Here is a 49,529-nt window from a genome sequence, read left to right on the forward strand (position 1 = left end):
TTCATTGTTGCTTTGTATCCTCCGAATCCGGAAATGGTACAGGAAGAAAATCGAAAACCTCTCGGCATGCATTCCATTCCTCCGAGTTATCTGGCATACGATAGCCAAGTCCTGTACATTCTGTAGTAGCATTTGTATTCATGTAATTATTATAAAAAACATTGTAAGGATTCTGTAGTGGCGACTGTTTTTGGCAGGATGATTTGTTTGTGGATTTTATATTCATAGAAACACTCCTTTTTGTCAAATATTTTTCCTATATAAGGGAAGATATTCTTAGAATATGCGAAAAAGAGGAGAGTATGCACAAACATTTGTCAGTGAACAGTAACGATTAATTTATTTATGTGAATATTATAACAAATACATATTGAAATTTCTATATTTTGTGCTATAATCATTTTAAATAAATAATAGCGAAGTAGGAATTTATGCGTCAAGTGTTCATTGGCTGGGGAGTCGCCGTGAAACGAAAAGCAGCAGGACTGTTTACGATATATTTTCCGCACCCGTTGCTACATGTGAGAACATCTCATAATGTGGAGGGATTATTATTTATGGTAACTACTCTGTTATTTTAATCATTATGGAGGTGTTTTTTTTATGCATAAAAACAAACAGACATGGAGTGTTAAGACTCTTGTATTCCTTGCACTGCTGGTAGCAATCCAGCTTGTGCTGTCACGCGTTCTGGTAATTGATCTTGGTGTATATCGAATTACATTGGGAACGGTTGCCACTGTATTGGCAGGTCTTTGGATGGGGCCTGTAGCTGGTGGCGTAGAAGGTGCTGTTGCCGATATCATTGGATGTTTTATGAAAGGCTATGGAGTTAATCCACTGATCACTTTATCTGCAGTTGCCTGGGGTGTGATCCCCGGACTGGCTGGAAAACTAATGGCTGAAAAGAACAGAAAAGTAAAGACTGTTGTTATGTGTGTCGCAATTGCAGTCTCTGGCGTAGTGGGAACACTTGGACTGACCACTGCAGGACTGGTAATGATCGGAGCAAACTTCTATGCAATTATGCCAGGACGTCTTGTACAGTTTGCAATCATGACTCCAATCTACTGCGTACTTACCAGTCTTCTTTATTTCAGCCCGCTTACAGGCATGGTTGTAGGAAACATAAGACCTGCTAAGCTGGAGAAGAAGACCGTATAAATGGCAGCAGTCCAGGATCTGAATTATATACAAAACCCAAAATTAAATAATATGGCATAAGATGGATTATGAAGCAATGCACTTACTGGAAAGTTGATTGTTTGAGAAATCAACTTGTTGAATAAGTCAAAAAATACGATTCCCAAATAAAAGGCTGTGATCAGGATAAACACTGATCGCAGCCTTTTTTAAACATGCTCTGAAAAGTTTTCAGTTTGTATGTGTCTGAACCCGGAACCAATAGGTGTAGAGATAATGAAGTCCAAGTGATTCATAAAGATTACGTGCGGGAGTGTTTCCCTCTACTACCTGAAGATAGGCCTTAGTTGCGCCTTTCTTTTTTCCTTCTTTTAGAAGCGCAGTACAAATCTGACGAGCATAACCCTTGTGTCTGAAATCTTCGCGAACATGGATAGCGTACAATCCAATATAATTTCGATCCAGAATTCCAAGCCCGGTTGCAATAATTTTTCCGTTACTCCAGATGGAGGCGCATACGGTGTCTTTTACGATGGCATGATACATGGATGGAACTACAGCACGGTGAACAGGATTAATGGTGCCTTTCAGATCAAAAAGACTTTCAATCCAAATATCTGGAATATCGTCAGTAAGAGTTACCAGATCGCAAGGCGCAGAAAGATCTGCTCCATCCAGTGAGGCTGCCATAACATTTGTTGTATGCTGGATTTCGTAGTTGCGGTTTTCCAGAAGATAATCAAAATCCGGAGAAACCAGAGGACTGATCTTAAAAATTGCAGGGCTGCCCAGTCGGGCATACTCTGCTTCGCAGAAAGAAACCTTTTCCCTCCAGGAAAGGGTAGAAGTTCCGAACTGCTCCACACTGTTTGTTCTATGTGTATAAAAATAGGAAAAACGGAGAATCCATCCATCATAAAGCTCCATTTTATGGGAGGGCCATGCATTTAGTGACATATCTTCAATTTCTTTAATGATTTTATCCATAAAAAAACCTTCTTTTATAAGTTTAGGGTCATTATACATAATTGTATCCAGCAATGCAACTGAAAATAGTCTGTTATAAGACAGATTGCTTTTTACACATCTTGCAGAAAGCCTTTTTCAAACACGCTCTAGTACATCGTTTCGTAAATAACTATACCAATCGCGTAGGATGTGAATTCGAGTGTGCAGGTATAAAAACGCAGGCGTAGCGGGCTACGCCGAGGCTTTTATACCTGTGCAATCGGATTCACAGACAAGTGAGTGGTATAGTTATTTCGAAAACGATGTACTAGTACGGTGAATAGCCGCAAATTAATTTATACAATCTGTCTGCCAGAAATTTTTGTCCCTGCTCAGTAAGGTGAATCCCATCTGTAGTAATTTCTGAATATCCATAACGACGCGCCTTTTCATTCAATTCCTCATGCAATGTAAGATAAGGAATTTGAAACTGTTCTGATAGCTGGTGGATCATTTGTGATATTTTCTGGCGAAAAGGAAGCCAGGTTCTATAACAGGCAGGCCAGGGAAAAAGAAAGGGCTCCATTAAAATAATACGCGAGTTTGATTTTGTTAATATTGTTATAAGGTCTGCATAACATTTGTAAAAAGAAACAAGCATATTCCTCTGCTGAAACGGTGTTCTGTCCGTATTTATTATTAATCCAATATCATTGATTCCGATTAAAATTGTTATAATATCACTTGTAAAATCAGAATCACCCTGAATTCTCTGCAGAAGTCTGTTTATAGTAAAGCCGTCAGTGCCATAATTGCGCACCTGATAGTCTGAGTCGTCCCTTTCAAAACGGTCTGACAGTATTTTCACATAGCCATTGCCAAGGGAATCTCTGGAAAAGCAGTGATCACAATCGGTGATGCTGTCACCAAGACATGTTAATATTGTCATAATTTTACCTCCGTTAATATTATACTGCAAGAACAAAAAGGTTTATAGTTTTTTTAGAAAAATTTGTAAAAAAAAGACTGGACAAATGGTGATGGAGCACCTATAATAAGACTCACCAGAAGTCATCTGGTATCGAAGGTCATCTTTTCAGATTGACTATTCCCTATTCTACGAAAGATAAAATACAGAAAGCCTTTCTCAAACAGGCTCTAAAATACTTCAAGATAGCCTCCTGTTATTAGTGAACACTATGTAAAAGAAGGGATGGTACGTCTATGCTTTTTTACAGAATATTTCCTGCGATAGCGGCAGGCTGTGCCGCTCTGATGGATATTCAGAGAGCGAAGGTAGACAATGGCTGGCTGCTTTTTTGTGTACTGGTCAGTTTGTTTACGCGAATATGGAAAATGGATGTTAGCAGTCTTGGAACCTGGATATGCGGTCTGCTGGTACCGATACTGATTCTGGGAATTTTATTCATATTCAGAATGCTGGGAGCCGGAGACATCAAGCTTTTGAGTGTTATTGGAAGCATGATCGGACCGACGAAAATTCTCAATTGCATTTCCTATTCCTTTCTGATTGGAGCTGTCATATCAGCTGCTCTTATGATTTCAAGCGGCATTGTCTGCCAGCGAATTCTTTACTTATTACATTACATCAGTGCTTATTTCAAAACAGGAAAAAGAGAACCCTATTACAAAAGCGGTATGCCGTTGGAAAACTTTCATTTCACAGTTCCTATATTTTTAAGTGCATTGCTTTATGCGGGAGGTGTCTATTGAAGAAGAATATTTTTGCTGTCTGTGATCTTGAGGTGGATTATGCCTTGAATTTTATGGATTATCTTAATCATAAGAAAAATATCCCATTTGAGATTCAGGCATTTACCAACGTAGAGAGTCTGATCGCCTATGGGAAAATGAATCACATAGAGTTGCTGCTGATTTCCCAGAAGGCTATGTGCCGTCAGGTACAGGAATTGGAAATTGGTAAAATTGTTATACTTTCGGAAGGCGTGCACCCACCGGATCTGGACCGTTATCCAAGTGTGTATAAATATCAGGCCTCTTCAGATGTTGTGCGGGAAGTGATGGCGTGTTACGGAGCCGAGAAAGCAGTAGCCCCGGCTGTTTTTCCTGTACTGAAAAAGACCACGGAAATTTATGCAGTATATTCTCCTTTGGGGCGTTGCCTGAAAACATCGTTTGCACTTACATTAGGACAGATTCTGGCAAAAGAAAGAGCCGTTCTTTATCTGAATCTGGAGGAATACTCCGGTTTTGAAGAAATGTTGGGAAAAGGGTTCGCACAGAATTTAAGTGATCTTCTTTATTTTGTACGGCAGGAAAATGGAAATCTGATTTATAAGATGAACAGTATGGTACAGACAATAAACAATCTGGATTTCATTCCGCCTGTACGTACGCCAGAGGATATACGAGGAACTGCATGGGAAGACTGGGAAAAACTGATACAGGAGATTGTGCTTCACAGTAATTATGAATTTGTGATTCTGGATATTGGAGGGGCAGTGGATGGGACTTTTCAAGTTCTGGATATGTGCCGGAGAATTTATATGCCAGTGCTGTCTGATCCGGTATCCATATCCAAGATTGCCCAATTCGAAAACCTGGTAAGAATCTGGGATTATCCGCAGATTCTTACCAGAACTGTAAAGGTACGCCCACCTTTTCATGGAGGAAACGTGGCACCGGAGAATTATATTGAAGGGCTGTTGTGGAGTGAACTTGGAGATTATGTCAGGGAAATTCTGAGAAAGGAAAAGGAATGAGTCAGGAAATCTTTCGCAAACTGAGACAAATGCTCATGGAGAAGCTGGATGTTTACCGGGAACTTACAGACCAGGAAATTCTGGAAACGATTGATGAGCTGATCGTAAATACTCTGCGGGAATCAGGAGTGAGCCTGAAAGAAAAAGTGCAGCTTCGCCAGGAACTGTTTTATTCCGTCAGGAAGCTTGATGTATTACAGGAATTGATCGAAGATGAAACTGTAACTGAGATTATGGTGAATGGTCCGGATTCTATTTTCGTAGAACGAAAAGGAAAACTGACAAGGTGGCCGAAGTCTTTTACAGATCAGGAAAAGCTGGAGGATGTGATACAACAGATAGTGGGAAAATGCAATCGCATTGTGAATGAATCATCTCCTATAGTAGATGCCAGACTGGAAAATGGCGCCAGAGTCAATGTGGTTGTGGCTCCGATAGCATTAAATGGTCCAATTCTGACAATAAGGCGTTTTCCAGATACTCCTATTACCATGGAAAAGCTGATTGAACTGGGAAGTATAACCCCAGAGTGCGCGTCCTTTTTGGAAAAACTGGTAAGGGCCCGGTATTCGATTGTAATTGGAGGAGGAACGGGAAGTGGGAAGACCACATTTCTGGGAGCTTTGTCAGAGTACATACCAAAAGATGAACGGATTATCACTATTGAGGATAATGCAGAACTGAAGCTTCAGGGAATTGCAAATCTGGTGCGCCTTGAAGCCCGGGCAGCGACCATAAACGGAGCACCGGGAGTAAGTATAAGAGATCTTATTAAGTCTGCACTTCGTATGAGACCGGATCGAATAATCGTAGGAGAAGTACGGGGCGGGGAAGCTATGGATATGCTTCAGGCACTGAACACCGGGCATGAAGGCAGTCTTGGAACAGCTCATGCAAACAGTTGCCGTGATATGCTGGCCAGACTGGAAATAATGACATTGATGGCGGAACTGGATCTGCCGCTTCAGGCGGTAAGAAGGCAGATCGCCTCTGGCGTAGATATTCTGGTGCATCTGGGACGTATGCGCGACAAATCAAGAAAACTTCTGGAAGTTTCAGAAGTATGTGCGTATGCGGATGGTGAAATCAGGATACAACCATTGTATCAATGGCAGGATGGGTGTGGTCTGGTGCCTGTGGAGCCCCTCCTGCACAGAGAAAAACTGGAACGGGCGGGGGTAAAATTATGATCAGGCAGAAAGTTGATTATGGAAAATACAGATATTCTCAGAAAGAAATTTTGAAATATATAGGAGAAAGTGCAGCATTGTGTGGTGCTGTAGATTATTTATTCTATCAAACACCTTGGGTAATGTTGCTTGTGGTTCCGGTTTCTGTGTTCTTTCTGAGGTGGAAGAAGAAACAGATGATCAGAGAAAGAAAACGGCGCCTTAATTATCAGTTTCGGGATGCATTGAATTCTATGAGTGTGGCGGTACAGGCTGGATATTCTGTGGAAAATGCAGTTTCTGCCTGTGTGCGTGATTTAGAACAGCTATATCCGAAGAATGAAGATATTGTAGCTGAATTTCGTTATATAGAGACACAACAAAGGGTGAGTGTGCCGGTAGAGGAATTATTTCTGGATCTTGGACAGCGCTGTAAGGTTGAGGATATTGAAAATTTTGCTTCAGTTTTGTATACAGCAAAAAGAAGCGGTGGCGATCTTGGAAATGTAATTCAGAAAGTGGCTCGAATGCTGGGCGATAAGATTGATGTAAAAAAAGAAATTGAAGCGACTCTGGCTGCGAAGAAGTCGGAACAGATGATTATGAGCCTTATGCCGGCAGGAATTATTCTTTATCTGCAGCTGGCATCACCGGGGTTTCTGGATATTCTCTATGGAAATCCGTTTGGAATCTGTGCGATGACAGTCTGCCTTGCAGTATATGGAGCTGCTTACTGGATGGGAAAAAGAATTGTGGAAATCGAGGTGTAGTGGATGTGGCTCCATATTGTCATTTTTGTTATATTATTGCTTTTGACCGTATGCAGTACTTTAGGCTGGATCCATGTAGAAAACATTGGTACGGCAAAAGGCAGAAAGATGTTTCTTGTGGTTGCTCTGGCAGGAAATATAACAGGAGGATTGCTGACTTGGACAAAAGGTGGCGGACAGGTATTTGAAGATGGTTATGAGTTGAAAAAGGAGGAAAACGCTTATGAAGAAAAATTTATGGTATCCGTGGAAGGAGAAGAAACAGGCAGTGTCTATGTACAGATCCCGGAAAAAGAACTGGAAAAGGAAGATACCGGGCAGCAGGAAGTGCTGACGAAAGAGGAAGCTGAAGAACAGAAGCTTCTGGAATTTGTAGCAAATTATAACAGCGAACTGGAAGACGCTGAGTATTACTATCTTCCATCTGACTGGGAAGGAAGAAAACTGGAGTGGAAAACACCTTATGATACTACCGGAAATATGTTGGCAGCAATTTTTCTTGCAGCAGCATTTGTCATGATTGTTATAATTGCGCGAGAAGAGCAGAAAGCCAGAACGAAAAGATATGAAGAATTGATGATGGACTATCCGGGACTGATCATGAAGTTCACCTTGTTGGTGCAGGCTGGAATGACTGTTCGAAATACGTTTAGGAAGATGGCTTCGGATTATAAAAACAAAAATGAAAAACGCATTGCGTATGAAGAGCTTGTTACTGCCTGCCATGAAATGGAGAGTGGAATTTCAGAAATGGAAGCCTATCGCCGCTTTGGTGAAAGGTGCGGACATGTAAAGTATAAAACATTTGCAACATTATTGATCCAGAATCTTCAGAAAGGCAGCCGCCATATGGGAGAAATGCTGGAAAAAGAATCTGTGGAAGCCTGGGATGACAGGAAAAGAAAAGCAAAAGTTCAAGGAGAAGCGGCAACTACCAAATTGTTATTTCCAATGATACTGATGCTTGGCGTTGTAATGGCTATTGTTATGCTGCCGGCCTGTCTGTCCTTTTATGGATAAATCCAATCCGGAGGCTGATTTTCATATTTAAAAAGAAAAGTGCCAAAGGAAATTTTTCAGGCTGAGGGAGGTGAGAAATATGAGTGAACTGCGCAGACTGATGAGAGAGTTTTTGTGGGAAGAAGATGCTGTAGGCGTTGTGGAAATTATTCTGATCCTTGTAGTTCTTATTGCACTGGTCATGATTTTTAAAGACCAGTTGACCAGTCTTGTGAAGAATATTCTGTCAAAGATCACAAAGCAAAGTAATTCTATTTAAATGATTTCCAACTAACAAAATGATTTGAAAAGGAGAGGTGCGCCATGGTAAAAAGAGGAAGTATTACTGTTTTTCTGGCCTTAACCCTTGGACTTATTCTGTCCCTGCTGAGCTCAGGACTCGAGTCAGCAAGAATGGCTGCGGCCAGAACTCAGATTTTGAATGGGATGGATATTGGACTGTATTCTTTATTTGGACAATATAACAAGTCCTTTTTAAAGGATTTTGACTTGTTCGCTGTTGACGGAGCCTGTGGGGGAAAGGAAATGAATCTGGCCTCTATATATGATAATCTGGAATCTTATATGAAGCCTGTGATGAAGCAAAATAGTCAGAAATTGTCAGTACAGCAGGGTGGCATTTCCGGTTATCTTCTGATGACAGATTCAGAAGGTGAAGTCTTTTATCAGCAGGCAGTCCAATACATGAAAGAAACTCTTGGAAGCCATGGGGCAAAGCTCCTTTTAAACAAAATTCAAAATATGCAGAAAAAGACAATTGAAGCGGAGCGACAAGGAAATGAGATAGAAAGTAAAGGAACCATTGAAAATTATGAAAGTGAAATGGACTCTGCACAACAAAAAAGTCAGGCTTTGCTGGAAGAAAAAAAGAAACAGGAACAGCAGAATGGGCAAGATGGGTTTACAGATGGGAAAATGCTTCCGTCTGTGACAGAAAAGAAGCCTCCTGCAAAAGTTGAAAATCCTATTCCAACAATTCGAAAAGTACGAAAAATGGGACTTCTGGATCTGGTCCTTCCTTTTGGAAAAGAAGTTTCTGACAAAAAGGTAAAAACTAAAGAATTGGTTTCAGGAAGAAAACTTGAAACAGGATTGGCAATGGAGGATTCCGTAAAAGCAGATGGAAGTATGCTCTCCCAGGTTTTGTATCAGCAATATCTCATGGAAAAACTGGGAAACTATATAGAACCAGGAAAGAGCGGCTTGAGCTATCAGATTGAGTACATTATTGGAAAGAAAAACAGTGATGCGGCAAATTTGAAAGATGTAGCGAAAAAACTTTTGATGGTTCGGGAAGGACTTAATGTTGCATATCTGGTTTCAGATGCGCTTATGATGGGGCAGATTCATGCCATGGCAGCGGCAATTGCAGCCGCATTTCTTATTCCACCGGCAGTTGTGGTGATTGAAGGTGCGCTGATCCTATGCTGGGCTTTTGCTGAAAGCATTCTGGATGTAAGAGAGCTATTTGCCGGCGGAAAAGTACCTTTAACTAAGAATGCATCTAACTGGCAACTGTCGTTGCAGGGGCTGCCGGCATTGGTAGATAAGCTGGATACGGACCGGCAAAACGATGTAAACGGGTTGTCCTATGAGGATTATTTGCAGATATTTTTATTGACAACTTTAAAGGCACAAAAAGTTAAAGGGGGTATGGATATGATTGAAAGTTCGTTTCGGGAGATGGAAGACTGGAATGAATTTTGTCTGGATCATTGCATTACTGCACTGGAGGCTTCTGTGGATGTAAAGGCAAATAAAAGAAAAGTGTTTACCGTAACGCGGGAATATCACTATATTTAGCTGGAAAATAGATTGTCTTTTGCCATATTACTATATAAGAAAGGCGCAGAAGGATGCTTTCCCGGAAAGGAGATGGAAAATTGATTAAAAGAAAAAAGAGAAAAGATATACAGGCTCTAAGGAGCAGAACAAGAAGGAAGAGTTCTCTGGGAATCCGATCTGTCAGAAAGTCCCCGTTTTCTGCCAGAAGTCTTTTCGGAAAAGTGTCTTTGTGCGCCTTTGGGAAAGAAATAAAAGAGCAGGTAAAAAAAGCCAGTCTCACGATAGAAGCGGCCTTTGCCCTTCCACTCTTTTTCTTTGGAATGGTAACAATGATACATTTTATGGATGTATACAGAATTCAGACGGAACACTTGAGCAAACTGTGCCAGAGTGCAAAGGAAGCCGGAATGTATGCGTATGTGGTGGGAGGCGACGGAGTAGAAGAAATTACGCTTCCTGATGTTTACAAATACAAGCCAATTGGCGGATTGATACCGCTTCCGGCTAAATGGCAGTATAACAAGGTGAGGGTTCATGCCTGGACTGGCGCGGACAGAGGAAATGGGAATAGTGAAGAGAATAAAAAACCGGAAAATATGGTGTATGTAACGGTTTCAGGTTCGGTGTATCACAAAAAGCTGAATTGCAGTCACCTTAATTTGTCGGTTACTAAAGTGTCGGGTGGAAATGTTTCTTCCAGACGAAATGAAAATGGAGAGAAATATCATGCATGTGAAAGCTGCAGTAGAGGGCAAGCCCCAGAAAGTACAGTTTATATCACAAAATCTGGAAATCGTTATCATAATGACAAAAATTGCAGCGGCTTAAAAAGGTCCGTACGTCTGGTAAAAGAGTCGGAAGCTGGTAATCTGCATGCATGTAAACGATGTGGTTAATAAGAAGAACTGGAAGGGGAATAAAATAATGGAACGAATTTGCATTCTTGCATTTCTTGGAATTAACAGTTGGAAAGATATACGTACAAGAGAAGTTTCACTTTTGTCAATTGGTGTATTTGGAATTGTGGGAATGGTAAGAGTCTGCTTTCTTGGAAATGTGAGTATGGATCTGGTATGGAATGTCTGTATGGGAGCCGCTGTGATCGGGCTCAGTATTATCTCGAAAGGCGCTGTTGGGATGGGAGATGGTCTTTTATTTCTGTCGCTTGGAACAGTACTGTCTTTTGAGGAACTTTTGTCAGCATTTTTATTGGGACTTTTTTGCTGCTGTTTTTGGGGGATTGTGGTGTTATTTCTATCAGGCAAAGGGAAAAAGACTGAGATGCCTTTCGTTCCATTCCTTATGTTGGGCTATATTGGAGGTTTGATTTATTGAAAAAGAGAATGAAAAAGGGAAGCATGACAATAGAAGCAGCGCTTTTAATGCCGTTGCTTTTGCTGGTTGTGATGATAACTTTGTATTTGTTTTTTTACGTACATAATAAGGTCTGGCTCACAGCCGCGGCTTACGAAGCAGCTCTTGACGGCAGTATGGAAACGGCACGGCCAGAAGGGAAAAGTCGTGATAAAGCATTAAAAAAAGGAAAAGAACTTGGGAACACCGGATTTTATGAAAGCAAAAACCTGAAACTTCAGGTCAGCGAAGGAAAAAAAGTGCAGGTAACGTATGATCTTGATATGTTTTCCGTATATGGAGGATTTAACAGTCATTTGCAGGTAAAGGGAAGTGTAAAAGTAATAAAACCGGTAACTTGGATCCGAAAAGTAAAGGGACTTTCTGAGGTGTCAAATAAGCTGAAGGGGTAAAAAATGAAATCAGAATATAAAAGAGATATAAATGGAAATTATCTTGTGCTGTATGAAAATGAAGAACCAGATACTTCTTCTTATCAGATGAGAATGCTGGTTGGCAATTCGATTCCATCTATTCTTAAATGCAGAGTGCAGGGAGTTGATGGACAGTTTATGGTGTGTTATGACATTACCTCCAAACAGTCTTTGCTTTCTCTTTATGAAGAAAAGAAAATGGGTTACGAAGATCTTCAGATGATCCTGGGTGGATTTGTGCAGGTGATGGAAGATATGTCAGAATATTTGCTGAATCCATGTAGGTTAGTATTGAAGCCGGAGTATATGTATGTAGATGTGGAAAAGAGACAGATCTATTTTTGTTATCTTCCTGGATATGATGAAGATGTGAGACAGAAATTTCAGGAACTGACAGAGTATATTCTTCCGATTCTGGATCATGAAGACTCAAAGGCTGTAATGCTTGGGTATGGAATATACAGAAGAGCTTTGGAAGACAGTTTTCATTTGGAATATATAAAAAAGGAACTTTATCAGGATAGAGAGGAAATAGAAAAAACAGTTGGTTCCTCAATTTTGCAGGAATCAGGCACCATAACAGAGAAAAGGTGTAATTCAGATGGCAGTGAGAAAATTGATCTGTTTGAAAATTATGGGGAGTCAAAAGAGGAAAAGCCTCAGGAAGAACATCTGGAAGAGTTGCTTTGGGAGGAAGAATTATCTGAAAAAAAGAAAAAAGATGTTGGGGGTACGTCTAAAGGATTTTTGATTTGGTGTGTAGCAGCTGGATTTTTTGCACTGGTGGTTGTGGCCGCAGAAACACTGGGGTATCTGCCGAGGGTATCTATGCAGGTTATTCTGGGAGTGGCAGCTGGGATTATGGTAATTGGAATGTTGTGTACCTGGGGTGTGTCCGTTATAAAGAATAAGAATTGCATCAGACATGAGAAAAAGGGACATCTGGAAATACAGAATAAAAGAGAAAATAAAAAAGTGAGTGAAGACTCAGGAAAAGATAAGGTGAACTTTAAAGATAGCATTGAAAGAAACACGACTTCAATGCAAAATACAGCAGAAGTATTGCACCAAAAAGAAAAAATATCAATATCACAAAAAAATTGCGGCGAAACAGTGGTGTTATCTGCGAATATTGTTACTGGACCGGCAACTCTTGTAAGCCGTGAACCTGGTGAACTTGCTACGATTTATCTTCAGAATGAACTTACGGTAATTGGAAAAATGGAGAATGCAGCGGATGCGGTGATCGAACTTCCTACAGTAAGCCGGATACACGCGAAGATACGGAAACGGGAGGGAGAATATTATCTTACGGATTTGAATTCACGCAATGGAACATCTGTAAATGGCAAAATTTTAAAAGGGGATGAGGAATATTGCCTTCAGGATCAGGATCAGATAGACTTTGCGCAGGCCAGATATGTGTTTCTGAAATAAAATAACAGATTTTAAAAATTTACCGGGTCTGATCTGTTGAGGTATCAGAGAAATTGTGCTATACTTATTCTATTATCAGAAAGTAACAAAAACAGTCTTGAAAGTAGACTGAAAATATCGAGGTGATGGCGTGGAAGAAATAAAAAAAGAACCAATAACGGTTCTTTTTATACTTCTGAATATATTGATATTTCTTGTTGTTGATTTTACCGGCGGATCAGAAAATACTGCTCACATGATTGAATGTGGAGCCGCCTATCCGCCGCTGATTCTTGAAAATGAAGAGATATACAGGTTATTTACCTGTATGTTTCTGCATTTTGGAATTTATCATATTGCCAATAATATGCTTGTCCTTTTTGTACTGGGACAGCGCCTGGAACCGGTTGTAGGGAAGATTAAATTTATTTTAATTTACCTTCTTGGCGGTCTTGGTGGAAATATTTTTTCTTTTATTATGGAAATGAAATCAGCGGATTATGCAGTGTCAGCTGGTGCCTCTGGTGCCGTTTTTGCAGTAATGGGAGCAATGCTCTATGTAGTTATTCGAAATCATGGAAGAATTCAGGATATTTCCGTACGACAGATGATGATCATGGCCGGATTCTCATTGTATTTCGGTTTTACAAGTACTGGTGTAGATAATGCAGCCCATATTGGCGGCATGGTTTGTGGATTTATCTTGGCGGCAGTTCTTTATCATCCGGGAAATTTTTCTGGCAGAACAATGTGGAAGGATGTTTCTCCATCGGATTCAATTTCTGCATAAATGTTTCCACTGTGAGCCTGGATGATCTCTCTGGTGATTGCCAGCCCCAGTCCGGTTCCACCCTCTTTGAATGTTACAAATGGAGTGAAAATTTCATTCAGCTGTGATTCCGGTATGCCGCATCCATTGTCAGTTATGACAATATGTACCCTTTGGTCACTGGAAAAAGCACATAATTTTACTTTTCCATCAGCACTGGAAATTGCTTCTGCTGCATTTCTGAGCAGATTCAGTAAAGCCTGCTTTAATTTAACGGGATCAATAAAGAGGGCAGGCAGTGAGGGCGAAATATCAGTTTTTAAGGTAATGCCCAGGTACTGGTAAGTGGGCTGGATACTGGAAATAATTTCCTTAAGATAGGCAGTAAAAGCAGTTCTTTTCCGTTCAAGTTTATGGGCATTATTGTAATCCGAAAGATTATTTAACAATTCTTTGGTATACTCCAGATTAGCTGTAATATCATTCCAGTAATCAAATGAGACAACTTCAGGATGTGTGTCTTCAATCATCTGAATCTCACTGTTAATAAGTGCTATGGGATTGCGTATCTCATGGGAAAATCGTGATAGTATCAGATGAAATTCATCCTGTTTTTTGTTTAAGATTAAATTATTTTTCATAAGCTCACCTCAAGTGAAGTGTATCATTGAAGTGGACAAATGACAAACAAAATCGTACTTAAAAAATCGAGATTATTCGACAGAAATAAAAAAATACTGTTCAAAAAATTTTTTAAAAAAATTTTGGAAAAAAATGTGATTTTCGCTATTATCAGACGTATAATTTATATATTCTATTTGGGAGGATAAGACTATGAGTGATTGTATTTTTTGCAAAATTGCAAACGGAGAGATTCCATCAGCAACATTGTATGAAGATGAAGACTTCAGAGTAATTCTGGATCTGGGTCCTGCAAGTAAAGGACATGCCTTGATCTTGCCGAAAGCGCATGCGGCTAATATCTATGAGATATCAGATGATATGGCTGCGAAAGCAATGATTCTGGCAAAGAAAATGGCCACAAAAATGACCGAGGCGTTAAAGTGCGATGGTTTTAACATTGTACAAAATAATGGCGAACCGGCAGGACAGACTGTTTTTCATTTTCATATGCATCTGATTCCGAGATATGAAGGAGATCAGGTGGGAATTACCTGGAAACCTGGAACTTTAACGGATGAGGTGAAAAATGAAATCCTGGAGAAATTGAAAAGCTGCTAGAAAACGGGGTACACAAGATGAATAGCGAAGAATTTAACACATTTTACAGACGGTATTATAAAGTCTCTGTTAAAATCGCAAATGGAATTGTACAAAGCCGTTTTACAGCCGAGGATGTTACACAGGAGGTATTTTCATACTTTTACGAAATAAAAGAGAGACTGGATGCTTCCAGCGAAGAAAAGCTTCACGCATTGGTGGTATGGAAAACAACCAATAAAGGAAGGGACTACCTGAGAAAATCATATGTAAAGCGGGAAGTAATGTTTGACAATGATGTGGCTGAATTGCAGTATCGTACTACAGAAAGCGCAGAAGCGGCATTACTGGGGCTGGAAAAACAGAAATATTTATCAATGGCATTTGAAGGCCTGTGCCGGAAAAATTTAATTAACTATATGATTTTTATGCGAGTTGTAATGGAAGGTGTATCTACTGAAGAAGTAGCGCGCGAATTTGGCTATACAAGAAATAATGTAAATAACAGAGTACTTAGAGCCAGAAAATGGCTTTTAGCAGAAATCTTAAGACTGGAAAAAGAGTAAAATTAAAAAGCATACCTCTGTTAAATAACAGAGGTATGCAGTGTAAAATCAGGAATGAATACATTCTTCAATGAGATTCACAATATGCTGAATAGAATTTAAGTTTTTGCCTGCAGACATAGCCGCAATATATTTATTACGTTCCTGATAGAGTTTGCGGATTGCCTCTAAGAGAGACGCTTCTGTAATCTCTTCCTCCTCCAGTACCATACTGTAACCTTGGCGCTCGAAGGAGCGGGCATTGAGAATCTGATCACCGCGGCTTGCCTTTGCGGACAATGGAATTAAGAGATTTGGCTTTGAAAGTGCGGCAAGTTCACAGATAGCATTAGCTCCTGCACGGGAGATTACTACATCTGCCAATGCAAACATGTCAGGAAGTTGTTCCTGAACATATTCATATTGGACATAACCTGTCAGCTGGATACTTTCATCCGTTTTTCCCTTGCCGCAAATATGAATAACCTGGAATTCTTTCAGCAGTTCAGGAAGAATTTTTCGTACATTTTCGTTTACAGAAGCAGCACCCAGACTGCCGCCAATTACCAGAAGAACTGGTTTATCTGAAGTAAAACCACAATATGCGCGGGCGTGTTCTTTATTACCATGGAGAAGCTCCTGACGAATAGGAGTACCTGTAAGAACTGCCTTATCTTTTGGAAGATTATTTACAGTTTCTGGAAAGTTACAGCAGACTTTTGTGGCGGAAGAAAGGCAAAGCTTATTAGCAAGTCCCGGAGTCATATCAGATTCATGAATGATTGCCGGAATGTGGCGTTTGCCTGCGGCAATTACCACTGGTACTGTTACGAAGCCACCTTTGGAAAATACTACATCAGGCTTTAATTTTTTCATAAGACTTTTAGCCTGAAAATAGCCTTTTATAACGCGAAATGGATCTGAAAAGTTTTTCAAATCAAAATATCGTCTTAATTTACCGGAAGCAATTCCATAGTAAGGAATACCAAGCTCCTCAATAAGCTGTTTTTCAATACCATTGTAGGAGCCGATGTAAGAAATTTTATAACCTTTTTCCTGTAAAGCGGGAATCAGAGCAATATTCGGGGTAACATGTCCGGCAGTACCACCGCCGGTAAGGATAATATGCTTCATAGGATCCTCCTGAATAAGTGTTTAATAGTTACAGTTCACTTTGTGAATAGCGACCTATTTAATAAATATGAACCCCTAAAAGGGAATTGTCAAGAAAAGAAAAAAATCTGGGAGAAAAAAATGAACAAAAAAAAGATAGGAGAGAAAACCGACAGTCTGTTAGAAGCTGAAATGATCAAAGAAGCAAAAATGATAGAAGAAAGTCTTCTTGGAAATGCTGTAAATGATTTTGAGATTTCGGATGAGGAACTGGATGAGGCATATCAGCAGTTTTTAAAGAAAATGAAAGCAGAAGGCAAACTGGATGAAGATAAAATAAATGAGGCCAATTCTGCAAAAGCTATGAATAATGATACAAAGACTGCTGAAATAGTGAAGTTTCCAGGATTCCGGAACGAGGCGTCCAAAGAGGAAAATTTAAAAGATGCTCAATCAACAGAAAGTTCAGCTGAGGAAATTGATTTTATTGCAGGATTTTCTGATAAGCTGTGTCAGTTTGAAAAAGAAGAAAATAAACTCTGGTATAAATATGGAAAGGCAGCAGGGATTGCAGTTCTTGCTGCAATCGGTATTCTTGCCGGAAGTATGGCAAGCCAGGCTGATTCAGCGAAATTTGTCAGCTCTGTTCAGCATATTATAAATAGTGAAGATGTTATGCCATAAAAACAGAAAAATATATGTAATATAAGTAAGAGTTCGGGTAAAAGGGGGAATCTGTATGAAGATCACTTTTATTGGAGCAACACATGAAGTTACCGGGAGCTGCTATTACCTGGAAGCAGCAGGAAAAAAGTTTCTTGTAGACTGTGGAATGGAACAGGGACCTGATTATTATGAAAATAAAGATATTCCTGTGCCTCCGGGAGAATTAGATTTTGTGCTTTTAACACATGCACACATGGATCATTCCGGAAATCTTCCTGCTATTTACGCAAAAGGCTTTAAAGGACCTGTATATGCCACAGAGGCAACCTGTAATCTTTGCGATATTATGCTCCGTGACAGTGCCCATATCCAGATGTTTGAGGCAGAATGGCGTAACCGCAAGGCAAAACGTCAGGGGAAGCCTGAATTTGTTCCAGCTTATACCATGGAGGATGCATTAGGGGTTATTCGTAATTTTGTAGGCTGTCCATATGAGACTGGAATAATTCTTGGCGAGGGGCTGAGAGTAAAGTTTATTGATGCAGGTCACCTTCTTGGATCAAGCAGTATTGAGGTGAATATCTGTGAGGCTGGAGTTGAAAAAACTATTGTATTTTCCGGAGATATAGGAAACAAAAATCAGCCGCTTATAAAAGACCCTGCCTATTTTAGTAAAGCAGACTACGTGGTAATGGAATCCACATACGGAGACCGGAGCCACGGAGAGAGACCAGATTATGTGCGCCTTCTGGCAGATGTCATTCAGGAGACTTTTGACCGGGGAGGTAATGTGGTAATTCCCTCTTTTGCAGTGGGAAGAACGCAGGAGATGCTGTATTTTATCAGACAGATAAAAGCAGAAGGCCTTATTCACGGGCATGATAATTTTAAAGTGTTTGTAGATAGCCCTCTTGCAAATGAAGCAACAAATATTTTCGGTATTCATAAATATGATTGTTTTGATGACGAGGCTCTGGAACTTATTCGAAAAGGAATCAATCCTCTTAGCTTTCCAGGTTTGAAGATATCCGTAACAAGTGAAGACTCAAAAGCAATCAATTTCGATGATGACTGTAAGGTGATTATTTCTGCCAGTGGAATGTGTGATGCAGGAAGAATTAAACATCACCTGAAACATAATCTGTGGCGGGAGGACAGCACCATTCTTTTTGTGGGCTATCAGGCTGTTGGAACTCCGGGACGCGCCCTTTTGGAAGGAACTCAGGAAATAAAACTCTTTGGTGAACCGGTGCACGTTGCAGCAAAAATCTGCCGTATGCCGGGAATCAGTGGCCATGCAGATGTAAATGGTCTGGTTGACTGGATAAAAGCATTTGAAGTAAAGCCTCAGAAAGTGTTTGTTACTCATGGCGAGGATACTGTGACAGAACTGTTTGCTGCAAGACTGCGTGATGAGATGAACTATGATGCATATGCGCCATTCAGTGGAACAGAATTTGATCTGGCTGAAGGCGAATTTCTGTACGAGGCAGAGGGCGTTAAGATACAGAAGCCTGTTGCGTTACAAAAAGCATCTAAGGCTGCAAAGGTATACGAAAAGCTGCTTGCGCTTGGATACAGACTGCTTTCCGTCATACGCAAAAACGAGGGCTGTGCAAACAAAGATCTGGAGAAGTTTTCAAGGGATGTCCAATCTTTATGCGATAAATGGGACAGAACTGATGGGTAAGTGTTACAGTCTGAAAAGAAATCCCCGGGACAAAAATCCCGGGGAAGTAATTATGAAAGCGCTTCTTTTAAAGCAGTGGCAAGCTGATCTGGGCATGAAGTAGGTCTGCGTCCACACTGGATTCCCTCCAGGCGTGCAATTACTTCTTTCGCCGGCATACCTTCTACAAGTTTGGCAACTCCTTGTGTATTTCCAGAACATCCACCAATAAATTTCACATTGTGAACTTTCTGTTCATCATCAATATCATATTGAATTGCCATAGAACAAACACCTTTTGTTTTATATTCCATTGTTTTTTCCTCCAATCGTTATGTAAAATCAGGAGCTCAGGAACGCTGGTCAGGTTATGAACAGCAATAGCTTTGCACCTTCTCTCATTATAGCAGAAGATATTATAAGTTTCTATGCCAAATTTAAGTTGGATATAGCAAGAAGTTTTGGTATAATGTCAGATGAAGAAGCAGTTAACTTTCAAAAACAGAGGAGAATGCTAAATGAAAACAATTGGTATTATTGGCGCAATGGAAGTTGAAGTTGCGATTTTAAAAGAAAAAATGGAAGATGTACGAATTATAAAAAAAGCTTCCATGGATTTTTATGAGGGAATACTTGCTGGAAAAAAGGTTGTTGTAGTGCGTTCCGGAATTGGTAAGGTAAATGCTGGTATCTGTGCTCAGATTCTGGCAGATGTATTTTCAGTAGATGCGATCATTAATACAGGAATTGCAGGAAGCTTAAATAAAAATATTAATATTGGTGATATTGTTCTTTCCACAGATGTTGTACAGCATGATATGGATGCTACCGGATTTGGATATCGCAAGGGACAGATTCCGCAAATGCCTGTATTTTTCTTTAATGCAGATGATAATCTCCGCAGACTTGCTGCAGAAGTATGTAAGGAAGTAAATCCGGATATTCAGGTATTTGAAGGAAGAATTGCTTCTGGAGACCAGTTTGTCTGCGATCAGGATGTTAAGAATCGAATTGTATCAGAGTTTTCAGCATATGCGACTGAAATGGAAGGTGCAGCCATTGGACAGGCAGCATACTTAAATGAAATTCCGTTTCTGGTTGTCCGTGCTATTTCTGATAAGGCTGATGGAAGTGCGCAGATGGATTACAGCGAATTTGAGAAAGCAGCTGTTGACCATAGTGTGAGGCTTACTTTAAATATGCTGGCGCGTATTTGAAAAATGGTGCAATTGACCGAAAAACGGAAGCTTGCATATAATGAGAGTGAAATGGAAAAGGAATCGAAATTGCTGATATGATATATAAAGATTTTTATCCATTTTACACAAGCTATGCAAATCCCTTGCTCTACCGGGGAGAAAAGGAACAGGAAGAGGAATTTTTACTGATGAAATCCTACTATCCGGACACTGCCAGAAAAATACAGGAAAAAGTGGAAGAAGAATGTGATCTTCAGGATTATGAAGGCAGCAGGCTTTACGATGAATATCCTGACAGGTTTATGTTGTATCACCTTGGAAGGAAGATCATGGATGAAGTAAAATCAGAGGCTGGTATGGAAGCAATGTCTGATGGACTTCTTGGTGATCTGGTAGAAGTGCTTCTTTTTCATGAAATATCACGAAGAAGATGCCGACGAAGAAGATGCAGGAGAGATTTTTACAGATAAGACGCATCAAAATGACAATTAGAGGTTGCTGTGAGCGGAGTGAACAGTAACGATTACAGAATATAAAAGAAAATAATTATAATAAAAATGAAAACAATAGATGAATATTTAGAGGAACAGATAAATGAACAGCTGTGTCAGGCTGTCTTAAGCGGCAGCAGAGGGGACGGACCATCCAAAGTAAAAATACGCCCTGTAGAAATTCGGGGAAAGGTGGTTTATCAGGCTTCTGAAACTGTAGGGACGAAGGTGCTCCATAAAAATTATTCCAGAGAGGAACTGATCTCATATTTAAAAGCGGGGCTGCAGCATGATTTTTCTCAGCTTCAGGCAAGTGGGATGGCGCTGGATGGAACTATTCTGGTAAGCAAAAAAGGAAAGATGACCATAAAGACCAGACGTCATCCCGAAAAAGGAAAAGGTCTGGCTTTCGGGATGGACAAGACCTTCAGCAAGGGCACGCAGATATTGGCCCACAATCGTGTAAAGCAGTACATACTTAAGGAAAATATTCCAGTCCCCTTTCTTGTTGATCTTGGTGTTATGAATAAGGAAGGCAGGATTATCACCCAAAAATACGATAAGTTCCGACAAATCAACCGATTTCTGGAATTTATTCAGGACATTCTTCCAAGACTGGATCAACAGCGGGAAGTGACCATTCTTGATTTTGGATGCGGAAAGTCCTACCTTACATTTGCCATGTATTATTATCTGAGAGAACTGAAAGGTTATGATGTAAATATTATTGGTCTGGATCTGAAAACAGATGTAATAGAAAAATGTAATCATCTTGCAGTAAAGTATGGATATGAAAAACTGCATTTTTATCAGGGAGATATTGCTGATTATGAAGGTGTTTCTTCTGTTGATATGGTAGTAACCTTGCATGCCTGTGACACAGCTACAGATTATGCTCTTGCGAAGGCTGTGGAATGGGGAGCGAAAGTTATTTTGTCTGTACCCTGCTGTCAGCATGAGGTAAATAGACAGATAAAAAATGAAGTGTTGGAGCCTGTACTGAAATATGGCATTCTTAAGGAGAGAATGGCTGCTTTGATGACAGATGGAATTCGAGCCAATCTGCTGGAAAGTATGGGATACGAAACTCAGATCCTGGAATTTATTGATATGGAGCATACACCCAAGAATTTGCTGATCCGTGCTGTAAAGACAGGCAAACCAAAAGATATGAAGAGTACAGTGCAGCTTATGAAGGAACTGCATATAAATCCTACACTGGAAAGACTTCTGCACCGTGAAGGGGAGGTACAATCAGAGAGTTAAGAGGAGAAAGAATGATTAAATTTTTACGCAGAGCAGTGATTCTCCTGTTTGTTTTTGTTCTCGGCGTGGCAGGAAGTTCGTTCCTGCTGAATAGTGAGACTACGGATGACCGCTCTGATATGAATGATCCGGTTTTTCCGGAGGTAATGGTTGATTTTGATGGAAATTATGCAAACAGGATGTATGGTTATGCACAGCCTATGCAGTCTGATTTTACCAGGGATAGTGTGACGCCTATTGATACATCCAAGGAACTGTCCTTTGTCATAAATGCCTATGATACAAAGGTGAAAAGCCTTTCCTATGAGATACGTACTTCAGATGGCAGTAAGGTATTGGAAAACCGTAAGATTAAAAGTCTGGATAAACAGGACAGCTATCTGACAACGACAATTAAGCTGAGTAGTGATCTTCTGATGAATCAGGAGTATTCTTTGCAATTATCTCTTGAGACAAATAAGGGAACAGCTTATTACTATACAAGAGTAGTTTCCAGATCCAATGTGAATGCTGCCCAGTACGTGAAGTTTGCTGCGAGCTTTTACGAAAAATGTCTGGATAAAGCGTCCGCCGAGGATCTGACTGCTTACCTGGAATCAGACACGTCCAGTACATCTACCAACTATACAGATATTAATATCAATTCTACATTTGCCCAGATCAGCTGGGGCAATCTGAACCCTCAGATTTACAGAAAGGGAATTCCTGTAGTGAAGGATATTAATGAAACCACAGCCAGTCTTTCTGTTGAATATCAGATTGCGGCACTGGATGAAGATGGCAACCAGGAAATCTATGATGTGACAGAATTTTACCGGATGCGTTATACTGAAACAAGAATCATGCTTCTGGATTTTAAACGAAGTGCATCACAGGTGTTTGAGGAAAGCTCCATCAGCATTTCCGACAAGGGGCTTTTACTTGGAGTCAGAGACAAAAATGTGGAATATATGATGAATGAAAACGCAGGAGTTCTTGCTTTCGTTCAGGAAGGGGATTTATGGTCTTATTCTCCTGATGATGGAAAATTTTCCAGAATTTTCAGTTTCCGCAAAGAAACGGATGGAGATTTCAGGGATTCCAGATACCAGCATAATATAAAGATCATTCGTGTGGAAGATAACGGAGATGTGGACTTTGTTCTTTATGGATATATGAACAGAGGCGTTCGGGAAGGATGCTGTGGTGTTTGTGTATATCATTACAGCAATGATCAGAATGTGGTGGAAGAAAAAGTATTTATTCCGTCTACAGAATCCTACGAATTCCTGAAAGAGGATCTTGGAACATTATCCTATGTCAGTACAGAAAATGCTCTTTATCTTTTATTTGCAAATAAGCTTTATAAGATAAACATTTCAGATGGTACCAGTGAGGTTCTTGAGGAAGGAATTAAAATAGATGACTTTGTTGTTTCGGATACAGGTGCACATGCTGCATGGATCATTCAGGAAGGTGAAAGCGCCGGAAATATAAAAGAAATAGATTTTGAAACATTAGAAACCAGGAGTCTTGCACCATCTTCAGGACAGTCTTTAGTGCTGAATGGATTTATGAATGAAGATCTTGTTTATGGAATCGTAGTTGATGGAGATGTGATCGCAGACGATAATGGTCATGAGACTACGGGGATTCATACTGTCCGTATTGAAGGATTTGATGGAACTTTGAAAAAAGAATATCATCAGGATGGATTGTATGTAACTGATATTACTATGGGAAACACTATGATGGAATTTCAGTTGTCCAAGAAGACAAAAAAAGGATACAAAGCAGTAAGCAAGGATAATATTCTGAATAATTCCAAAGCCTCAGCCAATACTGTATCCGTGGAACTGGTGACAAATTCCAGAACCGGAACCCAGATACGACTGGCTCTCACTGAAACACCTGAAATTCAGGAACCGTTAGTAGTTTATGCAAAAATGAAAAATATAGGTGATGACCGTATTATTCTGGATACGCAGATTCCTGAGGAAGATATTTACTATGTTTATGCAAAAGGAGGATTGGACAGTACATTTACAGATCCTGCACTTGCAATTCAAAGAGCAGATGATCAGACTGGCGTTGTGTTAAATCGTGCTCAGCAGTATGTATGGGAGCGTGGAAATAAGAAGACAAAGCTGACTCTTAATCTGGAGGATGTGCCGGAAGCAATGAAGAGTGCATCCCTGGATGTTGCAGCACTACAGGAGGCTCTTGGGGATGAGGGTACTATCGTTGATCTGTCTGGTTGTACATTAGACAGTGTCTTATATGAGGTCAGCGCCCAGCGTCCGGTAATTGCCAAAACTGGGGATAATACCAGTGTTGTGATCATTGGATATGATGAATATAACACATATCTGTACGATCCGCAGAAAGGGGAAACTTATCCTTACGGTATGAATGACAGTACGGAGCTGTTTGAAAAGGCCGGCAATATTTTTATAAGTTATGTTGAGAAACTGAAGCTTTAAAGTGGCTGTTGGGAAAGCCGGTACAGTCCGATATTGAACATGTATGCAAAAAATGCTAGATGTGAAAGATGCAGCAAAGTGGTGGTTAACAGTCTGTCTGTGGTGGAGGACAGACTGTTAAAAATAAAGCAACAGGAAAGGACAGAAAAATGCTAAGCGAAAGTATTAAAAAACTGGTACAGTATGGAATTGAGACAGGGCTGACTCCTGCCTGTGAGAAAAACTATACAACAAATCTTCTTCTTGACGTTTTTAAAGAAGATGAATACACAGAACCGGCAGAGGAATATTCTGATATTAATCTGGAAGAAGTTCTGAAAGAACTGTTAGACGAAGCTGTAGAACGTGGTCTGATTCAGGATAGTGTGGTTTACAGAGATCTGTTTGATACAAGATTAATGAACTGTCTCATGCCCCGCCCGGCTCAGGTACAGAAGACTTTCTGGGAAAAATATGAGAAATCTCCGGAAGAAGCAACAGATTATTTCTATAAATTAAGCCAGGACAGTGATTATATTCGTCGTTATCGTGTAAAGAAAGACCAGAAATGGACTGTGGATTCTCCTTATGGAGCAATTGATATTACAATTAACCTTTCCAAGCCAGAGAAAGATCCGAAAGCTATTGCTGCGGCAAAGCTTATCAAATCAAGCAGCTATCCCAAATGTCTGCTTTGTCCGGAAAATGAGGGATATGCAGGCCGCGCAAATCATCCTGCAAGAGAGAATCACAGAATCATTCCGATCACAATCAATGACAGTCCGTGGGGAATGCAGTACTCTCCTTATGTTTATTATAATGAGCATTGTATTGTATTTAATTTCCAGCACACACCTATGAAAATTGAGAGAAACACATTTATCAAGCTGTTTGATTTCGTGAAGCTGTTTCCACATTATTTTCTGGGGTCAAATGCAGACTTACCGATTGTGGGAGGTTCTATTCTCAGTCACGATCATTTTCAGGGCGGCCATTATACGTTTGCTATGGCAAAGGCTGAAATTGAGAAATATGTAACTATTCCGGGCTATGAGGATGTGGAGGCTGGTATTGTAAAATGGCCGCTGTCTGTACTTCGTATCCGTCATAAAGATGAGAAGCGCCTGATTGATCTGGCAACTCATGTGCTGGAGGTTTGGAGAGGCTATACAGATGAGGCTGCATTCATTTTTGCAGAAACGGATGGTGAACCTCATAATACGATCACTCCGATTGCACGTAAAAAAGGTGATATGTATGAGTTGGATCTGACTCTGCGAAACAATATTACCACGGAAGAAAATCCTCTTGGCGTATATCATCCACATGCACAGTACCATCATATTAAGAAGGAGAATATCGGTCTGATCGAGGTTATGGGCTTGGCAGTTCTCCCTGCACGGCTAAAAGAAGAACTGGAGCTTTTGGAAGAATATATTCTGGATGGCAAGGATGTTGCTTCTAATGAGAAGATTGAAAAACATGCCCAGTGGGTAAAAGAATTCCTTCCGAAGTACGATCATCTTGATAAAGACAATATTGAAGAGGTTCTTCATAAAGAAGTTGGAAATGTGTTTGTTCACGTGTTGGAAGATGCTGGTGTTTACAAATGTACAGAAGAGGGCAGAGTTGCATTTATGCGTTTTATTGAAAATTTGTAACCAAATCATAAAGACAATCTTTTTGGGTTGAAAGAATGTGTCCGTTTGATTATACTGAAGACAGCACAGAAGATGAAATAAGAACTATTTATTTTCTGTGCAGATGATGAAAGCAGGAGAGACATTAAAAAGCAGAGGAGTGCCTATGGAAAATAAAACAAAAAGAAAAAATAGGATTTTCTGGGTTCTGTTGGCCACAATGTTGATTTTGTTCGGAGTTTCATTTAGAAATGATGGAAAAATTGGGATTAGTGGTGTTCAGTCTGTACAGGCGGCCACTAAGAACGTAGTTGTCAGATTCTGGAATCAAAGTGGAAAAACATCCTATTCCAAGCTGCGTATAAAGGTAAGTGCCGGGAAAAAAATTAAGCTTCCGGCAGTTCCTGCAATTACCGGATACAAAAATCTTGGCTGGTCCACTCAGAAAAACGATACCAAAGCGGTATATGCCGCGGGGAAAAAAATACGTCTGAAAAAGAATATAAATCTGTACGCGGTGCGTAAAAAAGTTGGTATATATAAAGTTTATTTCTATGATAATACCGGAAGCACCAGTACAGTATTTAAGAAACTAAACAAAGCTGTTACAAAAAACGGATATCTTACCTTGCCAGAGCTTCCACAAAAAAGCGGCTATAAGGCAGTTGGATGGAGTGCCAAAAAGAATGCGTCCCAAGCGTCTTATACAGAGGGTCAGAAGATTCGAATCAAAAAAAATATAAAATTATACGCTGTTTACGAGTCAGATACAACATTTACAGTGGCTTTGTGCAAGAATAATGGAACTGTTTACAAGACAGAGAATGTAGCATCTGGAAGTTCTTATACATTGCCATCTGTAAGAAATGCATCTGGATACACCTTTATGGGGTGGGATATCCAGTTAGGAAAAAGCACAGCACCGCGTTATGAAGCCGGTGATACTATTACAGTAAACAGCAACATAAAGCTATATGCAGTTGTGTTTAACCGTTCCGCTGAGGAAGACCTGACTCTTTCAGAGCTTCTGCAATCCGCAAGCAGCTGGAAAATTGGAAATGGAAGCAATCGGGGTTACAATCACATTATTTTTGTAGGAGACTCCCGGACCAATCGTATGCAGAGAACGCTGCAAAATTTAAATTCAGGGTATTATGAGTCGAATCTGCTGCGTGATATTGATTTTGTATACGAAGAGGGAAAGGGCCTTGAATGGCTGAAGTCTCAAGGGATGAATTCTATTCTTTCTATTGCAGAAGAGAATTATTCCGTGTTGAAACCGACTGCGGTTATTTTTAATCTGGGAGTAAACGATCCTGGAAATATGTATGATTATATTTCTTATTATCAGGAGATTGCTGAGAGCTTACAGAAAAAGAACTGCAAGCTGTTCTTTATGTCGGTGAATCCGGTGAACAGTAAGACAATCGAATATCTTGGTAAAAATGCAATCCGAAAAGAAGAAGTAATCCGCAAATTCAATTCTGTTGTGTGCAGTGCTCTTGGCAGCACTTTTGAATATATTGACACGTATTCTTATCTGATGGAGAATGGATATGGTACCAATATTAGTGGAACTGGAGTTGATCTGCCAGACGATGATGGACTTCATTACACCACCAAGACCTACAAACGAATTTTTAAGTATTGTCTGGATTATCTTATATTGCATTAAACGTTCAGAGAAATACTGAGAATGAGGCAACTTTGCAATAGGAAAGTACTTACAGAAGAGAAGATCTTTGTCCAAAAGTGTCGAAGCTTAACGGACAGGATCTTCTTTTATTCCCTGGAAAAATATCCTTGCGCGAATAAGAGGAATAGTCTATACTATAGAGAAATGAGTGTTTGGAAAAATGAGGAGAAAGAGGAACTAATTATGAAACTTACAACAGTAAAAGAAATTTACAGAGAACGGGATAAATACCTGGATCAGGAGATCACTGTAGGCGGCTGGGTACGAAGCGTTCGTGATTCCAAGACCTTTGGATTTGTTGTTCTCCATGATGGAACATATTTTGAGACCCTTCAGATCGTTTACCATGATACAATGGACAATTTTGCTGAGATTTCCAAACTGAATGTAGGCGCAGCGATTATTGTAAAGGGAACTCTGGTAGCGACTCCACAGGCGAAACAGCCATTTGAGATCCAGGCTGCAGAGATTTCTGTAGAGGGAACATCCGCACCAGATTATCCGCTTCAGAAGAAACGTCACAGCCTTGAGTATTTAAGAACGATCACACATCTTCGTTCCAGAACAAATACCTTCCAGGCTGTTTTCCGTGTACGTTCCCTCTGTGCATATGCAATACACAAATTCTTTCAGGAGAGAGGATTTGTTTATGTACACACTCCGCTGATCACAGGAAGTGACTGCGAGGGTGCAGGGGAGATGTTCCAGGTTACAACCATGGATCTGAATAACATTCCTACAGATGATAAGGGAAATATTGATTACTCTCAGGATTTCTTTGGCAAGGAGACAAATTTGACTGTAAGTGGCCAGCTGAACTGTGAGACATTTGCACAGGCATTCCGTAATGTATATACATTTGGACCAACTTTCCGTGCCGAGAACTCCAACACCACACGTCATGCAGCTGAGTTCTGGATGATCGAGCCTGAGTGTGCATTTGCTGATCTTGAAGATAACATGAATCTTGCAGAAGCGATGCTGAAATATGTGATTAGATATGTTCTTGAGAATGCTCCGGAGGAAATGAACTTCTTCAATTCTTTTGTGGACAAAGGACTTCTTGACAGATTGAACCATGTGGCAAACTCTGAGTTCGGTCGTGTTACCTATACAGAAGCAATTGAGCTTCTCGAGAAGAATAATGACAAGTTTGATTATAAAGTATCCTGGGGATGTGATCTGCAGACAGAGCATGAGCGTTATCTGACAGAACAGATTTTTAAGAAACCTATTTTTGTTACAGACTATCCAAAGGAAATTAAAGCATTCTATATGAAAGCAAACGAGGATGGCAAGACCGTTGCAGCTATGGACTGCCTGGTTCCTGGAATTGGTGAGATTATCGGTGGAAGCCAGAGAGAGGACGACTATGGTAAGTTGAAAGCTCGTATGGAAGAGCTTGGGCTGAAGGAAGAAGACTATGACTTCTATCTTGATTTGCGTAAATATGGTTCCACACGTCATTCGGGATTTGGTCTTGGATTTGAGCGCTGTGTAATGTATCTCACAGGAATGGGCAATATCCGTGACGTAATTCCATTCCCGAGAACAGTTAACAACTGCGATTTATAAAATGAGGTAAAAGAATGAGATTTATTCATCTTGCAGATGTACATCTTGGTGCAGTGCCTGACAGAGGCTGCCCATGGAGTGATAAGCGGGAGAATGAAATCTGGGAAACATTCCGCCGGGTTATTGCGGGTATCCGCGAAAATCCGGTGGATTTGTTATTTATAGCCGGAGATTTGTTCCATCGTCAGCCACTTCCATATGAATTGAAAGAAGTAAACGATTTATTTTCCGGAATACCGGAAACAAGGGTATATTTAATGGCAGGAGAAAGGGATTATCTGAAAGAAAATTCTTTTTACAGAACTTTCACCTGGGCACCGAATGTGACTTTTTTTCCAGAAGAGAAGGTAACCTGTGTGAAAGATACGCAATTCGAGGTATATGTTTATGGAATGAGCTATGAACATTCACAGATCAGACAGCCCTTGTATGATGGCGTACGCCCTGTGAAAAATGATGGAGTGCATATTCTTATAGCTCATGGCGGTGATGAAAGCCATTGCCCGTTAAATATAGCTGCACTTGCAGGAGCAGGTTTTGATTATATTGCATTGGGGCATTTCCATACTCCACAGAGCGTAATAAGGGATGTGGCTGCTTACAGCGGAGCTCTTGAGCCAATTGAAAGCAATGATCTGGGAGCACATGGCTACATTGAGGGAAGGATTGAAAATGGAAAAGTGAAAACCAGATTTGTGCCGTTTTCTATTCGAACCTATAGTCAACTTCTTCTCAATGTAAATGAAGAAAGCACCCAGCTATCTATTGAAGAAGCTTTGAAGGATGAGATATTTAAAAAAGGCGGACTGAATATATATCGTGTAATTCTTCAAGGGAAAAGAAAACCAGAGCTTTTTCTGATTCCGGAAAAACTGAAATCCTTTGGAAATATTACAGAAGTACTGGATGAGACCAGACCTGCTTATGATCTGGAAGAACTGCAAAAAAAATATGCCGGAACTTTGATAGGGGATTATATCTGCTTTTTTATGGAAAAAAACAGAAATACAGTGGAAGATAAGGCCCTGTACTATGGTTTGCAGGCACTGTTGGAGACAAGACATTCCAGCTGACACAAAGCAGATAGTAACAGAAAATATGTATTGCAGTGTAAAATTGAGATGTATGTGCGAGGGAATAAGGTTATATGATTTTTAAACGCATATTAATAAATAATTTTGGTGGGCTTCGGGAAAAAGACATAGAACTGACCTCTGGAGTAAATGTGCTCTATGGACTAAAAGAAACAGAAATGAACATTGTGTTTATCTTTGTGAAGAGCATGTTCTTTGGAGTGCCTGAGGAAATGCAGGAAAAGAATGGAATTTATGAAAAAGCAGGAACTGAAGCTTCCCGGGAAAAATATGGTGGAACTATATGGTTTCAGCACAATGGAAAAGATTACCGCCTGACGCGGGAAACAGGGGCAGGAATCCATAATTGTGAGCTGTTCTGTGAAGATACCAGAGAAATTTTAAATGGGGAAAATGGAGCCCTCGAGAGGATCCTTGGGGGATTTAGTGAGAACCTGTTCGACAATACTGTTATGGTAGAATCACTTAGCGGTAGTTCTTCCAGGGAAATGGCAAAGGAACTACAGAATAAACTGGCTGTTCTCAGCAAAAGCGGAGATGGTCTGGTGGATCTTGGAAGAACGGAGCAGATGCTGAAGATGTGGCGCAAGGGATATCTCACCCAGAAAGAACGTGGCAGGAAAGCAGTTCAGAGAGAACAGGAAAAACTGAGCGAGAAACTGGAAAGTCTGCAGAATGACCTGGATGGACTTCGGGACCAGAAGGGGCAGGTGGTTCAGGCGCAGGCAAAAATCTATTCGGCAGCAGGGAAAGAAGAAGCCACTGTGATTGAAGAACAGCTGCAGACTATAGAGAAAAAGAATCTGGGAATGGTGATAGCAGGTATTCTGGCCGTTATTGTGGGAATTATTGGTATTGTTGGAAGATTTCAGTTAACTGATGAGATGTCTAAAATAGGAATGGATGTATGCATCATTGCTGCTGTTGTGGCAATGGTTTATACACTTACTGCACGAAGAAAGCTGCATATGGAGTTTGTAAAGCTAAAGAAGAAAAAAGTGTATTTGCAGTCACAGCAGGAAAAGCTGAAATCCAGTAAAGAAGATATTGATGGAATTTACGGTGAGAAACTGACTGCTTTTACGAATTTGCAGAGCGAATATCAGGAATTTGAGCTGGAAATGTCACTTCCTACTTCTGAAGATCTGGAAACACAGTCCTTGAACCTGGCTATGGATACCATTAAAGAGCTGTCACGCAGTATTTATCTTGAGAAAGGCAGAAAGATTCGGATACGAGCATCCCAAATTTTCAGGGAACTTACAGATGGAAAATATATAGAGTTCTATGGAGATGAGGGACAGAGTTTGGAACTGTGTCTGGAAGAGGGAACTGTTTTGGCAGAAAATCTGGAAAAGGAAAACCTTGAAATGCTGTATTTTTCTATTCAGATGGCTGCTGCTGAGTTGTTCACGAATGAAACTGTTTTTCCAGTTATTTTGGATGATATTTTCCATGGGAAGAATCAGGATAAGCTTATGGCAGTTTTCAGGTGGCTGAAAAAACAGCCCAGACAGGTGCTGCTTTTTACCAATAATAAGGATATGGCTGACATTTTTTAGAAAACTGTTACAGTGAATGTTAAGTGATCGCGAAGCATGTAACTGTGAAAGTACTGAACAGTTACAAATAAATGATAACAAAACAAGAGGCTGACACCTGGAAGGGTCAGCCTCAAATTATTTTATTTATTTCTCATACTGTGCCATATATTTGTTTACACAGCGTTTAATCCTGTCAACTGGATTCAGCAGATGGCTTACAGACATATCATGATTCAGTGTATCAATGATCAGTGCAATGTATTTGCTCATATCACAGGAAATGTAATATGGTTTTGCAAGAAGTTCCTCAGACTGATATACCATATTGGTAGTGAGAAGCTTGTCAAATACACCAGCAGCATGTGCTTCATCGAATTTCTTAAGGTTGTCTGTAAACAGACCGAACGTGGAGCAAAGGTAAATTCTGCCGGCACCCCTGTCCTTAAGAAGAGAAGCAATCTTCAGGATAGTGTCACCAGAAGAGATCATGTCATCAATCAGGATCATATCCTTGCCTGCTACATTTGGACCAAGGAACTCATAGGCTGCAATCGGATGTCTTCCTCCTATATTCTTGGAGTAGTCAAGGCGTTTGTAATACATGCCCATATCAACACCCAGGATGTTTGCAAGATAGATCGCACGGCTCATGCTGCCCTCATCCGGGCTGATGATCATAAAATGCTCATTGTCAATATGAAGTCCCTGTTCATGGTTCAGAAGAGCCTTGATAAACTGATAAGAAGGCTGAACAGTCTCAAATCCATGAAGTGGGGTGGCATTCTGAATCTGTGGGTCATGTGCGTCGAAAGTGATAATATTTTCAACTCCCATATTTATCAGTTCATGAAGGGAAGTAGCACAGTCAAGAGACTCTCTTCCAATACGCTTGCTCTGACGACCCTCATAAAGGTATGGCATGATTACATTCACGCGGCGGGCCTTTCCTCCAATAGCTGCAATTACACGCTTCAGATCCTGATAATGATCATCTGGGGACATCAGGTTGGTGTATTTGCCAATTGGATATGAGATGTTGTAGTTACATACATCTACAAGAATATAAACATCATCTCCTCGCACGGACTCGGTGATCACACATTTACCTTCTCCGGAACCGAAACGAGGGTTCTGAACTTTGATTGTATAGGAATCTCTTTTGTATCCTTCAAAGGCGAAAGAATCTGATTCTGAATGCTCACGCTCCTTACGCCACTTAACGAGCCATTCGTCGACTTTCTGTCCAAGGCTCCTGCAGCTTTCCAAAGGAACTAATCCCAGTCTTCCAACGGGAAGTGTAGTCAATTCTTCTTGTGCCATTCTTTACTTTCCTCCTAAAAAAATTTTCTGAATGCGGATATCTTTTCCCACAAGCTTGGTCATCTGATAGTTGCTGGCGATGCGGGAAAAGGTTCTCTCAGAATAAGTTGCTGAGAAATCTTCCAGCTTCAGGTTTGTGGAAATAATCGTAGATTTCTTGCGCATGATCCGCTCATTGATGCACAGGAAAAGCTGTGAAGATACAAAGCTGTTGGTAAGCTCTGTACCCAGGTCATCAATAATCAGCAGGTCACAGTCAAAAATCGGTTCATCATCGGGAGCGTCGCTGCCTCTGGAAAAAGCAGAGCCTGCAAGAAAATCAAAAAGCTCGAATGAAGAAAAATAAAGTACACAGTGTGCACTGTCCAGAAGATCGTGAGCGATGCAGTGGGAAAGAAAGGTCTTGCCCACACCTGTGTCGCCGTAGAAAAACAGGTTCTGGAAAGAATTATCAAAGTCAGCGACAAATTCCTTCGCCATCTTATACGCGCGACGTGCAGTCTCACGTTCGGTGAGTCCCGTTGAATCATTTGTTATTGTATCAGAATAAAAGTCAAAAGAAAAGTGGTCAAAGTTCTCTTTTTCAAGAATTTCTTTTAAATTTGACTGTGTATACAGAAGTTCGATCTCTGCCTTCTTGAAACAGGAGCATTTCTGGCTGCCGATATAGCCAGTATCCTGGCAAAGAGGGCAGGTGTAGCTCATCTCCAAATAATCAGCAGGATAGCCGGAAGAAAGCAGTAATGCAGTGCGTTCCTGGGAAAGCAGGGCAATATCATTGCGAAGATCTTCAATGCCGACTTCCTGGCGGCTGATCAGGGCCCGGGCCTTCCTGGCACTTAAAGTAGCTACTTCCTCGTCGATTTCACGCAGACGGGGAATTTTCTCATAGGCTTCAGCAAGATGCTCTTCCTGTATGCGGCGGTTCCTGGCCTGGCGACGGTTGTATTCCCGCATTATAGTATCGTATTGGTAATTCTGTAAGGGCATGTAAATTCTCCTTCCAGGTTATAAGACGTTAGAGCCTGTTTGAAAAATCATTCCCGCAATCTGCACGCCCCACTTTGCGGTATATTTTGCCCGAATTCAGTTGCCGTAGCCCGCTACGGCGCCCTCATCCGGACAAAATCTCCCACAAATTGTGACGCACATCTTGCAGAAAGCCTTTTTCAAACATGCTCTAGTATGTGTTTTAAATAAAAATCTGTTTCCAGGATTTAATTTGGTTTATTAAGCAGTTTCTTCTCATATTCAGCAAAATCGTAGTCACGCTGATGGAAATTGTTAAAGCGGTTTGGGGCTGCGGATTTCGGCTTGTCTGCTTTCGACACTGCTTTTTCCAGCTTGCGCTTCTGGTGCTGGGCATCCTGAAGACGGACATCCCCTAAAGTGCGGATATTCTTATCCTTCCAGCGCTGCAGAATTTTGTCTGCATATGGAAAACTTGGCTGTCCAGTCTGCAGAACTGTCCGTGAGCAGGCTTCCTGAATCAATTCCATGGCAAAACCATAGTCCCTGGTCCAGGTATTGATCAGCGAAATTTCCGCGTCTGAAGGATTGCGGTTGGTAATTCCCATCGCTTTCAGAACTGAAAAATATTCTTTGCTGTAGCGGGAGGTGGAATCCTTTGCCATTTCAACTGTGGTAATGCCTTCCTCCTTCCATGCCATGGCAACTGTCTCGATATAACGGATGCTGCGGTGGTCACGGCCAACACAGTATTCGATCAGATAATCGATCAAATCTACAGACATGTGCAGCTCATCGTAGAAAAACAGGATCTTGCGTGTCTCTGTGGGGGTGAGTGTTTTGCCGAGGTATTGCTCAGCAATGTAAAGAAGCTGGATAATATCTTCATTCTGTTTTAGCTCCTTCACCCGATCCGGGGTAAGTGCTTTCGTTTCGGAAAGTGGTTTGGAGGAAGGTGGGACAGGCAGATCCGCGCCACGGTAGGAAATCTGGTCAGTCTGCAATGGTTTATCAGTAGGAGCATTGGGACTGCTGGCTGGGGATTCAGGGGCAGATATGTGATAAGTATCAGGCACATCTCTGAGCGAACCGGCGTTACAGATACCTGCGGGAGTCACCGTAGCCAGCATATTTGCTTCATTCCACGGTGCCTGTAAGGTAATTCCTGTCAATTCAGCTTCCTCGTATAAGAGGATAACCAGTTTCTCAGACTCCCAGTATTTCAGCGCGCGGAGGATATCTCCTTCTGTACAGAACAGGGAGTCTGCCATCTGGGAAAGCCCGAAAGCTTCCTCCGGGCGGCCAAGCATACGGAGCAGATAAATATAGACCTTTACAAATTCTCCATTTGCCTTTGGCATAAAATGGTCGATAAAAATATTGGATAAAATGGTGGCATCATTAAGCCCTGTACTATGTAACCTGATCATGGAAACACTCCTTATCTGGGAATATGAATCATCACTGTTCATTGTGTTTGCATTATAGCACACCCCTTTTTAAATGAGAATAGGAGATTTTTTGCCGGAGTTTTTACAAAATGTGTGTGGATTGCAATGTGGATAATGTGGATAATGTGGAAACCAAGTTGCACATAATGTTTATGGGAAACCCGAAAAATGCGGAAAATTAAAGAAAAACTGTGATTTTTGTCGAGTTATGTCGTAGTATTATGTTAAGCACTTTATACACATAAGAATCCACATGCAGGCCAGTGCAAAAATGTGCATAAGCCTGTGGATAATGTGGATAACTATTAAATTGCTTGAATTTCCAAGCTTTTTTCAATGTGGATAATTATTTTTGGCAAAAACAGTCTGTGATCGTGGATATGAGAAGGTATGCACGTTTTGCCAGGAAAAACAGATCAGAGACAATAAAAATGGTAAAACAAAAACAGCGGATGCCAGGTCTTAAAAGGACATGACAACCGCTGAAATTGCAATCAATTATTTTCCAAGTAACTGTTCTCCGATTTTAACAACATCTCCGGCACCCATTGTGATCAACAGATCTCCGGCTTCACAATTATTCAGCAGGAAATTCTCAATCTCATCAAAGGTTGGGAAATATTCGCATGGAGTACCAAGCTCCTGGATCCGTGCCTGCAGATCCTTGGAAGAGATTCCAAGATTATCTGTTTCTCTTGCTGCATAAATGTCTGCCAGAACCACATGATCGGCAAGCTTAAGAGCCTGTGCAAATTCCGGAAGAAGAGCCTTGGTACGTGTGTAAGTATGAGGCTGGAATACGCACCACAGCTTCTTGTGTGGATAATTGTGTGCAGCGTTTAAAGTAGCCTGGATTTCTGTTGGATGATGCGCATAATCATCAACAATGGTAACGCCTGCTACTTCGCCTTTATACTGGAAACGGCGATCTGTTCCTGTGAAACTGCCAAGTCCTTTGACAATGACATCATCCGGAATCTGAAGAAGCCGAGCCAGAGCAATTGCTGCCAGGGCATTGGAAACATTGTGGCTGCCAGGAACTTTCAGATAGAAACTGCCGGCCTTTCTGCCATCCTTCAGAACGGTAAAGGATGCATGTCCATATTTGTCATAAGTGATATCTGTGGCCTGATACTGAGCTTCATGCTCCAGACCATATGTAATAATTTTGCATGAAAGGTCTTTGATAATATCCTGATAATGCGGCGTATCAGCATTGATGATCAGGGCTCCGTCTGCGGGAAGCAGCTGGGCAAATTTGCGGAAGGAATGACGGATGTCGTCAATATCCTTAAAAAAGTCCAGATGGTCAGCATCAATGTTCAGGATCACACTGATCTTCGGGAAAAAGCTTAAAAAGCTGTTGGTATACTCACAGGCTTCTGTGACAAATGTTTCGGACTGACCTACTCGGATATTTCCCCCGATAGAAGGAAGAATGCCGCCAACACTGATGGTCGGATCCGCATCTGCTTCCAGAAGAATCTGGGAGATCATGGAAGTAGTGGTGGTCTTGCCATGGGTTCCGGAAACTGCGATTGGGGTATCGTAGTTGCGCATGATCTGACCAAGAAGCTGGGCTCTGGTCAGCATTGGAATGCCTTTTTCCACTGCACTGGCATATTCCGGGTTATCCGGATGAATGGCTGCAGTGTAAACTACAAGTTCTACATCGTCTGTAATATTGGAAGCGCGCTGTCCGTAAAAGATGCGTGCACCTTTCCTGGTAAGGGAATCCGTAAGCGGGCTTTCTTTGGAATCAGAGCCGGAAACCTTGAAATCCTCGCCGAGAAGGATCTCAGCAAGTCCGCTCATGCTGATTCCGCCAATACCGATAAAATGGATATGAAGCGGTTTATGGAAGTCTATCTGATACATGTTAATCTCCTTATGCTAATCATTTTTGAAGCGATTCAATATTCATTGAAGGAAAAGCCTCCTGAATCGTTATGAATTTTTACAATTACTTTCATTTATTATACCCCGAACTGTAAAAATTGCAAAGTATTTCTTTGGATAGTCGGTAACCAATACAATAATTTCCCTTTCCTACAGTGTCGCTGTTCACGATTTTCACAGCAGTATGCTTCGCAAAACACAGTAATACTACTGTACAAAATGAATAAAAAAAACAATCAGAGATTCGGTTGTGTCGAAAAAACATGTACAATAACGATAAAAAAAGTAAAATATCAACAAATAAATTGTAAAATATGTTTATTAAATATGGGAAGTATGGTATAATGATAAATCATAACTACAACAAGAGGTGATAGCATGATTAAAAAAGAAATGATTGCCATGCTCTTAGCCGGCGGCCAAGGCAGCAGACTTGGGGTACTGACAGAAAAAGTGGCCAAACCAGCAGTAGCTTTTGGAGGTAAGTACCGTATCATTGATTTTCCGTTAAGTAACTGTATTAATTCAGGAATTGATACAGTTGGAGTCCTGACACAGTATCAGCCTCTGAGACTGAATACCCATATCGGTATCGGTGTTCCGTGGGACCTGGACAGAACTGAAGGCGGTGTAACTGTACTTCCACCTTATGAGAAGAGCACAAACAGCGAGTGGTACACAGGAACAGCCAATGCCATTTTCCAGAATATGGCGTATATGGAGCAGTACAATCCCGATTATGTGCTTATCCTTTCAGGAGATCATATATATAAGATGGATTATGAGGTTATGCTTGACTTCCACAAGGCAAATAAGGCGGATGTGACCATTGCCTGTATGCCTGTACCTATTGAGGAAGCCAGCCGTTTCGGCATCATGGTAACGGATGAGACTTTCCGAGTAACTGAATTTGAGGAGAAACCAGAGCATCCAAGCAGCAATCTGGCGTCTATGGGAATTTATATTTTCAGCTGGCCGGTTCTGAAGGAAGCGCTTTACGCACTGAAGGATCAGCAGAGCTGTGACTTTGGTAAACATATTCTTCCATATTGCAAGGATAAAGGACAGCGCCTTTTTGCCTATGAATACAATGGCTACTGGAAAGATGTTGGAACTCTTGGTTCCTACTGGGAAGCAAATATGGAACTGATTGATATTATTCCTGAGTTTAATCTTTATGAGGAATTCTGGAAGATTTACACCAAGGGCGATATCATCCAGCCACAGTATATTTCAGAGGAGGCCGTTCTGGACAGATGTCTCATCGGTGAAGGCTCTGAAATCTATGGCGAAGTACATAATTCTGTAATCGGACCGAATGTTGTGATCGGAAAAGGCAGTGTGATCCGGGATTCTATTATCATGCGGAATACAATCATCGGTGAGAATGTAGACATGGAAAAGGCAATTGTGGCAGAGGACGTAACCATAGGAAATGACGTGGTTCTTGGCTGCGGCGAGGAAGCACCTAATATAAAGAAACCTGCGGTATATGCATTTGGCATTGCGACCATAGGAGAAGGCTCCGTGATTCCGGATAATGTTAAGATTGGAAAGAACACGGCGATTTCCGGTGTGACCACTCCGGCAGATTATCCGGATGGCATTCTGGAAAGCGGACAGGTAATTGCAACAAAGGACGGTGACAAAGCATGAGAGCAATCGGAATTATTTTAGCCGGCGGTAACAATAACCGCATGAGAGAATTATCAGACAAAAGGGCAATTGCAGCAATGCCTATTGCCGGAAGCTACAGAAGCATAGATTTTGCCCTGAGTAATATGGCGAACTCCCGCATTCAGAAAGTAGCTGTACTGACTCAGTACAATGCACGTTCCCTGAATGAGCATTTAAGCTCCTCCAAATGGTGGGATTTCGGAAGAAAGCAGGGCGGTCTTTTCGTATTTACTCCTACTATCACCAAAGAAAACGGTTTCTGGTATCAGGGAACTGCAGATGCTATTTATCAGAATCTCAATTTCCTGAAGAACAGTCATGAGCCATATGTTGTCATCGCATCTGGTGACTGCGTGTACAAGATGGACTATAACAAGGTTCTGGAATATCACATTGCGAAACGCGCTGACATTACCGTTGTATGCACTACATGTCCGGATCCTTCCGAGGTTGAGCGTTTCGGTGTCCTTCGTATGAATGAGGATTGCAGGATTGAAGAATTTGAGGAGAAACCAATGGTTTCCCCATATAATACTATTTCTACAGGCATTTATGTGATCCGAAGAAGACAGCTGATCGAACTGATTGAGAAGGCTGCACAGGAAGGTCGAAATGACTTCGTAAAAGATATTCTGATCCGTTATAAGAATCTGAAGAGAATCTATGGATATAAGATCGACAGCTACTGGAGCAATATCTCCACTGTTGAATCTTACTATAAGACCAACATGGATTTCCTGAAACCGGAGATCCGTAACTACTTCTTCAAACAGGAGCCGGCAGTTAAGACCAAGATTGATGATCTTCCACCGGCTAAATACAATCCTGGTGCAGATGTTAGGAATTCTCTGATTTCCAGTGGATGTATTGTAAACGGAGTGGTTGAGAACTCTGTCCTGTTTAAAGATGTTTATGTTGGAAATAATTGCGTAATTAAAAATTCCGTAATTTTGAATGATGTATATCTGGGGGATAATACACATATTGAGAATTGTATCGTTGAAAGCCGGGGAACCATCCGGGCAAATTCTTACTACAGCGGGGATGGAGAAGTAGAGATCGTTGTGGAGAAAAATGATAGATATAGCTTGTAATATAATAAGACTTAAAGCGCAGTAAATGCGATTAAGAGGAAAGGGGCAGCAAAAATGAACATTACAGACGTACGGGTGAGAAAGGTTGCAAAGGAGGGGAAGATGAAAGCCGTAGTCTCCATTACCATTGATGAAGAATTTGTAGTACATGACATCAAGGTGATCGAAGGAGAGAAAGGTCTTTTCATCGCAATGCCAAGCCGCAAAGCAACCGATGGAGAATATCGGGATATCGCACATCCTATCAATTCTTCCACTCGTGATAAGATCCAGACGATCATTCTCGAGAAATACCAGGAAGCTGTAGCAGAGGAAGAAGCTGCGGTATAAGAAGTAAAGAGGTTTTTACAACCCCGCATTTTATGGAGAGTTTCATGAAATGCGGGGTGTTTTTTTGCAAAAACATTCCTGTGATTTGCCCAAACTATTTCACGGTATACTGTGCCTGAATTTGTTCTATAACCATGTATTTATTATCTTTCTAGATTCTGGAAAATCGTGAAATATTACGTAAATGTTACAAAAGTTAAATAAAAGTGTTGAAAAAATTACGGAATATGTTATACTTGACCTACGAAAAAAATAACGAGGTGTTTACATAGATGAGATTTAAAAAGATTTTTGCAATGCTGTTAACTGGAATCATGACTGTTTCTATGCCTGGGGCAGTATTTGCTGCTTCTACGGAGGAACAGATCGCTGATGTACAGGCACAGAAAGAAGCTGCGCAGGCAGAACTGGCACAGCAGCAGTCCGACATGGCATCTCTGGAGAGCAAGAAGCAGGAGCTTGAAAGCTATCTGGAAGAGCTGAATGCTCAGTATACAGACCTTACCAACAGTGTATCTGAGCTTGGAATTCAGGCAGCGGAGAAAGAAGAAGAGCTGAAAACCCTGAATACCCAGCTTGAGGAAGCCAAGGCCACAGCGGACAAGCAGTATCAGGATATGAAGAAGCGTATTGTATACATGTATGAGAATGGAAGTGCTTCCATGCTGGAGCTGCTTTTGTCCTCAGAAGATCTGGCTCAGTTTCTGAACCGTGCAGAGAATATAGCCCAGATTTCCCAGTATGACAGAAACATGCTTGCTAAATATAAAGCCCTTCAGGCAGATATCAAGACCCAGGAAGAGCAGGCAGAAGAGGAAGCTCAGAATATTAATGAACTTCTGGCAGAGAAATCTGCCAAACAGCAAGAGGTACAGGCACTTACTGCAAGCACAAATGAGAACATTCAGTCCTATATTTATCAGATCAGTGCCAGCCAGGATGAAATCAGTGCTTTAAATACACAGATCAGTAATGCAGACAGCAGTATTTACAGCCTTTTGCAGGCTGCAGAGGCAGAGAAAGCAGCCCAGGAGGCGCAGGTAGCCCAGGAAGCTGAGGCTGCCGCCCAGTCACCAAGTGACGGGGAAAACTATGGCACAGAGGAATCCTACGATGACTACAGCGAGTCTGAAAGTGATTCCAATCAGGACGCAGATGACAGCAGTGCCTATGATGATTCTTATACCGAGTCATCGGACAGCAGTGAAAGCTCCGACAGTTCTTCCGAGGGCAGTAGTTCATCTTCACAGGGAACCTACCTTGGAACCTTTACTCTCACCGCATACTGTAACTGTGCACAGTGCTGCGGAACAGCAGGAAACCTGACAGCCAGCGGAACTGTTCCTACAGCGGGAAGAACCGTTGCCATGGCTGGTGTGCCATTCGGAACTCAGCTCCTGATCAATGGAAATGTGTATACAGTGGAGGATCTTGGAACACCTTACGGACATGTGGATATTTATTTTAACAGCCATTCAGAGGCACTTGCATTTGGACTTCAGAGTGCGGAGGTTTACAGACTGAATTAAGGAAAAAGAATACGCCCTGACAGGATTAAGATCATTAAAATCTTCTGCCTGTCAGGGCATTTGTCTGCAATAATATATAGGGGGGATTGTTATAAATACGGTTCTCCCGGAATTTCCGGATAGCTTCCCATTCCGATCAGCAGTTCCAGGCCGATCTGTCTTGCCTGGAGTACAGCTTCTTTCACAGCACTGGCATCTCCGGAGAGGGCAAGGATAACTTCATTGGAATGGCTTGTACCGATACTCGGTGTCATATAGCGTGTAATATGAACTGCAGAAGCCTTCATTGCAGTGTCTGCCATTACAAGTCCAATCGCTGCCGGAGAACCTGCCATGAATCCGAAAGCTTCCCCTGGAACTGCGTGAAAGGCCATGGCAAGAGCACCGCCTGCATTGGCTGAAAAAGCAAACTCCAAATGACCGGATTCGCTGATATATAATTCTCCTGCATACTTATTAGTTAGTTCCAGCGCCAGCGAAATAGCGTGGCGCACATCTGAAACATCATTTCCGCCAATCACAATATAGTTGCCGTGTCCACCCCAGCCTTTGGTATCCCGTGGAAATTCAATGGAAAGAACCTCTGTGCCAGTGGCTTTCACCGCATCATCGACAGCAGTGATCTGACCTGCTGCACCTGTACGGGAACTGAAAAGTCCAAGGGTATGATAGCGTGTCCCTATATTCATTTCCTTTAAAAGAGTATCATCAACTCCTGAAATTACAAGTCCGATGGTATCCAGAACAGCAGTTCCCACAAATTCAGTGCGGGCGCATTTGGTACTGATACTGTGTACGTCCATGGAAAAAACCTCCGTAGCATTACTTTTCCTTAGTTTAACATGATTAAGGGAAATTGAAAAGCTGTTTATCTATAATATTGCGCCTGCGCCGTCCATAGTTGGAAATATTTTCCACTTTTATCGGCAGCAAGCTCCTGGTGAGTTCCAGTTTGAATCACAGATCCTTCATGAAATACAACTATTTTATCGCAAAATTTGCAGGAAGACAGACGATGACTGATATAAATGGCAGTTTTATCGCCTGTTATTTCATTAAATTTTCCATATATTTCAGCTTCCGCAATGGGATCAAGAGCTGCAGTCGGTTCGTCCAATATAATAAAAGGGGCATTCTTATAAATAGCTCTTGCAATAGCTATTTTCTGAGCCTCTCCGCCGGAAATGATAATTCCTTTTTTATTGAAATCCTTGTAGAGATAAGTATTCAGACCTTCTGGCATTGTGGAAAGGCGATTGTAAAATCCGGATTTCTTCAGAGCACTTTTTACTTCTTCTTCGTCATAATTGATTTTGGCGGCTACATTTTCTCCAAGAGTCAGGGAAAAGAGTTTGAAGTCCTGAAATACCACGGAAAAAATCATCATATATTCTTTGTAATTATATTTTCGGATATCGATTCCGTTAAGAAGAATTTTTCCTTCTGTAGGATCGTAAAGGCGACATAGGAGTTTGATAAACGTAGTCTTTCCACTTCCATTCATACCAACGACAGCCAGCTTCTGACCGATTTTAAATTTCAAATTAATATTTCGAAGGGCATATTGTTCACATCCCGGATATCGGAAAGAAACATTTCGAAATTCTATTTCATACTTTCGGTCACTGCGTTTTTCAGTAGTCAGGCTTCCCTGATACATGTTATTGGGAATGTCCAGAAATTCAAATGTCTGTTTCAGAAAAACAGCATTGTTTTGCATATCTTCAATGGTGGAGATACAGCCGGATACACTTGAATATACTTTCGTAATAGAGGAAATATATTTTGTAACCGCTCCGATTCCAAAGGCACCTGTCCAGGCTTTTAAGCATACAAAAACATAGGCAATCCCTGTGAAAATTACAGATACTGCGGAAGACGCTGCCATGTAAAATCCAACAGGTCCCTTTCCATATCTGGCAAATAATCCCTTGGAACCGAAAGGATTTTCTTTGCTCAGATTATGCTTTTCGCATATTTTTTCCTGTTGGTAAATCCGCATATCCGCTGCCTTTTTGCTATCATAGCCCAGACGTCCGTAATATGCAAACAAACGATTGGAAAAGGTATGCAGATCTGCACTTCTGACCCAGTATTTTCCTGCCTTTCCAGCGAGTACAGGCGAAAACCAGGTAATCAGTACCATAACAGAAATTATGGCTGTTACACATACCGGATTGTTAAGAATAACAAGTTTTTCTGCTGTTTTTGGAATCTGGCTGGTGAAAAGGGAAATGGTCATGGATAAGCCACAAATGATCGAAAATCCTTCTGAACACAGAGCTTCATAATTTAACAGAACATTGTATAGTCCCCACCCAGGTCCATTGAGATTTTGAATAATGGAAGAATATAACTCCATAGTTTTGCTATCATCTAAATCACAGTAATCCATATCAAAAAGTTTTTCGCACAAAATTCGCTTGATTTTCATTCCAAGACCTGTGCTCCAAGTCCTTTTCCATTTTTTAAGAAATGCAGATATCAAGCTGATTCCTGCTCCGGATAATAAAGTAATCGTTACCAGAAAACGAATGCGGTCAGGGCTTCGGTCGCCTGCAAGTTCTTCAATAACAAGTGCAGATAAATATATGATTATATAGGGAGTCAGTGCTTTCCAGATGGTCAGACTGATTTGGGAAAGAATTAATTTTGGATAATATCGGTAAAAAAGCTTATATGCTCTGTGATTAAGCTGCAGTGCTTCTTTTAACGATATGTTTTTCTCATTTGTCTTCATTTTCCCCATCTCCTTCCCTGTAATATTTGCTTTGAACCTCATAGAGAGCAGCGTATTTTCCACTTTGCCTTAACAGCTCTTCGTGAGTTCCTTCTTCCTGTATTTCTCCCTGCTCCAGCATTAAGATTCTGCTGCAGAATCTGGTAGAAGCGAGCCGATGGGAGATATAAACTGAGGATTTTCCCTTTGTCATTTCGTCATATTTCTGATAAATGTCTGCTTCAGCAATGGAATCGAGTGCGGCAGTTGGTTCGTCCAATATAATAAAAGGGGCATCTTTATATAATGCGCGGGCGAGCATAAGGCGCTGTGTTTCTCCACCCGAAAACATAATTGCATTTTTGTAAACCTCACGATTCAGAAAGGTTTGATACTTATCTGGAAGAGCTTCTATTTTTGGAAGCAAGCCGGCTTTTTTGATACAATTTTTCACCTGTTTCAGGTCGAAATTTTCTGTTTGCGCCACATTTTCTGCAATGGTTCCCGCTAACAATGAAAAATCCTGAAACACTGCCGAGAACAGCTTATAATAGTCTTTTCTGTTATAGTTTCGGATATCTGTTCCATTCAATTTTACCTGTCCCTTTGTGGGATCAAGAAACCCACAGATTATTTTGATCAACGTAGTTTTTCCAGCACCATTAAGACCTACAACTGCCAGATTTTCTCCTGGATGTAAGGTAAGATTTATATTTTTTAAAGTATCTGTTTCTGCTCCTGGATAGCGAAATGAAACATTTTCCAAAACAATTTCATAATTATTTTTAGCGTCCTGATTTAAGGTAAGTCCATCTTTGAAACGGAATAATTCCGGATAATCCAGACATTCCCGGACCGTGGAAATATCAAGAGACTGTCGGTGCAATGTGCCAAGTCCTTCCAGAATTCCTGTAATCCAGCCTGAAAAACTGTCCACTGCAGTAAAATAAAGCAAAAAAGCAGGCACATCAAGACCGCGGTATAATACCAAATAAATTAAATATGCGTAGACCGCTCCATTGCGCAGAAAAGTAAAAGTCAAATCTGCAATTCCAGCCCAGATATAAACACTTTCTGCTTTTCGATGAAATGCTGTAAATTCCCTGGCTGTTTTGCTGTATAATTCTTCCAGCCAGAAACGAAGACCGAAAATGCGGATATCTTTTGCTGCACCAAAGTCAGCTGCACGGTTTAATAAATATGCCATTTGATGTATATATTCAGCTTCTTCCTCCCGATGTTGATACTTATATTCATCTAATCTTTGAGAGATAAAATAACTGATTCCGGCAGTTGACAGAATGACCAAAATCAGAATTGGATGAATTTGTGTAAGAAGACCGGCGTAAATAAAAAAACAGACAATATTGATCAAAAGTACAGTTAGTGTATTCCAGATTGCTTCAGTGGCCTGATCGTTATTGTCCGTATATTCGGCCGATTTGGTCAGTAATTTTTTGAATTTCATATCGTCTATATTGGGATAAGATGTTGTGGATGCTTTTTTGTTTAAAAGATTTACAATCTCACAACGGACACTGATCCGTCCGCAAATTACGTTTTGATTTGCATAAGCCAATGCAGCTGATACCAGCATTATCATAAGCACAAAAATTACAATTGTAAAAAGCAGTTCCTGAATGGAAACATGATTTTCTATTGCACTTAATATGACAGGAGAAACATAAAGGTTAAGAAGGTTCTGTATAATGGTTAACAGTGCGATAAAAAAGCTGATCACCAGAACTTTCTTCTCCTGAGAAGTGCAGGCAAGTTTAATCATGAACCATATATTTTGAAAAGTACTGTATTTTGATACAGGATTTTTTTGAAACATGATTTTCCCTTCTTTCTTATTTTTCTTTTGATACCAGATTGCTACGTGCTTTGCACTCCCGCAATCTTCAAAAACATTCGTAATCCGCTCATTTTTCTTCGGAAAATGGCTACTTACTCATGTTTTTTGCGGGTCAAGAGGTCAAAAATCCTCTTGCAAGCGAGCTTGCATCGGATTTTTGACCTTTTGACTCTGGTATCATTAAAAAGATTCTTAATATGATTTTACCAGAAAAAATATCCCCGGATTAAACCGGGGATGAATTGCATGTTTCGGGGGATGAATTATAACTGGGGCAGTAAAATCTCAGTGGTAAAGGCGCCCTCTTCACTGTTTCGGCTGATATATCCATCAGATCGCTTTACTATATCATCAATACGGATCAGCCCCAGACCATGACCATCACCTTTTGTACTTTTAAAAAGATTTCCCTGTTTTTTCAACTTCTTTCCCGCTGTAAAGTTAGTGAAAGAAATGTATAACTGCGTGTTTTTCATGTCCATATAAATGCGGATCAGTCGTTTTTCTTTGGGAAGCTGCAGGCTGGCTTCTATGGCATTGTCGAATAAATTTCCAATAATACAGCAAAGATCAATTTCAGAGGAATTCAGCTTAACAGGAATGTCAGCATCTGCAATTACCTGAATATCTTTGGACCGTGCCAGTGATATTTTAGAATTTAAAATAGCATCTGTCATGGCATTTCCGGTTTTTATCACAGTATCTACTGTGGTAAGATCCTTGTCAAGAAGATCGAGATAATGTCTGATTGCGTCCCAGTTTTCTGTGGCTGCATAAGCCTTCATTGTTTGGATATGATTGCGATAATCATGGCGCCAGCCTCGCATCTGGCGGTACATATTATCAACCTCCTGATAGTGAGTTTCAATCAGTTCCTTCTGATATGCAGCCATTTTTTTAGCTGCTTTTTTCGAAAATAAATGCATTTTAATCTCCCAAATCAGTCCATATTAATGATTGCCCGGTTAACCTTCTCATAAGCGCCGCGTGGAAGGGGGATTATACTTCCATCCTGCAAATAAATCTCTTTTTTTGTAACCCGGCTGATTTTTTTTAGATTTACCAAAGCAGAACGTCCCGCTCTGAAAAAATGAGAATCCAGCTTTTTTTCCAATTCGCTTAAGGTCATTTTCAGGGTGATAGTCTGTTGACTGTGAATCGTAATATAATTGCTGTTTACCTCTGCATAATTGATCTGACAGATGGGCAGACGAATCATCTCACCCTGACTGATTATGTTAAGAACCTTCTCATTCTTGATAAGCTTTGTGACTGCACGGTCAAGAACTGTAAAGAACTTCTCTTCTTGTATGGGCTTCATCAGATAGTGAAGGGCATCTACTTCATATCCGTCAGAAATATAGTCTGCGTATCCGGTGATAAATATAATTTGTACGGTCTGATTATCCTGCCGCAGCTTCCTTGCCATGGTAACACCATCCATGGCGCCCATTTCTATATCAAGGAGAAGAATGTCAAAATCTTTTTTCTCGGCATAATGAAACAAAAAATTTTCGGCTGATGTAAATTCTGAAATCTGTATATGATAACTGTTATGACTGCCCCATATTTCGCACAGAGAAGAAAGATAATTTCTGTCTGTGGCAAGGTCATCACAAATTGCAATTCTATATGTTTGACACAATTTTTTAATCCTCCATTTTACAGAAGTATAGCACGTATGCGGGAAACATGTCCAGATTCTTCACGAAGAGAATTGTAAACCAAAAACAAATAATAGGTTGACAATTGCAACGTAACTGTGTTAGATTGTATCTGACAAAAATAATATTTACTCGAGGAGGAGAATATGAGTACCGTAACCGCAACAAAGACAAAAACATACGACCTGGCATACATAGCTATTTTCGCCGTACTGATCGCAATCTGTTCCTGGATTTCCATTCCAATGACAGTGCCGTTTACATTACAGACATTTGGTGTATTTATGGCTGTTGGTGTGCTTGGCGGAAAGAGAGGCAGCCTGGCTGTACTGGTTTACATTTTACTTGGAGCTATTGGTGTTCCTGTATTTGCAGGATTTTCAGGAGGACTTGGTATTCTTCTTAACAATACCGGCGGTTACATCATCGGATTTCTTTTCTCCGCCCTGGTAATGTGGGCTATGGAATCTCTCTGGGGCAAAAAGCCTGTTATTCAGATTCTTTCCATGGTAGTCGGACTGATTGTCTGCTACGCAATGGGAACTATCTGGTTCATGGTTGTATATACAAGAACCTCCGGAGCTGTCGGACTTGGAACCGTACTGGGCTGGTGCGTAATTCCATTTATCATTCCTGACCTTGTAAAGATCGCTCTGGCATTTGTTTTGTCCAGAAGGGTACGTAAGCTTGTACCAATGCAGTAAAAAAGAACGTCAGACATATCCCATTCGCCCTCACCACGGGATGTGCCTGGCGTTTTTTATCGGAAATGGCTACAGCACTGGATTTACAGCCCATATGCAGGAAATGCTGGAGCTTTTTACAAAAGGGGCAGATGTTTGTCTCACAGTAAAAACTGACGAAATCTGCTCAGCCTGTCCAAACAATAGCCAGGGAATCTGCGAGGCAGCCGAGAAGGTGAAAAGATATGACAATGCAGTGCTGGCAGAATGCGGCTTAAAAGAAGGTCAGAAACTTGCATTCCCGGAATTTACCGAAGCAGTACAGAAAAAAATTATTGAAACGGGAAAAAGAACGAAAATCTGCGGTGACTGCCAGTGGAACCGGATCTGCCAGGAACAGCCGAGCCGGTGGAGTAAATGAAGTGGCAGGGAATTATGTTTATAAAAATATCTTTCGGAATTTTACAGGTGGATAGCGACAAAGTAAATCCAGTTTCGAAAGAATAAATTTAGCAGTTTTTGGGAAAAATACAGAGGGGACTGTCGGTGTGATATGCTCCCTTCTAGGTAGACAAGTGAAATAATAAAAACTTGTCACTTAGGAGGGAGCATATTTTATGTCTAA

The 49,529-nt window shown here is 40.9% G+C and carries 46 protein-coding genes, 2 pseudogenes and 1 riboswitch; of the genes and pseudogenes, 33 read left to right on the forward strand and 15 right to left on the reverse strand.

What is annotated here, in order from left to right; translation table 11 throughout:
- Positions 1–415: 415 nt before the first annotated feature.
- Positions 416–517: riboswitch (THF riboswitch) on the forward strand.
- Between the two features lie 86 nt (positions 518–603).
- Positions 604–1,164, forward strand: a complete 561-nt coding sequence (locus tag AB5Z12_RS13085; RefSeq protein ID WP_148462189.1) for a folate family ECF transporter S component — start codon at positions 604–606, stop codon at positions 1,162–1,164.
- Between the two features lie 210 nt (positions 1,165–1,374).
- On the opposite strand, the gene AB5Z12_RS13090 is transcribed toward AB5Z12_RS13085, so the two are convergent.
- On the reverse strand, positions 1,375–2,130 hold the full coding sequence (locus AB5Z12_RS13090; RefSeq protein ID WP_118578831.1) for an N-acetyltransferase: 756 nt from the start codon (positions 2,128–2,130) through the stop codon (positions 1,375–1,377).
- 289 nt (positions 2,131–2,419) lie between these two features.
- Complete coding sequence (locus AB5Z12_RS13095) at positions 2,420–3,040, reverse strand: GDSL-type esterase/lipase family protein (RefSeq protein ID WP_173715842.1); 621 nt, start codon at positions 3,038–3,040, stop codon at positions 2,420–2,422.
- A gap of 275 nt (positions 3,041–3,315) precedes the next feature.
- On the opposite strand from AB5Z12_RS13095, the gene AB5Z12_RS13100 reads away from it, so the two are divergent.
- The 12 genes from AB5Z12_RS13100 (at position 3,316) to AB5Z12_RS13155 (ending at position 13,572) form a co-directional block, all read left to right on the forward strand.
- Complete coding sequence (locus AB5Z12_RS13100) at positions 3,316–3,825, forward strand: prepilin peptidase (RefSeq protein WP_148462191.1); 510 nt, start codon at positions 3,316–3,318, stop codon at positions 3,823–3,825.
- On the forward strand, positions 3,822–4,835 hold the full coding sequence (locus AB5Z12_RS13105) for a hypothetical protein (RefSeq protein WP_148462192.1): 1,014 nt from the start codon (positions 3,822–3,824) through the stop codon (positions 4,833–4,835). The genes AB5Z12_RS13100 and AB5Z12_RS13105 overlap by 4 nt, the downstream gene beginning before the upstream one ends.
- Positions 4,832–6,025 (forward strand): CpaF family protein, encoded by a 1,194-nt coding sequence (locus AB5Z12_RS13110; protein ID WP_148462193.1) that lies wholly within the window; start codon positions 4,832–4,834, stop codon positions 6,023–6,025. The genes AB5Z12_RS13105 and AB5Z12_RS13110 overlap by 4 nt, the downstream gene beginning before the upstream one ends.
- On the forward strand, positions 6,022–6,774 hold the full coding sequence (locus tag AB5Z12_RS13115) for a type II secretion system F family protein (protein ID WP_148462194.1): 753 nt from the start codon (positions 6,022–6,024) through the stop codon (positions 6,772–6,774). Before AB5Z12_RS13110 ends, AB5Z12_RS13115 begins: the two co-directional genes overlap by 4 nt.
- A gap of 3 nt (positions 6,775–6,777) precedes the next feature.
- Positions 6,778–7,794 (forward strand): type II secretion system F family protein, encoded by a 1,017-nt coding sequence (locus tag AB5Z12_RS13120; protein ID WP_148462195.1) that lies wholly within the window; start codon positions 6,778–6,780, stop codon positions 7,792–7,794.
- A gap of 79 nt (positions 7,795–7,873) precedes the next feature.
- A complete protein-coding gene (locus AB5Z12_RS13125) occupies positions 7,874–8,053 on the forward strand; it encodes a Flp1 family type IVb pilin (protein ID WP_118578007.1) in 180 nt (59 codons plus the stop codon).
- A 44-nt stretch (positions 8,054–8,097) separates the two neighbouring features.
- Complete coding sequence (locus AB5Z12_RS13130; RefSeq protein WP_148462196.1) at positions 8,098–9,597, forward strand: DUF5702 domain-containing protein; 1,500 nt, start codon at positions 8,098–8,100, stop codon at positions 9,595–9,597.
- Between the two features lie 80 nt (positions 9,598–9,677).
- Entirely contained in the window at positions 9,678–10,475 is a 798-nt protein-coding gene (locus tag AB5Z12_RS13135) for a hypothetical protein (RefSeq protein WP_148462197.1), read from the forward strand.
- A gap of 28 nt (positions 10,476–10,503) precedes the next feature.
- A complete protein-coding gene (locus AB5Z12_RS13140; protein ID WP_173715845.1) occupies positions 10,504–10,914 on the forward strand; it encodes a prepilin peptidase in 411 nt (136 codons plus the stop codon).
- On the forward strand, positions 10,911–11,345 hold the full coding sequence (locus tag AB5Z12_RS13145; RefSeq protein ID WP_226840946.1) for a TadE/TadG family type IV pilus assembly protein: 435 nt from the start codon (positions 10,911–10,913) through the stop codon (positions 11,343–11,345). Before AB5Z12_RS13140 ends, AB5Z12_RS13145 begins: the two co-directional genes overlap by 4 nt.
- Before the next feature lie 3 nt (positions 11,346–11,348).
- Complete coding sequence (locus AB5Z12_RS13150; RefSeq protein ID WP_148462199.1) at positions 11,349–12,803, forward strand: DUF6382 domain-containing protein; 1,455 nt, start codon at positions 11,349–11,351, stop codon at positions 12,801–12,803.
- 130 nt (positions 12,804–12,933) lie between these two features.
- The gene (locus AB5Z12_RS13155) at positions 12,934–13,572 is read left to right on the forward strand and encodes a rhomboid family intramembrane serine protease (protein WP_319017797.1); all 639 of its coding nucleotides are present in this window, start codon (positions 12,934–12,936) and stop codon (positions 13,570–13,572) included.
- Here AB5Z12_RS13155 and AB5Z12_RS13160 read toward each other — a convergent pair.
- Positions 13,503–14,192 (reverse strand): HAMP domain-containing sensor histidine kinase, encoded by a 690-nt coding sequence (locus AB5Z12_RS13160; RefSeq protein WP_148462200.1) that lies wholly within the window; start codon positions 14,190–14,192, stop codon positions 13,503–13,505. The genes AB5Z12_RS13155 and AB5Z12_RS13160 overlap by 70 nt on opposite strands.
- Positions 14,193–14,385: 193 nt before the next feature.
- Here AB5Z12_RS13160 and AB5Z12_RS13165 point away from each other — a divergent pair, with 193 nt between their 5' ends.
- Positions 14,386–14,793, forward strand: coding sequence for an HIT family protein (locus AB5Z12_RS13165; protein WP_118578001.1), 408 nt, complete (start codon positions 14,386–14,388; stop codon positions 14,791–14,793).
- 17 nt (positions 14,794–14,810) lie between these two features.
- Complete coding sequence (locus tag AB5Z12_RS13170; RefSeq protein WP_173715846.1) at positions 14,811–15,338, forward strand: RNA polymerase sigma factor; 528 nt, start codon at positions 14,811–14,813, stop codon at positions 15,336–15,338.
- A gap of 48 nt (positions 15,339–15,386) precedes the next feature.
- Here the strand turns inward: AB5Z12_RS13170 and AB5Z12_RS13175 are convergent, their stop codons facing one another.
- Positions 15,387–16,451 (reverse strand): undecaprenyldiphospho-muramoylpentapeptide beta-N-acetylglucosaminyltransferase, encoded by a 1,065-nt coding sequence (locus AB5Z12_RS13175; RefSeq protein WP_148462202.1) that lies wholly within the window; start codon positions 16,449–16,451, stop codon positions 15,387–15,389.
- Between the two features lie 120 nt (positions 16,452–16,571).
- On the opposite strand from AB5Z12_RS13175, the gene AB5Z12_RS13180 reads away from it, so the two are divergent.
- Both AB5Z12_RS13180 and AB5Z12_RS13185 read left to right on the forward strand, forming a co-directional pair.
- Positions 16,572–17,114: a hypothetical protein gene (locus tag AB5Z12_RS13180; protein ID WP_148462203.1), complete on the forward strand. Its 543-nt coding sequence runs from the start codon at positions 16,572–16,574 to the stop codon at positions 17,112–17,114.
- 55 nt (positions 17,115–17,169) lie between these two features.
- The gene (locus AB5Z12_RS13185; protein ID WP_148462204.1) at positions 17,170–18,786 is read left to right on the forward strand and encodes an MBL fold metallo-hydrolase RNA specificity domain-containing protein; all 1,617 of its coding nucleotides are present in this window, start codon (positions 17,170–17,172) and stop codon (positions 18,784–18,786) included.
- Between the two features lie 50 nt (positions 18,787–18,836).
- Here the strand turns inward: AB5Z12_RS13185 and AB5Z12_RS13190 are convergent, their stop codons facing one another.
- The gene (locus tag AB5Z12_RS13190) at positions 18,837–19,079 is read right to left on the reverse strand and encodes a TIGR03905 family TSCPD domain-containing protein (protein WP_148462205.1); all 243 of its coding nucleotides are present in this window, start codon (positions 19,077–19,079) and stop codon (positions 18,837–18,839) included.
- Between the two features lie 204 nt (positions 19,080–19,283).
- Here AB5Z12_RS13190 and AB5Z12_RS13195 point away from each other — a divergent pair, with 204 nt between their 5' ends.
- The 9 genes from AB5Z12_RS13195 (at position 19,284) to AB5Z12_RS13235 (ending at position 31,729) form a co-directional block, all read left to right on the forward strand.
- Entirely contained in the window at positions 19,284–19,982 is a 699-nt protein-coding gene (locus AB5Z12_RS13195; protein WP_118577995.1) for a 5'-methylthioadenosine/adenosylhomocysteine nucleosidase, read from the forward strand.
- Positions 19,983–20,059: 77 nt separating this feature from the next.
- A complete protein-coding gene (locus AB5Z12_RS13200) occupies positions 20,060–20,434 on the forward strand; it encodes a hypothetical protein (protein WP_148462206.1) in 375 nt (124 codons plus the stop codon).
- Positions 20,435–20,521: 87 nt separating this feature from the next.
- Positions 20,522–21,721, forward strand: a complete 1,200-nt coding sequence (locus tag AB5Z12_RS13205; protein WP_148462207.1) for a methyltransferase — start codon at positions 20,522–20,524, stop codon at positions 21,719–21,721.
- A gap of 11 nt (positions 21,722–21,732) precedes the next feature.
- A complete protein-coding gene (locus tag AB5Z12_RS13210; protein WP_368356937.1) occupies positions 21,733–24,183 on the forward strand; it encodes a hypothetical protein in 2,451 nt (816 codons plus the stop codon).
- Between the two features lie 149 nt (positions 24,184–24,332).
- A complete protein-coding gene (gene galT, locus AB5Z12_RS13215; RefSeq protein WP_173734971.1) occupies positions 24,333–25,823 on the forward strand; it encodes a UDP-glucose--hexose-1-phosphate uridylyltransferase in 1,491 nt (496 codons plus the stop codon).
- Positions 25,824–25,926: 103 nt separating this feature from the next.
- The gene (locus AB5Z12_RS13220; RefSeq protein ID WP_368368673.1) at positions 25,927–27,477 is read left to right on the forward strand and encodes an InlB B-repeat-containing protein; all 1,551 of its coding nucleotides are present in this window, start codon (positions 25,927–25,929) and stop codon (positions 27,475–27,477) included.
- A gap of 204 nt (positions 27,478–27,681) precedes the next feature.
- Positions 27,682–29,073, forward strand: coding sequence for an asparagine--tRNA ligase (asnS, locus tag AB5Z12_RS13225; RefSeq protein ID WP_118578103.1), 1,392 nt, complete (start codon positions 27,682–27,684; stop codon positions 29,071–29,073).
- A gap of 14 nt (positions 29,074–29,087) precedes the next feature.
- Positions 29,088–30,146 (forward strand): DNA repair exonuclease, encoded by a 1,059-nt coding sequence (locus AB5Z12_RS13230; protein ID WP_237963527.1) that lies wholly within the window; start codon positions 29,088–29,090, stop codon positions 30,144–30,146.
- A gap of 74 nt (positions 30,147–30,220) precedes the next feature.
- The gene (locus AB5Z12_RS13235; RefSeq protein WP_148462212.1) at positions 30,221–31,729 is read left to right on the forward strand and encodes a hypothetical protein; all 1,509 of its coding nucleotides are present in this window, start codon (positions 30,221–30,223) and stop codon (positions 31,727–31,729) included.
- 126 nt (positions 31,730–31,855) lie between these two features.
- Here AB5Z12_RS13235 and AB5Z12_RS13240 read toward each other — a convergent pair whose 3' ends face one another.
- The 3 genes and pseudogenes from AB5Z12_RS13240 to AB5Z12_RS13250 form a co-directional block, all read right to left on the reverse strand.
- On the reverse strand, positions 31,856–33,031 hold the full coding sequence (locus AB5Z12_RS13240) for a ribose-phosphate pyrophosphokinase (protein ID WP_148462213.1): 1,176 nt from the start codon (positions 33,029–33,031) through the stop codon (positions 31,856–31,858).
- 3 nt (positions 33,032–33,034) lie between these two features.
- Entirely contained in the window at positions 33,035–34,021 is a 987-nt protein-coding gene (locus AB5Z12_RS13245; protein WP_148462214.1) for an ATP-binding protein, read from the reverse strand.
- An 18-nt stretch (positions 34,022–34,039) separates the two neighbouring features.
- Positions 34,040–34,171, reverse strand: a pseudogene (locus AB5Z12_RS13250) (DUF6783 domain-containing protein).
- Between AB5Z12_RS13250 and AB5Z12_RS13255 the strand changes: the two are divergent.
- Positions 34,121–34,231: pseudogene (locus AB5Z12_RS13255) on the forward strand (DUF6783 domain-containing protein); the annotation flags it as partial. The pseudogenes AB5Z12_RS13250 and AB5Z12_RS13255 sit on opposite strands and share 51 nt — an antisense overlap.
- Positions 34,232–34,248: 17 nt before the next feature.
- Here the strand turns inward: AB5Z12_RS13255 and AB5Z12_RS13260 are convergent.
- Both AB5Z12_RS13260 and murC read right to left on the reverse strand, forming a co-directional pair.
- Positions 34,249–35,430: a DnaD domain protein gene (locus AB5Z12_RS13260; protein ID WP_227198838.1), complete on the reverse strand. Its 1,182-nt coding sequence runs from the start codon at positions 35,428–35,430 to the stop codon at positions 34,249–34,251.
- 519 nt (positions 35,431–35,949) lie between these two features.
- On the reverse strand, positions 35,950–37,329 hold the full coding sequence (murC, locus tag AB5Z12_RS13265) for a UDP-N-acetylmuramate--L-alanine ligase (protein ID WP_173769803.1): 1,380 nt from the start codon (positions 37,327–37,329) through the stop codon (positions 35,950–35,952).
- Between the two features lie 399 nt (positions 37,330–37,728).
- Between murC and AB5Z12_RS13270 the strand changes: the two genes are divergently transcribed.
- The 4 genes from AB5Z12_RS13270 to AB5Z12_RS13285 all read left to right on the forward strand — a co-directional run bounded on the left by AB5Z12_RS13270 (position 37,729) and on the right by AB5Z12_RS13285 (position 41,980).
- Positions 37,729–39,006: a glucose-1-phosphate adenylyltransferase gene (locus AB5Z12_RS13270; protein WP_173769802.1), complete on the forward strand. Its 1,278-nt coding sequence runs from the start codon at positions 37,729–37,731 to the stop codon at positions 39,004–39,006.
- Entirely contained in the window at positions 39,003–40,121 is a 1,119-nt protein-coding gene (gene glgD, locus AB5Z12_RS13275) for a glucose-1-phosphate adenylyltransferase subunit GlgD (RefSeq protein WP_173769801.1), read from the forward strand. The genes AB5Z12_RS13270 and glgD overlap by 4 nt, the downstream gene beginning before the upstream one ends.
- Before the next feature lie 54 nt (positions 40,122–40,175).
- Positions 40,176–40,451 carry a septation regulator SpoVG gene (gene spoVG, locus AB5Z12_RS13280; protein WP_173715856.1) on the forward strand — a complete coding sequence of 92 codons (276 nt, stop codon included), beginning with the start codon at positions 40,176–40,178 and terminating at the stop codon, positions 40,449–40,451.
- Positions 40,452–40,723: 272 nt separating this feature from the next.
- Positions 40,724–41,980, forward strand: a complete 1,257-nt coding sequence (locus AB5Z12_RS13285; protein WP_173770893.1) for a hypothetical protein — start codon at positions 40,724–40,726, stop codon at positions 41,978–41,980.
- Between the two features lie 89 nt (positions 41,981–42,069).
- Here AB5Z12_RS13285 and pduB read toward each other — a convergent pair whose 3' ends face one another.
- The 5 genes from pduB to AB5Z12_RS13310 form a co-directional block, all read right to left on the reverse strand.
- Entirely contained in the window at positions 42,070–42,783 is a 714-nt protein-coding gene (pduB, locus tag AB5Z12_RS13290; protein ID WP_173769799.1) for a microcompartment protein PduB, read from the reverse strand.
- 65 nt (positions 42,784–42,848) lie between these two features.
- On the reverse strand, positions 42,849–44,720 hold the full coding sequence (locus AB5Z12_RS13295) for an ABC transporter ATP-binding protein (protein ID WP_173769798.1): 1,872 nt from the start codon (positions 44,718–44,720) through the stop codon (positions 42,849–42,851).
- Positions 44,707–46,536, reverse strand: coding sequence for an ABC transporter ATP-binding protein (locus AB5Z12_RS13300; protein WP_173769797.1), 1,830 nt, complete (start codon positions 46,534–46,536; stop codon positions 44,707–44,709). Before AB5Z12_RS13300 ends, AB5Z12_RS13295 begins: the two co-directional genes overlap by 14 nt.
- A 284-nt stretch (positions 46,537–46,820) precedes the next feature.
- Entirely contained in the window at positions 46,821–47,483 is a 663-nt protein-coding gene (locus tag AB5Z12_RS13305) for a sensor histidine kinase (RefSeq protein ID WP_148463561.1), read from the reverse strand.
- 14 nt (positions 47,484–47,497) lie between these two features.
- The gene (locus tag AB5Z12_RS13310) at positions 47,498–48,202 is read right to left on the reverse strand and encodes a LytTR family DNA-binding domain-containing protein (RefSeq protein WP_148463560.1); all 705 of its coding nucleotides are present in this window, start codon (positions 48,200–48,202) and stop codon (positions 47,498–47,500) included.
- A gap of 165 nt (positions 48,203–48,367) precedes the next feature.
- Here AB5Z12_RS13310 and AB5Z12_RS13315 point away from each other — a divergent pair, with 165 nt between their 5' ends.
- Together AB5Z12_RS13315 and AB5Z12_RS13320 are read left to right on the forward strand one after the other, a co-directional pair.
- Positions 48,368–48,925: a biotin transporter BioY gene (locus tag AB5Z12_RS13315; protein ID WP_148463559.1), complete on the forward strand. Its 558-nt coding sequence runs from the start codon at positions 48,368–48,370 to the stop codon at positions 48,923–48,925.
- Entirely contained in the window at positions 48,909–49,325 is a 417-nt protein-coding gene (locus AB5Z12_RS13320) for a DUF1284 domain-containing protein (protein WP_306467730.1), read from the forward strand. The genes AB5Z12_RS13315 and AB5Z12_RS13320 overlap by 17 nt, the downstream gene beginning before the upstream one ends.
- Positions 49,326–49,529: the final 204 nt, after the last annotated feature.

It is taken from the genome of Ruminococcus sp. RTP21358st1_G6_RTP21358_211008, from assembly GCF_040908885.1.
GTDB lineage: Bacteria > Bacillota > Clostridia > Lachnospirales > Lachnospiraceae > Blautia_A > Blautia_A faecis.

Bases quoted from the DNA above. Each gene is read 5' to 3' on its own strand.
- AB5Z12_RS13085 (WP_148462189.1), top strand. From the start codon at position 604: ATGCATAAAAACAAACAGACATGGAGTGTTAAGACTCTTGTATTCCTT.
- AB5Z12_RS13090 (WP_118578831.1), bottom strand. From the start codon at position 2,130: ATGGATAAAATCATTAAAGAAATTGAAGATATGTCACTAAATGCATGG.
- AB5Z12_RS13095 (WP_173715842.1), bottom strand. From the start codon at position 3,040: ATGACAATATTAACATGTCTTGGTGACAGCATCACCGATTGTGATCAC.
- AB5Z12_RS13100 (WP_148462191.1), top strand. From the start codon at position 3,316: ATGCTTTTTTACAGAATATTTCCTGCGATAGCGGCAGGCTGTGCCGCT.
- AB5Z12_RS13110 (WP_148462193.1), top strand. From the start codon at position 4,832: ATGAGTCAGGAAATCTTTCGCAAACTGAGACAAATGCTCATGGAGAAG.
- AB5Z12_RS13115 (WP_148462194.1), top strand. From the start codon at position 6,022: ATGATCAGGCAGAAAGTTGATTATGGAAAATACAGATATTCTCAGAAA.
- AB5Z12_RS13120 (WP_148462195.1), top strand. From the start codon at position 6,778: ATGTGGCTCCATATTGTCATTTTTGTTATATTATTGCTTTTGACCGTA.
- AB5Z12_RS13125 (WP_118578007.1), top strand. From the start codon at position 7,874: ATGAGTGAACTGCGCAGACTGATGAGAGAGTTTTTGTGGGAAGAAGAT.
- AB5Z12_RS13130 (WP_148462196.1), top strand. From the start codon at position 8,098: ATGGTAAAAAGAGGAAGTATTACTGTTTTTCTGGCCTTAACCCTTGGA.
- AB5Z12_RS13140 (WP_173715845.1), top strand. From the start codon at position 10,504: ATGGAACGAATTTGCATTCTTGCATTTCTTGGAATTAACAGTTGGAAA.
- AB5Z12_RS13150 (WP_148462199.1), top strand. From the start codon at position 11,349: ATGAAATCAGAATATAAAAGAGATATAAATGGAAATTATCTTGTGCTG.
- AB5Z12_RS13160 (WP_148462200.1), bottom strand. From the start codon at position 14,192: ATGAAAAATAATTTAATCTTAAACAAAAAACAGGATGAATTTCATCTG.
- AB5Z12_RS13165 (WP_118578001.1), top strand. From the start codon at position 14,386: ATGAGTGATTGTATTTTTTGCAAAATTGCAAACGGAGAGATTCCATCA.
- AB5Z12_RS13170 (WP_173715846.1), top strand. From the start codon at position 14,811: ATGAATAGCGAAGAATTTAACACATTTTACAGACGGTATTATAAAGTC.
- AB5Z12_RS13175 (WP_148462202.1), bottom strand. From the start codon at position 16,451: ATGAAGCATATTATCCTTACCGGCGGTGGTACTGCCGGACATGTTACC.
- AB5Z12_RS13180 (WP_148462203.1), top strand. From the start codon at position 16,572: ATGAACAAAAAAAAGATAGGAGAGAAAACCGACAGTCTGTTAGAAGCT.
- AB5Z12_RS13185 (WP_148462204.1), top strand. From the start codon at position 17,170: ATGAAGATCACTTTTATTGGAGCAACACATGAAGTTACCGGGAGCTGC.
- AB5Z12_RS13190 (WP_148462205.1), bottom strand. From the start codon at position 19,079: ATGGAATATAAAACAAAAGGTGTTTGTTCTATGGCAATTCAATATGAT.
- AB5Z12_RS13195 (WP_118577995.1), top strand. From the start codon at position 19,284: ATGAAAACAATTGGTATTATTGGCGCAATGGAAGTTGAAGTTGCGATT.
- AB5Z12_RS13200 (WP_148462206.1), top strand. From the start codon at position 20,060: ATGATATATAAAGATTTTTATCCATTTTACACAAGCTATGCAAATCCC.
- AB5Z12_RS13205 (WP_148462207.1), top strand. From the start codon at position 20,522: ATGAAAACAATAGATGAATATTTAGAGGAACAGATAAATGAACAGCTG.
- AB5Z12_RS13210 (WP_368356937.1), top strand. From the start codon at position 21,733: ATGATTAAATTTTTACGCAGAGCAGTGATTCTCCTGTTTGTTTTTGTT.
- galT (WP_173734971.1), top strand. From the start codon at position 24,333: ATGCTAAGCGAAAGTATTAAAAAACTGGTACAGTATGGAATTGAGACA.
- AB5Z12_RS13220 (WP_368368673.1), top strand. From the start codon at position 25,927: ATGATGAAAGCAGGAGAGACATTAAAAAGCAGAGGAGTGCCTATGGAA.
- asnS (WP_118578103.1), top strand. From the start codon at position 27,682: ATGAAACTTACAACAGTAAAAGAAATTTACAGAGAACGGGATAAATAC.
- AB5Z12_RS13230 (WP_237963527.1), top strand. From the start codon at position 29,088: ATGAGATTTATTCATCTTGCAGATGTACATCTTGGTGCAGTGCCTGAC.
- AB5Z12_RS13235 (WP_148462212.1), top strand. From the start codon at position 30,221: ATGATTTTTAAACGCATATTAATAAATAATTTTGGTGGGCTTCGGGAA.
- AB5Z12_RS13240 (WP_148462213.1), bottom strand. From the start codon at position 33,031: ATGGCACAAGAAGAATTGACTACACTTCCCGTTGGAAGACTGGGATTA.
- AB5Z12_RS13245 (WP_148462214.1), bottom strand. From the start codon at position 34,021: ATGCCCTTACAGAATTACCAATACGATACTATAATGCGGGAATACAAC.
- AB5Z12_RS13260 (WP_227198838.1), bottom strand. From the start codon at position 35,430: ATGATCAGGTTACATAGTACAGGGCTTAATGATGCCACCATTTTATCC.
- murC (WP_173769803.1), bottom strand. From the start codon at position 37,329: ATGTATCAGATAGACTTCCATAAACCGCTTCATATCCATTTTATCGGT.
- AB5Z12_RS13270 (WP_173769802.1), top strand. From the start codon at position 37,729: ATGATTAAAAAAGAAATGATTGCCATGCTCTTAGCCGGCGGCCAAGGC.
- glgD (WP_173769801.1), top strand. From the start codon at position 39,003: ATGAGAGCAATCGGAATTATTTTAGCCGGCGGTAACAATAACCGCATG.
- spoVG (WP_173715856.1), top strand. From the start codon at position 40,176: ATGAACATTACAGACGTACGGGTGAGAAAGGTTGCAAAGGAGGGGAAG.
- AB5Z12_RS13285 (WP_173770893.1), top strand. From the start codon at position 40,724: ATGAGATTTAAAAAGATTTTTGCAATGCTGTTAACTGGAATCATGACT.
- pduB (WP_173769799.1), bottom strand. From the start codon at position 42,783: ATGGACGTACACAGTATCAGTACCAAATGCGCCCGCACTGAATTTGTG.
- AB5Z12_RS13295 (WP_173769798.1), bottom strand. From the start codon at position 44,720: ATGAAGACAAATGAGAAAAACATATCGTTAAAAGAAGCACTGCAGCTT.
- AB5Z12_RS13300 (WP_173769797.1), bottom strand. From the start codon at position 46,536: ATGTTTCAAAAAAATCCTGTATCAAAATACAGTACTTTTCAAAATATA.
- AB5Z12_RS13305 (WP_148463561.1), bottom strand. From the start codon at position 47,483: ATGCATTTATTTTCGAAAAAAGCAGCTAAAAAAATGGCTGCATATCAG.
- AB5Z12_RS13315 (WP_148463559.1), top strand. From the start codon at position 48,368: ATGAGTACCGTAACCGCAACAAAGACAAAAACATACGACCTGGCATAC.